Source organism: Reyranella sp. (assembly GCF_044224635.1).
GTDB lineage: Bacteria > Pseudomonadota > Alphaproteobacteria > Reyranellales > Reyranellaceae > Reyranella.
The window spans coordinates 1-57,213 of record NZ_JBGAKA010000001.1; the positions used below are offsets into that span (position 1 = coordinate 1).

General features: G+C 66.8%; 51 protein-coding genes and 2 pseudogenes (1 of these 53 only partly in view). 31 read left to right on the plus strand and 22 right to left on the minus strand.

The window, feature by feature from the left end; all coding sequences use genetic code 11:
• The first annotated feature begins 11 nt into the window (after nt 1-11).
• Both ACILR9_RS00005 and ACILR9_RS00010 read left to right on the plus strand, forming a co-directional pair.
• Nucleotides 12-167: a WYL domain-containing protein gene (locus ACILR9_RS00005; protein WP_395708167.1), complete on the plus strand. Its 156-nt coding sequence runs from the start codon at nt 12-14 to the stop codon at nt 165-167.
• A gap of 193 nt (nt 168-360) precedes the next feature.
• Nucleotides 361-1,155, plus strand: coding sequence for a PGN_0703 family putative restriction endonuclease (locus ACILR9_RS00010; RefSeq protein WP_395707823.1), 795 nt, complete (start codon nt 361-363; stop codon nt 1,153-1,155).
• A gap of 5 nt (nt 1,156-1,160) precedes the next feature.
• Here the strand turns inward: ACILR9_RS00010 and ACILR9_RS00015 are convergent.
• Nucleotides 1,161-1,321, minus strand: a pseudogene (locus tag ACILR9_RS00015) (MbcA/ParS/Xre antitoxin family protein); the annotation flags it as partial.
• A gap of 465 nt (nt 1,322-1,786) precedes the next feature.
• Between ACILR9_RS00015 and ACILR9_RS00020 the strand changes: the two are divergent.
• Entirely contained in the window at nt 1,787-2,515 is a 729-nt protein-coding gene (locus ACILR9_RS00020) for a DNA-binding protein (protein ID WP_395707824.1), read from the plus strand.
• Nucleotides 2,516-2,521: 6 nt separating this feature from the next.
• Entirely contained in the window at nt 2,522-3,115 is a 594-nt protein-coding gene (locus ACILR9_RS00025; protein ID WP_395707825.1) for an RES family NAD+ phosphorylase, read from the plus strand.
• Nucleotides 3,116-3,148: 33 nt separating this feature from the next.
• Here ACILR9_RS00025 and ACILR9_RS00030 read toward each other — a convergent pair whose 3' ends face one another.
• From ACILR9_RS00030 to ACILR9_RS00040, 3 genes are read right to left on the minus strand one after another with little or no spacing between them, the layout of a single operon-like run.
• Nucleotides 3,149-4,867: a dihydroxy-acid dehydratase gene (locus ACILR9_RS00030; RefSeq protein WP_395707826.1), complete on the minus strand. Its 1,719-nt coding sequence runs from the start codon at nt 4,865-4,867 to the stop codon at nt 3,149-3,151.
• 60 nt (nt 4,868-4,927) lie between these two features.
• Nucleotides 4,928-5,284 carry a type II toxin-antitoxin system RelE/ParE family toxin gene (locus ACILR9_RS00035; protein WP_395707827.1) on the minus strand — a complete coding sequence of 119 codons (357 nt, stop codon included), beginning with the start codon at nt 5,282-5,284 and terminating at the stop codon, nt 4,928-4,930.
• A 3-nt stretch (nt 5,285-5,287) separates the two neighbouring features.
• A complete protein-coding gene (locus tag ACILR9_RS00040) occupies nt 5,288-5,554 on the minus strand; it encodes a type II toxin-antitoxin system ParD family antitoxin (protein ID WP_395707828.1) in 267 nt (88 codons plus the stop codon).
• A gap of 235 nt (nt 5,555-5,789) precedes the next feature.
• Here ACILR9_RS00040 and ACILR9_RS00045 point away from each other — a divergent pair, with 235 nt between their 5' ends.
• On the plus strand, nt 5,790-6,689 hold the full coding sequence (locus tag ACILR9_RS00045; protein ID WP_395707829.1) for an alpha/beta hydrolase: 900 nt from the start codon (nt 5,790-5,792) through the stop codon (nt 6,687-6,689).
• A 196-nt stretch (nt 6,690-6,885) separates the two neighbouring features.
• On the opposite strand, the gene ACILR9_RS00050 is transcribed toward ACILR9_RS00045, so the two are convergent.
• The 3 genes from ACILR9_RS00050 to ACILR9_RS00060 are packed head-to-tail and all read right to left on the minus strand — an operon-like array spanning nt 6,886 to nt 10,680.
• Entirely contained in the window at nt 6,886-8,409 is a 1,524-nt protein-coding gene (locus ACILR9_RS00050) for a long-chain fatty acid--CoA ligase (RefSeq protein WP_395707830.1), read from the minus strand.
• Nucleotides 8,410-8,461: 52 nt separating this feature from the next.
• On the minus strand, nt 8,462-9,400 hold the full coding sequence (locus ACILR9_RS00055) for an LLM class F420-dependent oxidoreductase (RefSeq protein WP_395707831.1): 939 nt from the start codon (nt 9,398-9,400) through the stop codon (nt 8,462-8,464).
• A gap of 2 nt (nt 9,401-9,402) precedes the next feature.
• On the minus strand, nt 9,403-10,680 hold the full coding sequence (locus ACILR9_RS00060) for an acyl-CoA dehydrogenase family protein (protein WP_395707832.1): 1,278 nt from the start codon (nt 10,678-10,680) through the stop codon (nt 9,403-9,405).
• A gap of 119 nt (nt 10,681-10,799) precedes the next feature.
• Between ACILR9_RS00060 and ACILR9_RS00065 the strand changes: the two genes are divergently transcribed.
• On the plus strand, nt 10,800-11,606 hold the full coding sequence (locus ACILR9_RS00065) for a potassium channel family protein (RefSeq protein WP_395707833.1): 807 nt from the start codon (nt 10,800-10,802) through the stop codon (nt 11,604-11,606).
• Between the two features lie 187 nt (nt 11,607-11,793).
• The gene (locus tag ACILR9_RS00070) at nt 11,794-13,506 is read left to right on the plus strand and encodes a DUF4157 domain-containing protein (RefSeq protein WP_395707834.1); all 1,713 of its coding nucleotides are present in this window, start codon (nt 11,794-11,796) and stop codon (nt 13,504-13,506) included.
• Between the two features lie 130 nt (nt 13,507-13,636).
• Here ACILR9_RS00070 and ACILR9_RS00075 read toward each other — a convergent pair whose 3' ends face one another.
• A complete protein-coding gene (locus tag ACILR9_RS00075; RefSeq protein WP_395707835.1) occupies nt 13,637-20,320 on the minus strand; it encodes a nidogen-like domain-containing protein in 6,684 nt (2,227 codons plus the stop codon).
• A gap of 582 nt (nt 20,321-20,902) precedes the next feature.
• A complete protein-coding gene (locus tag ACILR9_RS00080; protein ID WP_395707836.1) occupies nt 20,903-21,838 on the minus strand; it encodes a hypothetical protein in 936 nt (311 codons plus the stop codon).
• A gap of 331 nt (nt 21,839-22,169) precedes the next feature.
• Here ACILR9_RS00080 and ACILR9_RS00085 point away from each other — a divergent pair, with 331 nt between their 5' ends.
• Complete coding sequence (locus ACILR9_RS00085; protein ID WP_395707837.1) at nt 22,170-23,003, plus strand: PRC-barrel domain-containing protein; 834 nt, start codon at nt 22,170-22,172, stop codon at nt 23,001-23,003.
• 98 nt (nt 23,004-23,101) lie between these two features.
• Here ACILR9_RS00085 and ACILR9_RS00090 read toward each other — a convergent pair whose 3' ends face one another.
• Both ACILR9_RS00090 and ACILR9_RS00095 read right to left on the minus strand, forming a co-directional pair.
• On the minus strand, nt 23,102-23,470 hold the full coding sequence (locus ACILR9_RS00090) for a PRC-barrel domain-containing protein (RefSeq protein ID WP_395707838.1): 369 nt from the start codon (nt 23,468-23,470) through the stop codon (nt 23,102-23,104).
• Between the two features lie 102 nt (nt 23,471-23,572).
• A complete protein-coding gene (locus ACILR9_RS00095; RefSeq protein WP_395708168.1) occupies nt 23,573-23,830 on the minus strand; it encodes a DUF6496 domain-containing protein in 258 nt (85 codons plus the stop codon).
• 214 nt (nt 23,831-24,044) lie between these two features.
• Between ACILR9_RS00095 and ACILR9_RS00100 the strand changes: the two genes are divergently transcribed.
• The gene (locus ACILR9_RS00100; protein ID WP_395707839.1) at nt 24,045-24,596 is read left to right on the plus strand and encodes a hemerythrin domain-containing protein; all 552 of its coding nucleotides are present in this window, start codon (nt 24,045-24,047) and stop codon (nt 24,594-24,596) included.
• Nucleotides 24,597-24,682: 86 nt separating this feature from the next.
• Here ACILR9_RS00100 and ACILR9_RS00105 read toward each other — a convergent pair whose 3' ends face one another.
• Nucleotides 24,683-24,940 carry a DUF6328 family protein gene (locus ACILR9_RS00105; protein WP_395707840.1) on the minus strand — a complete coding sequence of 86 codons (258 nt, stop codon included), beginning with the start codon at nt 24,938-24,940 and terminating at the stop codon, nt 24,683-24,685.
• Between the two features lie 343 nt (nt 24,941-25,283).
• On the opposite strand from ACILR9_RS00105, the gene ACILR9_RS00110 reads away from it, so the two are divergent.
• The 4 genes from ACILR9_RS00110 to ACILR9_RS00125 all read left to right on the plus strand — a co-directional run bounded on the left by ACILR9_RS00110 (nt 25,284) and on the right by ACILR9_RS00125 (nt 28,959).
• Nucleotides 25,284-26,612 carry an ABC transporter substrate-binding protein gene (locus tag ACILR9_RS00110; protein WP_395707841.1) on the plus strand — a complete coding sequence of 443 codons (1,329 nt, stop codon included), beginning with the start codon at nt 25,284-25,286 and terminating at the stop codon, nt 26,610-26,612.
• A 446-nt stretch (nt 26,613-27,058) separates the two neighbouring features.
• Nucleotides 27,059-27,967: an LLM class flavin-dependent oxidoreductase gene (locus ACILR9_RS00115; RefSeq protein ID WP_395707842.1), complete on the plus strand. Its 909-nt coding sequence runs from the start codon at nt 27,059-27,061 to the stop codon at nt 27,965-27,967.
• A gap of 32 nt (nt 27,968-27,999) precedes the next feature.
• Nucleotides 28,000-28,410, plus strand: a complete 411-nt coding sequence (locus ACILR9_RS00120; RefSeq protein WP_395707843.1) for a hypothetical protein — start codon at nt 28,000-28,002, stop codon at nt 28,408-28,410.
• A 147-nt stretch (nt 28,411-28,557) separates the two neighbouring features.
• The gene (locus ACILR9_RS00125) at nt 28,558-28,959 is read left to right on the plus strand and encodes a hypothetical protein (RefSeq protein WP_395707844.1); all 402 of its coding nucleotides are present in this window, start codon (nt 28,558-28,560) and stop codon (nt 28,957-28,959) included.
• 254 nt (nt 28,960-29,213) lie between these two features.
• Here the strand turns inward: ACILR9_RS00125 and ACILR9_RS00130 are convergent, their stop codons facing one another.
• Nucleotides 29,214-30,116 (minus strand): alpha/beta hydrolase, encoded by a 903-nt coding sequence (locus ACILR9_RS00130; protein WP_395707845.1) that lies wholly within the window; start codon nt 30,114-30,116, stop codon nt 29,214-29,216.
• 153 nt (nt 30,117-30,269) lie between these two features.
• Here ACILR9_RS00130 and ACILR9_RS00135 point away from each other — a divergent pair, with 153 nt between their 5' ends.
• The 7 genes from ACILR9_RS00135 to ACILR9_RS00165 all read left to right on the plus strand — a co-directional run bounded on the left by ACILR9_RS00135 (nt 30,270) and on the right by ACILR9_RS00165 (nt 36,864).
• Nucleotides 30,270-31,502, plus strand: a complete 1,233-nt coding sequence (locus tag ACILR9_RS00135; RefSeq protein WP_395707846.1) for an NAD(P)-binding domain-containing protein — start codon at nt 30,270-30,272, stop codon at nt 31,500-31,502.
• A gap of 39 nt (nt 31,503-31,541) precedes the next feature.
• Complete coding sequence (locus ACILR9_RS00140; RefSeq protein ID WP_395707847.1) at nt 31,542-32,504, plus strand: DMT family transporter; 963 nt, start codon at nt 31,542-31,544, stop codon at nt 32,502-32,504.
• A gap of 161 nt (nt 32,505-32,665) precedes the next feature.
• Entirely contained in the window at nt 32,666-32,869 is a 204-nt protein-coding gene (locus tag ACILR9_RS00145; RefSeq protein WP_395707848.1) for a hypothetical protein, read from the plus strand.
• A gap of 1 nt (nt 32,870) precedes the next feature.
• Nucleotides 32,871-34,259: an amidase gene (locus tag ACILR9_RS00150; RefSeq protein ID WP_395707849.1), complete on the plus strand. Its 1,389-nt coding sequence runs from the start codon at nt 32,871-32,873 to the stop codon at nt 34,257-34,259.
• Nucleotides 34,260-34,321: 62 nt separating this feature from the next.
• Nucleotides 34,322-35,530, plus strand: a complete 1,209-nt coding sequence (locus ACILR9_RS00155) for a CaiB/BaiF CoA transferase family protein (protein ID WP_395707850.1) — start codon at nt 34,322-34,324, stop codon at nt 35,528-35,530.
• A 72-nt stretch (nt 35,531-35,602) separates the two neighbouring features.
• Nucleotides 35,603-35,725, plus strand: a complete 123-nt coding sequence (locus ACILR9_RS00160) for a hypothetical protein (RefSeq protein WP_395707851.1) — start codon at nt 35,603-35,605, stop codon at nt 35,723-35,725.
• A gap of 131 nt (nt 35,726-35,856) precedes the next feature.
• Nucleotides 35,857-36,864 carry a methyltransferase gene (locus ACILR9_RS00165; protein ID WP_395707852.1) on the plus strand — a complete coding sequence of 336 codons (1,008 nt, stop codon included), beginning with the start codon at nt 35,857-35,859 and terminating at the stop codon, nt 36,862-36,864.
• 22 nt (nt 36,865-36,886) lie between these two features.
• Here the strand turns inward: ACILR9_RS00165 and ACILR9_RS00170 are convergent, their stop codons facing one another.
• From ACILR9_RS00170 to ACILR9_RS00185, 4 genes are all read right to left on the minus strand, one after another.
• Nucleotides 36,887-37,102, minus strand: a complete 216-nt coding sequence (locus ACILR9_RS00170) for a hypothetical protein (protein ID WP_395707853.1) — start codon at nt 37,100-37,102, stop codon at nt 36,887-36,889.
• Between the two features lie 140 nt (nt 37,103-37,242).
• Nucleotides 37,243-37,422 (minus strand): hypothetical protein, encoded by a 180-nt coding sequence (locus ACILR9_RS00175; RefSeq protein WP_395707854.1) that lies wholly within the window; start codon nt 37,420-37,422, stop codon nt 37,243-37,245.
• A 13-nt stretch (nt 37,423-37,435) separates the two neighbouring features.
• On the minus strand, nt 37,436-38,698 hold the full coding sequence (locus tag ACILR9_RS00180) for a serine hydrolase domain-containing protein (RefSeq protein WP_395707855.1): 1,263 nt from the start codon (nt 38,696-38,698) through the stop codon (nt 37,436-37,438).
• 267 nt (nt 38,699-38,965) lie between these two features.
• Nucleotides 38,966-39,805, minus strand: a complete 840-nt coding sequence (locus tag ACILR9_RS00185; RefSeq protein WP_395707856.1) for a TonB family protein — start codon at nt 39,803-39,805, stop codon at nt 38,966-38,968.
• A gap of 122 nt (nt 39,806-39,927) precedes the next feature.
• On the opposite strand from ACILR9_RS00185, the gene ACILR9_RS00190 reads away from it, so the two are divergent.
• On the plus strand, nt 39,928-42,063 hold the full coding sequence (locus ACILR9_RS00190; protein WP_395707857.1) for a TonB-dependent receptor: 2,136 nt from the start codon (nt 39,928-39,930) through the stop codon (nt 42,061-42,063).
• 192 nt (nt 42,064-42,255) lie between these two features.
• On the opposite strand, the gene ACILR9_RS00195 is transcribed toward ACILR9_RS00190, so the two are convergent.
• The 4 genes from ACILR9_RS00195 to ACILR9_RS00210 all read right to left on the minus strand — a co-directional run bounded on the left by ACILR9_RS00195 (nt 42,256) and on the right by ACILR9_RS00210 (nt 44,885).
• Entirely contained in the window at nt 42,256-42,588 is a 333-nt protein-coding gene (locus ACILR9_RS00195; protein ID WP_395707858.1) for a hypothetical protein, read from the minus strand.
• 93 nt (nt 42,589-42,681) lie between these two features.
• The gene (locus ACILR9_RS00200; RefSeq protein WP_395707859.1) at nt 42,682-42,999 is read right to left on the minus strand and encodes a hypothetical protein; all 318 of its coding nucleotides are present in this window, start codon (nt 42,997-42,999) and stop codon (nt 42,682-42,684) included.
• Between the two features lie 45 nt (nt 43,000-43,044).
• The gene (locus ACILR9_RS00205; RefSeq protein WP_395707860.1) at nt 43,045-44,049 is read right to left on the minus strand and encodes an LLM class flavin-dependent oxidoreductase; all 1,005 of its coding nucleotides are present in this window, start codon (nt 44,047-44,049) and stop codon (nt 43,045-43,047) included.
• An 8-nt stretch (nt 44,050-44,057) separates the two neighbouring features.
• The gene (locus ACILR9_RS00210) at nt 44,058-44,885 is read right to left on the minus strand and encodes an enoyl-CoA hydratase (protein WP_395707861.1); all 828 of its coding nucleotides are present in this window, start codon (nt 44,883-44,885) and stop codon (nt 44,058-44,060) included.
• Between the two features lie 668 nt (nt 44,886-45,553).
• Between ACILR9_RS00210 and ACILR9_RS00215 the strand changes: the two genes are divergently transcribed.
• The 9 genes from ACILR9_RS00215 (at nt 45,554) to ACILR9_RS00255 (ending at nt 55,459) form a co-directional block, all read left to right on the plus strand.
• Nucleotides 45,554-46,153 carry a CDP-alcohol phosphatidyltransferase family protein gene (locus tag ACILR9_RS00215; RefSeq protein WP_395708169.1) on the plus strand — a complete coding sequence of 200 codons (600 nt, stop codon included), beginning with the start codon at nt 45,554-45,556 and terminating at the stop codon, nt 46,151-46,153.
• Nucleotides 46,154-46,284: 131 nt separating this feature from the next.
• The gene (locus tag ACILR9_RS00220; protein ID WP_395707862.1) at nt 46,285-48,072 is read left to right on the plus strand and encodes a bifunctional alpha/beta hydrolase/class I SAM-dependent methyltransferase; all 1,788 of its coding nucleotides are present in this window, start codon (nt 46,285-46,287) and stop codon (nt 48,070-48,072) included.
• Nucleotides 48,065-49,399: a phosphatase PAP2/dual specificity phosphatase family protein gene (locus ACILR9_RS00225; RefSeq protein WP_395707863.1), complete on the plus strand. Its 1,335-nt coding sequence runs from the start codon at nt 48,065-48,067 to the stop codon at nt 49,397-49,399. The genes ACILR9_RS00220 and ACILR9_RS00225 overlap by 8 nt, the downstream gene beginning before the upstream one ends.
• On the plus strand, nt 49,389-49,823 hold the full coding sequence (locus ACILR9_RS00230; protein ID WP_395707864.1) for a hypothetical protein: 435 nt from the start codon (nt 49,389-49,391) through the stop codon (nt 49,821-49,823). Before ACILR9_RS00225 ends, ACILR9_RS00230 begins: the two co-directional genes overlap by 11 nt.
• A gap of 76 nt (nt 49,824-49,899) precedes the next feature.
• Nucleotides 49,900-50,541 (plus strand): lysophospholipid acyltransferase family protein, encoded by a 642-nt coding sequence (locus tag ACILR9_RS00235; protein WP_395707865.1) that lies wholly within the window; start codon nt 49,900-49,902, stop codon nt 50,539-50,541.
• 13 nt (nt 50,542-50,554) lie between these two features.
• Nucleotides 50,555-51,496, plus strand: coding sequence for a phosphatidate cytidylyltransferase (locus tag ACILR9_RS00240; RefSeq protein ID WP_395707866.1), 942 nt, complete (start codon nt 50,555-50,557; stop codon nt 51,494-51,496).
• Between the two features lie 4 nt (nt 51,497-51,500).
• Entirely contained in the window at nt 51,501-52,724 is a 1,224-nt protein-coding gene (locus ACILR9_RS00245; RefSeq protein ID WP_395707867.1) for an MFS transporter, read from the plus strand.
• Between the two features lie 203 nt (nt 52,725-52,927).
• Nucleotides 52,928-53,479, plus strand: coding sequence for a hypothetical protein (locus tag ACILR9_RS00250; RefSeq protein WP_395707868.1), 552 nt, complete (start codon nt 52,928-52,930; stop codon nt 53,477-53,479).
• A gap of 804 nt (nt 53,480-54,283) precedes the next feature.
• Complete coding sequence (locus tag ACILR9_RS00255) at nt 54,284-55,459, plus strand: L-dopachrome tautomerase-related protein (RefSeq protein ID WP_395707869.1); 1,176 nt, start codon at nt 54,284-54,286, stop codon at nt 55,457-55,459.
• Between the two features lie 19 nt (nt 55,460-55,478).
• Here ACILR9_RS00255 and ACILR9_RS00260 read toward each other — a convergent pair.
• Nucleotides 55,479-55,772: pseudogene (locus tag ACILR9_RS00260) on the minus strand (ATP-dependent DNA ligase); the annotation flags it as partial.
• Between the two features lie 219 nt (nt 55,773-55,991).
• On the opposite strand from ACILR9_RS00260, the gene ACILR9_RS00265 reads away from it, so the two are divergent.
• Nucleotides 55,992-57,213, plus strand: partial view of a flavin-containing monooxygenase gene (locus ACILR9_RS00265; protein WP_395707870.1) — the 5' portion only. It continues 527 nt past the right edge of the window; only the first 1,222 of its 1,749 coding nucleotides appear in the window; the start codon lies at nt 55,992-55,994; the stop codon falls past the right edge of the window.

Consider the following 57,213-nt stretch of genomic DNA (forward strand, 5'->3'; position numbering starts at 1 on the left):
CCGACGGCTCGGTGATCGTGCGCTTCCGCGCCGGCGGGCTGATGGAGATGTGCTGGCACCTCTACACCTGGGGCGCCGATGTCGAGGTGCTGGAGCCGGCCGAGCTGAAGCAGCTGATGGGGCGGGCGCTGAGGCACCGGAAGTTCCGCCTTCCGGGTGCGGAGTGAAGGTGCCCATGACCGATATTGGCACCCCCTCGTTCCAAGATGTGTCGGCCCGCCGACGAAGCAATGGCGGCACTCTTCAGTCCGTTAGGACACCACGCTAATTTCATCATCGTTCTACAACCCCTATGTTGCCTCCTGATCGAAGCTGGCTAAACTAGCCTCCTAAAGGGGCTACAAAAACAGTCTGAGTGCCATGGCCACACCCGATATTGATCCGCTCATTTTGACTGACAATGCATCCATGAAGATCGACCTCCTGCCCGGTGTACCTCGAGCCCACGTTCTCGCCCGCCTAGCCAAAGCGGGCGGCAACGAGGTGAAAAGCGGAAAGCTCATGAGCCCGGAGAGTTCCGCGGCTCTCGCTGTAAACGTCTTCGGTTGGTTCGTTGAACGGCGTGAATCCCTACCGCCTCTGCCTGGCATGAGGGCGGGCGACGCTCCCTTGATGGTGGAAGTCGAGTATTGCGCCCGATTTCCCTGGAGCGGGGGCCGACACCCTTGGCTCGACGCCGTCATCGAGACGGAACACCAGCTTATCGGAGTTGAATCGAAACGGTTCGAGCCCTTTCGCGGCACCAAGGCGCCTTCCCTTTCCGATGCCTACAATCGGAACGTTTGGGGCTCGAAGATGGGGCCTTTCGAAGTAATGCGTGACGCGCTTCGCGCCGGCAGGGAAAAATTTGAGTTTCTCGACGCGACGCAGCTGATAAAGCACGCCTTCGGACTCGTCACTGATGGCAAACGGAAGCAAAAAACGCCGATGCTACTCTACATTTTTGCTGAGCCCGCCTCTCTTGCCGCAAAGCCTATTCCTCCTACCTCTTTCCAACAGCACCGCGCTGAGGTCCAGCGCTTCGCAGAGGCGGTGAAAGATGCCGAAGTTGGCTTCCACGCGATCAGCTATCGCGAATGGCTCAGCAGTTGGCCTAGCCCGCCGGACCCTGTAGGCATCCATGCGAAGGCGGTAATGGAGCGATTTGCACCGTAGACGCTCACGGTCAACCGATCGAGATAGTCATGAACGTCGTCCGCCATGCCCTCCTCAACAAGGGATTCGGCGGTCCGGCCGCCGAGTGCAGGGATTGGTTCCGTGCGATACCAAGCCATTGCCCGGTCCCTGCCGCCCGCACCCAATCCGAGACACGATCAATCACGCAGTCTACCGGCACCGGCTGAAGCCTTCGTTTCCGAAAGCGAGCCGGACACCGAATGCCTTGAGGCGCAAGCTCCCAAGTGCGCCATTCTACGTCACACATGTACCAAATGGCTGAAATGCTCTGAGGAATGCGCCTCAGTTGACATTGGACCAGTAGTCACCATATTGGTAATTCGTCAACTAGAGGGTCCGACTGATGGCCGAGCAAGCTCAAGCGGACGTCTCCATCCCCTCTTCGAGGACTTCTGTCCTCGCAGCCAAGAGCAAGGCCGCTGGACTCAGTGTCCGATTCCTGAAGCTCGGAGGGTCCTCGTTCCCGGCTTCGAGCGAACAGAGGGTCTGGGCTTGCGTTCCCGCCAGTCAACTTTCCGCCCTGCTCGACAGAGCCCTTGCCGCGCAAGCTCGTATCGCCGGTCCGAAACGTGGGACGAGTTACGAGGAGGGTGGTCCGATTGCCATTGGTGTGACGTTCGACGATTTGGTGTCGCCCGAAAAGAGATACTCCCGTGGCTCGAGGCGCGGGACCGAGCAGGCTCCGAGACAGGCGGACGTCCCCGAGATCTCCGATGCCGATCTCCAGCGCCTGTTGGACGAGGAGCTGGGCCAGGAGGGACGGGAGCGAACGCCTCGGGATGTGCTACGGGACAAGGCGACGGCTGCGATCGTTCGGCTCGTCGACAAGGCCAGCGAGCAGGCTGCCCTGGAAGCGCTGGCCGCCCCCGACGACGTCTCTTCGTTGGTCAGCTTTCTCGCATCGAGTGAGATGGCGAGGGTGCTGGCCACGGAGGCACGCGATCCTCTGGCCGGCGCGATCGCGCGGGGAACGGCCCAGCGGAAATCGCTCGTCGACGCCGAGGGCGGGACAGCGAGCGCCCAGGAGATTGCCGATCTGCTCGGCATCACGCGACAGGCCGTCGACAAGCGCCGGCGAAAGGGCGCGCTCCTCGCGGTACCGAGCGGGAGCAACGATTGGCGTTATCCGCGCTGGCAAATCCTCGAGGGCCACGTGCTGCCAGGTTTCGAGCGGGTCATGGCGGCGTTCGAGGCAACGGGTCCCTGGACGCGTCTTCATTTCTTCCTGTCCGCGAACGAGCGACTGGCGGACCAACGTCCCCTCGACGCGCTCCGTCTCGCCGACATCGAGCCCGTGATCGAAGCCGCGGCCGCCCTGGGCGAGCACGGTGCGTCCTGATTCGTCGTGGCGCACGCCGAGCCGCTGCCCGATCTCGCGCACAGGGATGTGCCAAGCATCGAGATCGCGCAGGGCAGCCTCCTCTTTCGCTCTCATCGTCTCTCGCAGGACGCGCGACACTTCGGCAAGGCACGACGCTATCGCTTCGACGATCCCGAGGGCGAGTACGGCGTCCTCTATGCTGCCCATGCGCAGGCCGGCGCTTTCGTCGAAACGTTTCTTCGCTTTCCTGTGCCGACCCTGCTCGATCGCAACGACCTCGCCTCTCGCGGCTGTGCCCACCTCGAGCTGGCCCGCGCCCTGCAGCTCGTTCCCCTGCACAGCCATCATCTGGTCCCGCTCGGCGCTACGGCGCAGGTCACGCACGGCCCTGAAAACGCCTACGATCTGCCACGTGCCTGGAGCCGCGCCATCCACGAGCACCCCGCGCGATTCGACGGTATCGAGTATCGCTCGCGGCACGACGACAGCGCCCTGTGCTGCGCCCTCTTCGAGCGCGCCGACGATGCGCTAATCGTCACCGACGCGTCGACCGCCTGGATGGCAGATTCTGTCACTCTTGGACGACTGCTCGACAGGTACAAAATCAGCCTCGCATAGCACGCCCTCTCTCGGGTTTGCGCGGTCGAGGCTTCACAGCACGCATCCAAGATGCGCCGACGACACCAGCCGGACGTACTTGTCGTGCACCGACCCCAGCCGCATCCGGCCGGCAGCGTCGGGCGCCTTCCACGCCGCCATGCGCCGCGCGATCTCCGCGTCCGGGATCTCGAGAGTCAGAGTCCGCTTGCCCGGATCGATGACGATCGTATCGCCGTCATGCACTGCCGCGATCGGGCCGCCGCGGGCGGCTTCGGGGGAGATGTGGCCGATCAGGATGCCGTGGCTGACGCCGGAGAAGCGGCCGTCGGTGATCAGGGCGACGTCCTCGCCGAGCCCGCGCCCCTGCAGCTGGATGGTGAGCATCACCATCTCGGGCATGCCGGGGCCGCCGACCGGACCGACATTGCGCACCACGATCACGGTGCCGGGCTTGATCTCGCCGGCGCGGATCGCCTTCATCGTGTCGGCTTCCGAGTCGAAGACGCGCGCGGTGCCGCGGAACTCGCCTTTCTCCAGGGTCTTGCCGGAGAGCTTCAGCACGCAGCTCTCGGGCGCCAGGTTGCCCTTGAGGACGCTGATGTGATTGTTGGGCGGTGCAATCGGGTTGCTCACCGGGCGGACGATGTCCTGCTTGCCGAGCTGGTCGAGGGTCGGCACCGCTTCGAGGTTCTCGGCCACGGTCTTGCCGGTGACGGTGGGCGCATCGCCGTGCAGGAAGCCGTGACGCAGCAGCTCCTTCATCACGACCGGCACGCCGCCGATGCCGTGCAGGCTGGTCATCGCATAGGGGCCGTGCGGCTGCAGGTTGCCGAGCAGCGGCACGCGCTCGCCGATTGCCTGGATGCGCTCGATGGTGAGCGGCACCTCGGCCTGGCGGGCGATGGCGAGCAGGTGCAGGTACATGTTGGTCGAGCCGCCCATGGCGTAGACGGTGGTGATGGCGTTCTCGAAGGCGCGCATCGTCATGACGTCGCGCGGACGCGTGCCGGCCGCCATCAGGCGGTAGAGCGCGTCGACGCTGGCGTGCGCCTGGGCGCGGACATCGGCGTGGATGTCGCTCCTGGCATCGTAGTCGGCGGGATGCGAGGCGCCGCGCGGCAGCATCATGCCGATCGACTCGGCGATGGTGCTCATGGTGTTGGCGGTGAACATGGCGCCGCAGGTGCCGCTGCCCGGCATGACGTTGCGCTCGAGCGCGCTGAGCTCCTCGGTCGAGATGCGGCCGGCCTCGTGCGCGGCACGGCCCTCGGCATAGTCCATGATGGTGAGGTTGGTGCCCTTGGCCGCCCACGGCCCGAAATCGACGCGGCCGGGCGAGCTGGTGCCGGGATAGAGCACCAGGCCGAAGGCGTTGGTGCGGGCGAGCGGCATCAGTGCGGCGGCGCCGGTCTTGTCGCAGCCGGAGATGACGATCATGGCGTCGCCATGATGGGCGTAATGGCCGATCTCGAAGCAATCGGCGACGACGTCGCGCGACACCAGGCTGTAGCCGGCGGTGGGCGTGCCCTGGGTCAGCGCGTCGGACACCGCCGGCGCGCCCACGACCAGCCCCTGCCCGCCGCGCTCGGCCAGGATCTCGACCAGCAGGTCGGCGATCGAGCGCACGCGGTTGTTGCAGCGATGGGCATTGGTCCAGGCAGAAGCGATGGTGACGATGGCGCTGGCGTCGGCCGCGCGGTCGGGCTCGAAACCGGCAGCGCGCAGCTCGACGCGCGCTTTCTTCCAATAGGTGCTGCTGTCCTGGGTCATCCTGTTTTCCGCCTGGTTGGGTTGCCGCAGGTTAGCCGATCGGGCGGACGGGTGTACCGCTCACTCGCCTCGAACCACCAGATGCAGGTTCGGCTCCATTCGCTCGTGCAGCACGCGTACCACCTCGATCAGATCGGGACGGGCCACGCGATAGAAGACGATGTGAACCGGCGCGGCGACCGGCGCTTCGCGACTCTCGTTGCGGCCGTGCTGGATATGAAGGCTGCGAAGCCGGGGCATGAGATCGCTCCGATCCAGCGTCGAAGCGCCAAAGGGATCACGAGCAACCCGGCGCATCGCCGCGGCAAGGAGGCCGCGATATCGGATCCGGGCCTCGGCGCCGTGCCTGGTCTCGCTGGTACGCAGTATCGACTGAATGTCGGCCTTCGCAGGAGCCGCAAGCCGATAACGCGCCACCGTTCACCGCGATTCGGCCAGCCGATCCAAGCTCGAGTCGAGGTCGGCGTCGTCGATCTCGGTGAATGCGCCCTGATCGAGGGCGTCGACCCCAGCCTTGATCTGCCGCCGCAGAAGGGTGAGCTTCAGCTCGTCCTCCTTCCACCGCTGCTGCAGACCGCGCAGGGCATCGCGAATCGCTTCGCTGGCATTCTGATACTTGCCGGCCTTGACCATTCTTTCGACGAAAGCGTCTTGGTCGGGCGTGAGATTGACATTGCGCGTGGGCATGCAGGTCTCCAAGCGGGTCCTGAACTTATCATGGTTGGCAAAGTTTGCCAGTCTTCTGGAGCCGGCAGCGTCCGGATCATGGGATCGGCCGTCCGCCACAGATGGCGTGCCGACGAGCGGGATTGTGACCACCCTTTACGCCGGGCATGGGTTATTGTCGTCCTGACCGATTCGGCTCAAGAGGAGGCGTTGCATGGACAGGGGAGATTCACCTCGGCGCGATGTTCTCAAAGGGATGGCTGCCGCGGGCGCAGTGGGCCTGCCGGCCGCTTCCCATGCCGCCGGGCCACCTGTCTACGATCCGAATGGCCGCTTCGATCTCGTCGTCAGCGAGGTCGAGATGCGGCGCAACGCGGCCGGCCGGATGCTGATAGCCAGGATTTACCAGCCGAAGGGACCTGGACCCTTCCCCGCGCTTCTCGATCTGCACGGCGGGGCATGGAACAGGAAGGACCGTCTTGCCGAGGAGCCGATGGATCGCGCGCTGGCGGCGAGCGGTCTTCTCGTCGTGGCCGTCGACCTGACCGTTGCCCCCGAAGCCCCCTATCCGGCTTGCGTGCAGGATGCCAACTACGCCGTGCGCTGGCTCAAGGTGAATGCCGCAACCTGGAACGGCGACGTCTCCAGGCTCGGCGTCTACGCCTCGTCGAGCGGCGGCCATGTGGCGCAGCTCCTGGCGATGCGCCCACGCGACCCGCGCTACAGCGCCATCCCGCTTGCCGCGGCGCCGGACATCGACGCCACGGTTTCCTTCGTGATGATGCGCTCGCCGGTCAGCAACACCTTTGCGCGCTACCAGAATGCCGAACGTCGCAACAACGAAGGCATGATGAGGAACAACAAGGTGTTCTTCTCGCCCTGGGAGACGATCCACGAAGGCAACCCGCAGGAGATCCTCGAGCGCAAGGAAAAGGTCACCCTGGTTCCGTTCCTCATCATGCAGGGCGCGCTCGACGACAACGTGCTGCCGGAGATGCAGGAGAATTTCGCCAAGACCTACCGGGCGGCCGGCGGCGAGTGCGACTATCGCCTGTTCGAGAACAGCGTCCACGAATGGGTTGCCGAACCGGGTCCACAGACCGACAAGGCACGCGACGTGGCCAAGGAGTTCATCGCCCGCCAGCTCAAGGGCTGACTCTGTCCAAAGCTCACTCGCACTCTCATTCTCCTCCCCAGCTTCGCTGGGGAGGAGAATGAAAAGCGCGCCGATATGCGAATGCCCTGCGTACGGCGGGGGAGACAACCAGCACGCCCGCTCGGCGCGCCCCACGATGCCGTGAAAATAGGGGCGGTAGCCCTCCCCTATTTTCATAGGAGGGATTCTTCGACGCTCAACTCCGCGGCAGCTGGTGCTTCAGCACCTTGCCCGTCGCGTTGTGCGGCAGCTCGTCGAGGAAGCGGACCTCCTTCGGCACCTTGAAGCGGGCGAGCTGGGTGCCGCAATGCTCGAGCACGGCCCCCTCGTCGAGGTTGGCGCCCGGCTTCAGCACGACGAAGGCGCGGCCGACCTCGCCCCACTTCTCGTGCGGCACGCCGATCACGGCATTCTCCAGCACCCCGTCGAGCTGGTAGATCACGTTCTCGACCTCGACCGGGTAGACGTTCTCGCCGCCCGAGATGAACATGTCCTTCCAGCGGTCGACGATATAGTAGTAGTCGTCCTCGTCCTGGCGCGCGGCGTCGCCGGTGTGGAACCAGCCGTCCGCCGTGAACGAGGTGCGGTTGGCCTCCGGCCGGTTCCAGTAGCCCGGCGTCACGTTCGGCCCCTTGATCATCAGCTCGCCGGTCTCGCCCGGCACCACCGGATTGCCGTCGGGGTCGCAGATCTTCAGGCGCACGTAGAGCGGCGGCAGGCCGGACGAGCCGATCTTCGCCATCGCCTTGTCGGCCGACAGGAAAAGGCCCATCGGGCCGGTCTCGGTCATGCCCCAGCCCTGGCGCAGGGCGATACCCTTGCGGCCGTAGGTCTCGAGCAGCGACAGCGGCGAGGCCGCGCCGCCCACGCCCATCGAGCGGATGTGCGACAGATCGGCCGAGGCGAAGCCCGGCTCCTGGGCCAGCATCAGGAAGTTGGTCGGCACGCCCAGCAGGTCGGTGAGGCCGAGCTCGCGGTCGGTCATCAGGCCGAGGAAGCGGCCGGGATCGAAGCTCCGCAGCACGACGTTGCAGCCGCCGGTGTGGAAGGTCGGGTTGGCGTAGACGTTGAGGCCGCCGGTGTGGAAGGTCGGCAGGAACACCAGGTTCTTGGTGCGCGCCGTCAGCCCCACCGTCATGGCGCAATGCACGCTGTTGAAGACGCACATCTGGTAGGTGATGCGCGCGCCCTTCGGCCGGCCGGTCGTGCCGGAAGTGTACATCACCGTCCAGGTGTCGGCGAGGTCGAGCGCCGGCGGCGCCAGCGTGCCGCTTGCCTTGGCGAGGCCCGTCTCGTAGGCGCTCGGCTTGCCGTTGGCGAGGTTGGCGGTGTGCGGCACGGATGCGAGCTTCGCCACCTGCAGCGCCGCATCTGTGAACTCGTCGCCATATGCCAGCGCGACGGGTGTGGCGTCCTTGCAGATGAACTCGAGCTCCGGCACCGCGAGCCGCCAGTTCAACGGCAGGAAGACGGCACCGAGTCGCCGGCAGGCGAACTGCAGCTCGAAAACGTCGCTGTCGTTCATGCTGAGCACGGCGACGCGGTCACCGGGCTGGACGTTGAAGGCGTTGCGCAGCCACAGCGCGGCGCGGCTCACGCGCTGGTCCATCTCGGCATAGGTGAAGCGCCGGCCTGAGGCGAGATCGTGCGCCGCCTCCGACGACGGCGCGAAGCGGGCGTGATGGGCGATCCAGTCTTCCGCGGGGATACCCGATGTCATGCGCGAGTCCTCCAATATCGTTCCTCCCCCGATTACGGGGGAGGAAAATGAGTCAAACTTTCGGAATCACCTCGGCGGCGAAGCGTTGCAGGCGTTCGATGCTGCCGGCGATCGATTCGCCGCGGCAATCGAAGATCAGCTCGTGCACGCCGATCGCGGCGAAAGAACGGATGTCGCCGGCGATGTCGTCGGGGCTGCCCGAGAAGCTGCGCCGCGTGCCGTCGCGATCGGGAATGCCGACATCGTAGAGCGGCGCCTTGTAGGAGATGAGGAGCTTGCCGAAGTCACGGCGCTCGCCATCGCACAGCCGCTTCAGCGTATCGATATGGGCGCGCATCTCCTGCGGCGGCAGCGGCGAGGCGGCGATGGCGCCGACCGGATGCCAGCCGTCGCCGTGACGGGCAGTGCGGCGCAGCGCGGCGCGCGAATGGCCGCCGACCCAGATCGGCGGATGCGGCTTCTGCAGCGGGAACGGCTCGCAGCGTATGTCGACGTAGTCGTAGAACTTGCCCTTGAAGGTGGCGGGCGAGGTCGACCACAGCTGCTTGAAGATCGCCAGCCATTCGTCGGTCACGGCGCCGCGATGCTCGAAGTCGGGGCTGTCGAGCGCCTCGAACTCCTCCTTCAGCCAGCCGACGCCGACGCCCAGGGTGACGCGGCCGCCCGACAGCACGTCGAGCGTCGCCACCATCTTGGCGGTCAGCACCGGGTTGCGATAAGGCAGCACCAGCACCGAGGTCACGAGCCGCAGGCGCTCGGTGGCGCCGGCCACCACGCCCAGGATGGAGAAGGTCTCGAGGGCGTCGCCGCCGCCGGGATGCTTCTTGTCGACGGTGTAGGGATACTCGGACTGGCTCTCGACCGGGAAGACGATGTGGTCGGCGATCATCGCCGAGTGGAAGCCCAGCCGCTCGCCCTCGCGGGCGAGCGCCAGGATGCCGTCGCGCGTCGCCGTCGGCCCGCGCGTCGGCAGGTAGAAACCGTAGCGCATGGTCAGTGCCGGCTCATCTCGGCGCGGCCGACCACCATGTGATGGACCTCGTCCGGCCCGTCGGCGAAGCGCAGGTGGCGCTGGTTGACGTACATCTCGGCGAGCGGCGTCCACTGCGAGATGCCGGTGGCGCCGTGGATCTGGATCGCCTGGTCGATGATGGTGCAGACCTTCTCCGGCACCATCGCCTTCACCATGCTGACCCACACGCGCGCCTCGCGGTTGCCCAGCACGTCCATCGCCTTGGCGGCCTTCAGCACCATCAGCCGCATCGCCTCGATCTCGATGCGGGCGCGCGACACCGTCTCGAGGTTCTTGCCGAGCTGGATCAGCGGCTTGCCGAAGGCGACGCGCTTGGAGCCGCGCTTGACCAGCAGGTCGAGCGCCTTCTCGGCCTGGCCGATCGAGCGCATGCAGTGATGGATGCGGCCCGGACCGAGGCGGAGCTGCGAGATCTCGAAGCCGCGGCCCTCGCCCAGCAGGATGTTCTCGGCCGGCACGCGCACGTTGTCGAACTTGATGTGCATGTGGCCGCGCGGCGCGTGGTCGTGACCGAACACGTGCATCGGGCCCAGGATGTGGACGCCTGGCGTGTCCTTCGGCACCAGGATCTGCGACTGCTGGAACTGCGGCGAGGCCTCGGGGCTGGTCTTGACCATGCAGATCATGATCTTGCAGCGCGGATCGCCGGCACCGGAGATGTAGTACTTCTCGCCGTTGATCACCCATTCGTTGCCGACCAGCTCGGCGCGCGTCGAGATGTTCTTGGCGTCGGACGAGGCGACGCCCGGCTCGGTCATGGCGAAGGCCGAGCGGATCTCGCCGTTGAGCAGCGGCTTCAGCCACCTCTCCTTCTGCTCGGGCGTGCCGACGCGCTCCAGCACCTCCATGTTGCCGGTGTCGGGGGCCGAGCAGTTCAGCGTCTCGGAGGCGAGCGGCTGCTTGCCGAGCTCGGCGGCGATGTAGGCGTAGTCGAGATTGGTGAGGCCGCGCCCGATCTCGTTGTGGCTGGGCAGGAAGAAGTTCCACAGACCCGACGCCTTGGCCTTGTTCTTGGCGACCTCGAGCAGCTCGAGCTGGCCCGGCGCCCAGCTCCAGGGATCCTTGCGGCTCTCGCCCAGGCGATAGAACTCGTCGGCCATCGGGGCCACGTTCTCGTCGATGTGCTTCTTCACCGCGTCGAACAGCGGCTGGGCCGCCTTCGACATGGCGAGGTTGTTGAGCTCGGCGTCGAGGTCGGGCCGCGCGGCGGCAGGAACGGTGGCGGCTTTCTGTCTCATCGGGCTTCCTCGTTTTTCCTGGTCCATCCCTACAGACCCGGCGGACCGGGTCAATCGGGCAATGCCGGCAGGCGGGCAATTGACAAGACCAAGGGTGGGCAGGAAAGGTCGCGCCTGCCATGCCTTTCAAGAGACTGACAACGCTCGCCAATGAGGCCCCCGACCACTGGCGCGACTGGGTTCTGGCAGGCCTGACGCCGCTCCTGCTGCTCGACCTGTTCATCGTGGCGCCGCTCGATGCGGCCCACCTGCTCAACGTCCGGCCGTTCCGCGCCAGCCTGCTCACCCTGCTGGCGCTCGGCCTTCTCTTCCTGTCGCGCAGCGTGGTGCCGGTGCTCTGCCTCGTCCTGGCGATCGGCCTCAACGCCGTGGCGCTCATGCTCCATCTGCGCGGCGGCGCGGCCAGCGTCGACATCCTCCTCGAAGGTCTGGGCCGGCTGCTGATTGCGGCCGTCATCATCTGGGTGGTCGGCCGCGCCGTCATCTCGCCGGGACGCATCACGTATCATCGAGTGATCGGCGCCGTGCTGCTCTATCTCGCCATCGGGCTGCTGTTCGTGGGGCTCTACACGCTGGTCGATTTCATCCTTCCCGGCTCGTTCAGGGGCATGGCGGCAACCGACGAGCTGCCGCTGCCGAGCGACTTCGTCTATTTCAGCTTCATCACCCTGACCACCGTCGGCTTCGGCGACGTGGTCCCGGTCAATCCGATCGCCCGCAGCCTGTGCAACGTCGAGGCGATCATCGGCCAGCTCTACCCGGCGACCCTGCTGGCCTACCTGATCTCCCTCGACGTCGCGGCCCGGAAGAGTTTAAACTCGTCCGTTACGCCCATTCCACGGATCGCATATGGGCGCCCCTTTCATTCTCCTCCCAGCTTCGCTGGGTACCCCGTCTTACGGGGCAGAGGGGTCATGGAATCATGACTCATGGCCCCTCCGTCGCCGAGGACGGCGACACCTCCCCAACAATGTTGGGGAGAGAATGGAGAAAGCGCCCATATTCGAATGCCCTGCTCCCCCGCCAAGGGTGGCACAGTATGCATCAGGGGCGATTGTGTGTCCCTCTGCAGGTCCGCTAGCGTGCATGTCCGAACATGGGCGGAGCGCAGCGATGCAGACTCACGCAGGGAAGAGCGCCGGGCCGGCCGAGCTCAACCGCAAGCGCCGTGCGGTCAACCGGCCTGCTCACACGATCGCCCATGATGGGCTGAAGCCCGGCGTAAGCCTCGCCGACGTCCCGATCATTGCGAAAGATGGCGACGGCGGCGCCTCCGCCTTGCACCGCCACGCCGCCGGACCCGGTCCGTCGGCGGTGCCGGCGAGCGTGCGCGAGGTGCTGCGCCGGCCCGGCCGGTCCCTGACCGCCGGCCTGCGCAGCGAGATGGAGAAGCGGCTCGGCTGCGATTTCAGCGACGTGCGGCTGCACGCTGACGAGGAAGCTGCGAGCTCGGCGAATGCGGTGGCGGCCGAGGCTTACACGGTCGGCCGACATATCGTGTTCGGCGCCGGTCGCTTCGATCCAGGGTCGTCGGCCGGCCGCCGTCTGCTGGTGCACGAGCTCGCGCATGTGGCAAGCCTGCCGCGGAGCGCGGCGCTGCCGGCCGGCGAGCTGCGCATCAGCGCGCCGGCGGACACGGCGGAGCGTCACGCGACAGCCGTGGCGGAAGGGACGATGGCGATGCCGGCCATGGCCACCGTCGTGCCGCCCGCGATCTACCGGCAACCGGCGCAACCGGTCGCCTTGAACGGCGTCAGCGTGAACCACGATCGCGTGACGGTGCCGCCGCCCGCCGGCCATGGTCTCGCGGCGACCATCGATCCGGCCAATGCGACGGGTGTGACGCTCGCCCTTGCCGCCGGCACCGCAATCCTCGCCACCGGCACCAAGATCAACAACGCGACCGGAGCGATCGCGATCGACAGCAAGCAGACCGGCGGCAGCGCCACCGTCGAGGCGGCGCAGACCATGGGCACGACCACAACCACTCACTCGGCCGGCTTCAACTTCGCTGCCATCCCGGGCAAGATCACCGCCACCACGGCCTCCGCGCTCGGCGTCGCCGGCTCCTACGGCGGCGGCTTCATCCATACGTTCGCGCCGCCCAAGGGCAGCAGCGCATCGGCGCTCGAGCTTGCGCACGTCAACGAGAAGTTCGCCGCTGGCAGCGGCACCAATCTGACCATCACGGGAAAGCTCGGGACATTCAACATCACCATCAACGACCCCGATCTGGCGACCGACGGCTGGGACCTCGATTCCTCCGGCAAGATGGCCGCGACCGACGATGTCGGCTTCGACCATGCCACGGCCGACGCGCGGCCGTTCGTCGCCAACGCCTCCAACAAGTCGCCGGCCAATCGCCTGCCGCAGGCGATCGCGGTGACCCAGAGCCTGCGCAACCTGAACTTTCCTGCCCGGACGTACGGCGCCACGGTAGCGACGACGACGCACCGCCGGGCGATCGAGGATCGCAGCGGCAAGTTGAAAGCGGTTACCAGCGCCAATGCCACCGGCATCAACGTCGAGGTCGAGGAAGCCTACGCCGGGCCGACCGTGTTCCGTAACGCCAAGGCGACACCCGCGTCGGTCCCGGCAACCACGCCGGCGCCGCCGGGCGGCACCGCGCCCGCTGCCACGACCTCGACCATCACGGTCGATGCCGAGGGCGGCGGGACGCCGACATTCAGCATCAACGCCCCCGATCTGGGCTGCACCATCGACGCCGCCACCGGCGTGCTGACTCCGGGTGCGACCAAGGGAACGGTCACCGCGCAGGCCGGCGACGGAACGAACTTCGACGAGACGAAGGTCACGATCGCCTGACGCGCTGAGGCACCTGAGGCGACCGACTGAGGCCTGTCGCCACACCTTGTCCGAGAGGCGAGGGCAGGCTGCCCGTCGCCCTGCCGTACGCCGACGAGAAACGGCGCGGCATCGAGCCCGGAATCCGTCGCTACGGATGCGCGGCGATCAGCGCCTCGGCGTTCCTGATGCCGGTGAGCACGCTCGCCGGGTCCGAGCCGACAGGGTCGAGCAGGTTGGTCGCCGCGGCATTGTCGCTCGCGCCCAGCCAATTCGTGTGGTGCTCCTGCTGCTCGCGCACGTAGGCGAGACTCACCGCCACCTTGCCCATCAAGGTGGTGATGTCCTTGCCCGCCGCCGTGTCCTGTGCCCCGCTCATGATGTTGATCAGCACCGAGCCCACGAATTGCCCGGCCTGCAGGGTCTCCCTGATCTGGCCGGTCCAGTAACTGAGCCCTCCCGCATCGGACGGGCGGTTGAACAGGTTGTTGTAGACGCTGTCGAGGAAGGTGCTGATCTGGGCATCGCTGGCGCCGAACGGATTGGCCAGGAAAGGATAGAGCGCCCTGGCCTCGTCACTGATGCCGAAAGAGCTCGCGATATTTGAGAACAGCGCCGCCGCACCCTGCGCCGGCAGCAGCCGGTTGAACTCGCCGACCCAGAACCCGAAGCCTCCGGCATCGGCGGCGCGGCCGAAGAACGTGACGTAGGTCGAGGCGATCTGCTCCTCGGCGCTGAGCGCCAGCAGGTTGAGCGTGGGCGAGGTCCCGCCGGCCTGCACCGGCACGACGTAGATCACCGCTTCCGCATTCTCGCCACCGCCGACGCCGGCGGCGCGGTAGGTGAATGCATCGATGCCCGAGAAGCCGAACAGCGGCGTGTAGCTGAAGCCGCCGCTGGCAGCGAGCTGCAGCGCGCCATGTGTCGCCGACGCGACCACCGTGGCGCTGGTCGCGCCCTGGTCGTTGGCCAGCACGCCGGTCGCTGCCGTCACGACCAGCGTGTTGCCCTGGTGCAGGGTATAGGCGTCACCGTGCGCCGCGACCACGCTGTCGTCGGTCTGGATCGTGCCGACCGCCGTCGCCAGGCCCAGCACCAAGCCGGACGAAGGATTGGCCAGCGTCACCGTGAAGCCCTCGTCGGTCTCGATCATCGTGTCGGCCGCGGCGTTGACCGTCAGGGTCTTTGTGCCCTCGCCGGCCGCGAAGGTCAGGATCCCGGACGGCAGGGTACCGCCGAAATCCGCCGCATTGGCTTGATTGACGCCCGAGCCGGTCACCGACCAGGCCACCGTCTGGGCAACGACCGGGGCCTGGCCCAGGCTTACGGTGAAGGTGTACGCAGTGGTGCCGCTGTTGCCTTCCGGCTTCGCGGCGGCAAGGGCGGCGATCGACACCACCGAACGATCCTCGTTCACGATCGTGCCGCTCGCCGTCGACGGCGTGCCGATCACCGCGCCCGCCGACGCGCTGGACAGCGTCACCTGGAAGGTCTCGTCCGGCTCGACCGTCGTGTCGCCCGACACGTTCACCGTCACAGCCTTCATGAGCTCGCCTGCCGCGAAGCTCACGCTGCCCGTCGCCAGGGTGCCCGAGAAATCGGCTGCATTGGCCGGATTGCCGCCGCTGCCGGATACCGTCCACAACGCGCTCACCGCAACATCGACTCGGCCATCCCGCGACACTGTGAAGGTGAACGGCGTCAACCCGCTGTTGCCTTCGTCGCGCACGGCGTTGAGCACCGCGATCGACAGGCTCGCGAGCGAGTCGTCATTGCCGATCGTGCCCGTCGCGCTGGCATGACCAGCGTCGATCGTCGCCGCAACGGCGTTCGCCAGGGTCACGGTGAACGTCTCCGCGCCCTCGTCCGCCGTATCGCCTTGCACGACGATCTCGATCACCTGGCTGATCTGGCCCGATGCGAGCTGCACCGTACCTTGGGGCAGCACGCTGCCCGGGAAGTCGTTCTTGTCGGCGCTGCCGGCTCCTGCCCCGGCGACCGACCAGTCGACCATCGCGGTGCCCGTCGTGTCGCCGGACCGTACCACCGTGAAGGTCAGCAGCGTGGTGCCGCTCTGGCCCTCGTTCTTGCTGGCCACCAGCGGGGCAATCGACAGCGTCGCCGGCGCCGTCGAGGCGAAGGCGACGTCCCCCGCCGTCAGGCTCGTCTTGACGACGTTCTGAAGGGTCAGGGTGTCGCCGTTGCCGAGATCGATGACCGTGTCCTTGCCGACCTGGCTCGCCTTGCCCATCACCGCCGCCAGGTCGGTGAGCGACGCGACCAGCGACAGGTTCAGCTTGTCGATGCCAACCTCGAAGTCGGCCACGACATCGGCGCCGTAGCCCGCCGAGAACACGACCGTGTCGCTGCCCGGGCCGCCGACCAGCATATCCGGCCCGCCCTTGCCGTCGAGCGTGTCGTTGCCGGCGCCGCCCTCCAGGCGGTTGGCCACGGTACTACCGTACATCGCATCGTCGCCAGTGCCGCCCACCGCGTTCTCGACCTCGGTCAGCGTATCGACGCCGGCCTGAGGCCCGATGCCTCGCGCCTTGCCATCGGCCAGGTCGATCAGCAAGCCTGCTCCCGTCACGGCGTAGCTCACCGTGTCGATGCCGGCACCACCGTCGTAGCTGTCGTTGCTGCCATCGGCCGTGGCAATGATGGTGTCGTCGCCGATGCCGCCGCGCACCGTGTCGGCGCCGCTGCCGGCATCGAGCGTGTCGTCGCCGTCACCGCCCTCGACCAGGTCGTCGCCGCCCAGGCTCGAGATCGAATCGTTGCCGCCGTTGCCCCTGATGACGTCTGTATCGTTCGTCGCCTTCGGCTGCAGTCCCGGACTCGTCGTGCCGTCGATCACGTCGCCGTTTGCCGTCCCGACGATGAAGTTGCCGGCCGGCAGGGTGAAATCATCGACATCGAGCTCCGACATGTCGACATTGGCCAGCACCAGCTTGTTGCCGCTGCCGAAATCGATCTCGGTGTCGACGCCGACCTGCTTGGCCGAAACCAGGACCCGGGCAACGGTGGTGAACACCTGGGTTACCTGGATGCGATCGACCGTGCCCTGCCCGGCCACGAAATCCGTGATCGTGTCGAGCCCTTCGCCACCGTAGACGAACAGGTCGTCCCCGGTGCCGCCGGTCAGCATGTCGCTGCCCGCGCCGCCCGCGAGCGTATCGGCGCCGCTGCGGCCGTCGATCGTGTCGTTGCCCAGGCCGCCTTCGAGGCGCTCGTTGTCGACGTGACCGGTCAGCACGTCATTGAAATCGGTCCCGATCGCCACTTCGAACCCGGACACCTTGGCATTCTGGCCGTTGACCGTCGCCGTGCCGAGCTCGAGCGACAGCTCGACGGCGCTCTTGGCCGAGGCGAAGCTCAGCGTATCGACGCCGCTGCCGCCCAGCAGCTGGCCACGCCCGCCGGCGACGAGAATGGTGTCGTCGCCGCCGCGGCCATCGAGGATGCCGTCGCCCGTGAAACGGCCGATCACGTCGCCGGCCTTCGAGCCGATGGCGGATTCGATGCTGATCAGCGAATCGGTTCCCTCGCCGGTCGCCTTGCCGGCGATCAGGTCCACGGTCACCGAGACCGACAGGTCGGAATAGTCGACCGTGTCGGTCCCGCCGCCGCCGTCGAGCACATCGTCGCCGGCGCCGCCCTTCAGCACGTCGTCGCCGAGACCGCCCGCCAGCTGGTCGGCTCCGCCAAGGCCCGACAGCAGGTTGTTGCCGTCATTGCCGACGATGATGTTCGAGGCGACGTTGCCGATCCCGGTCAGGCCGGCGGTGCCGAGCAGCTGCAGGTTCTCCAGCTCCGCAGCCAGGGTATAGTCGATGAACGACTGGACCGTGTCGGTTCCTTCGCCGCCGATCTCCGTCACCTTGTCGCCGACATTGTCGACGACGTAAGTATCGTCGCCCTTGCCGCCGATCATCTCGTCGGCGTCGGCGCCACCGTCGAGGATGTTGGCGAACTCGTTGCCGGTGATGACATTGACCGTCGCGTTGCCGATGCCGACCAGCGCCTTCGAGCCGACCAGGACCAGCGCCTCCAGGCCCTCGCTGAGCTTGTAGCTCACTGTCGCGAAGACTGTGTCGAAGCCGCCCCCGGTAACGATCGCGCCGCCGACATTGGCACCCGGCAGATCCTCGATGATGATGTCCTCGGGAATGTCGACGAAATATGTATCGTTGCCGCCGAATCCGCGCATCGTGTCGAGGCCGGCCCCGCCGTTCAGGATGTTGTCGATCTCCGACTCGTACTGACCAAAGATCACGTTGTTCAGCGCGTTGCCGTTGCCGCGTATCGCCTTGCCGGTGAGCGACAGGTTCTCGACGTTGTCGCCCAGCGTATAGTCGACCCCCGAGACGACAGTATCGTTGCCTTCGTTCGGGTTCTCGACCACGAGGTCACCCACCGCATCGACACCGTAGATGTCGTCGCCCGCGCCGCCGAAGAACGTGTCGTTTCCGAGTTGGCCCTCGAGCGTGTTGTTGCCGCTGTTGCCGGTGATGACGTTGTCGAAATCGTTACCGCCACCGTCGATATCGGCGGTGCCGACCAAGGTCAGGTTCTCTATGAAGCCGACGCCGAGCAGCTTCGAGCCCGGCAGGACGAAGGTGATCGACGATTCGACGGTGTCGACATCGGGTCCAGCCTTCTCGTTGATGTAGATGACCTCGTCGCCCGGATCGTCGATCACGTACGTGTCGGCGCCGTCGCCGCCGTCGAGCTTGTCGCTTCCGCCTTTGCCGTCCAGGCGGTTGGCGGCGCCGTTGCCGGTGATGATGTTGTCGAGATCGTTGCCGGTGCCGTTGATGTCGTCGTTACCGGTAAGCGTCAAGTTCTCGACGTTGTTGCCCAGAGTGAAGGTCACCGAGGACTTGACGAGGTCGGTGCCTTCGCCGGCCGTCTCGACGGCAGCGTCCTCGGCATGATCGACGATATAGATATCGTCACCCTTGCCGCCGGCCATCGCATCGTCCGACTGGCCGCCGTCCAGGATGTTGGCGAGATCATTGCCGACCAGGATGTCGCTATCGCTGCCGCCGATCGCATTCTCGATCCAGCCGTACTGGATGCCGGTGTTCTTGTCGGTCCATAGCATCGCCAAGCCGACGTTGTCCTTCAGCTTGCCGATCGTCGAATAGCTTCCCGGGTTGAGATCGATGATGACGCTGCTGCTCTGATTGGCGCCACTGATCCAGTCGGTGCCACCAGCATCCCAGATGGTCAGGATCGTGCGCTCGCCGTCGCCGAACGGATAGGCCTGGTTCGTCCCGAACACGGGGGGACCGAAATAGGTATCGTCGCCGGCCCTGGTATCGAGATTGGCGCCGTAGAGCTCTTGTGCCGCCTGGATGTCGAGCACCATCGGTGTGATGGGGTATTTGGCGGCGTCCAGGGCAAGACCGGCCTGCGATGGATGGAGCCGGTTCGCCATCACCGTGGCTTTCTGGTTGTACTCCGGGTTTGTCTCCTCGCCTATTGGATGTATAAGGCCAATGGAGTGGCCGAATTCGTGCAGGAAGGTGTTTCCGCCGCTGTTGTCCAGCGTCGGAGCCAGCATCAACGGCGTACTGGAATTATTCACGAAGACATCGCCGTGAGGGCTTGGAGTGCCGATGACGGCGGTCGCGATCCTTTGCGCCATGAGGCCGTAGGTGTCGGACTGAACCTTGGCGTTGGGATAGCCGGCGAGAACCGGCTCCCCGTTGTTGCCGACCAGTCCGGCAAGGCCGACACCGTTCTTGCCGTTGGTCGAATAGGCGTCGAAGGCGCCGAAGATGATGTCGCTGGTGACGACGGCGCCGGCGCGCACCTGGTAGACGAACAGGCCATTGACGCCAGTGTTGCCCGGCATTGCCGGCAAGGCGAGCAGGGCCGCTTCGTTGCCCGACGCCGGCACCTCTTCGAAGTTCTTGCCGTTGCCGGCGGTCCAGCCGGCATGGGCCGCCGTGCCGTTGAGGCCGTTATTGCCGCCGCTCAGGTCACCGGCTGTCCATTCGATCTGCTGGTAGCGGAATACGATGTCGAAGTCGTTGCCGACGCCCGCGCCGCCGCCGCCGCGATCGTAGAGCTGAAGCTGGAACCAGTTGGCCTTCGGAACGTGAGTGCTGTTGGCGACGCTGAAATAGTCGACGCCGGGCCAAGTGACCGTCAGGACGCGGTTTGTCGTATCCAGGTCGTAGACGACCTGTGGCGGCGTGTTGATCGGCTCGGTGGTGTCGAGGCGGCTGTCGATGTCGGCCCAGAACGCAGCGATCAGAGGCGTGCCACCGGACGTGATCGTGGTTGGCGTATAGGTGGAGACGGCACCGCCGAACGAGACGCTGCCGTTCATATTGACGAACAGGTCGTGATAGGTCGTGCCAAAAAAGTTGAGACCGTTGGAGAATACCGTATCGATGCTGACCATCGGATTTGGGCCGTCGTCGCCGCGCCCGACCATGGTCTCGCCGAATCCCGTGGTGCCTCCCAGGCCTGCGACCAGGGTGCCATTGCCCGTTACCGGCGCACCCGGTCCGCCTGTGCCTCCCTCGCCGATCTTGACGGCATTGATGTTCGCGACCTCGTTCCAGGCCTCCACCGCGGCAACGGCAGCTGCTTGCTGGGCGGGGGTCAGCAGGATCGTCGCCCCGATCGGCACGATCTCGTCTACGGTGCCAGTGTTGAACTCGTTGATCTGGACAGCGTCGTCGCCAAGCTTGCCGTCATAGTCGACCAGCGGGAAGTAGCTCGGAACCTTCGTCGGGAACGAATAGGTGACCGTCTTCGTTCCGTCGTGCCAGCGATTGTTGGGCGATACGATAAGATCCTTGTAAGTAACGGCCATCTCTGTTCCCCAAACCCGCGCGACTGTTGATTCGACGCATCCCGAGCCATTGACGTGCAGCGACTGCCCCAGTGTCACAAGAAGCCCAGGCTGTCCGCCAGACCAGAGCAGCGTCGACTTCGACACTGCCGCCGCCATCGCACACCCCCACACCGGAAGCGATCACCCGAAAATCAGCGGGCCACACCGCCCGACGAGCGTCAAGCGACAACCCCGGGGCCCGTCGCCAGCGAACCAATTAATAATGTGCGCAGGCACGACATCGACCAGCACGCCTTGTAATGATGTGGCCTGACCACCATCCGAGTAGAAACTCAGCTGATATCGGCGCCCCTAGCTCTCCTGCCGCCCGCCCGTGCCGACAGTGGGTGAGTCGGCCAACGTGCGGGATTTACCCCGCGTTGCATTACCGCCGCGGCAACTGGCGAGGCGCTGCATCGTTGGTCGCACCAGAGGCAACTGGGTTGATCACCTCGAGACGGGACTGTCGGCGTTCGGCGGTTCCTGCAGGGATTTCGAGCTGGGCCGGCTCTGACCGGGACTCGAAAATAAGCCTCGCCGCGGGAAGATTTGACGCCGGCGTTACCAGAAGCGACGAGATCCGAAGAAGGTGACCAGCGTGTTCTCGTCGCGATGTCGTCCTCCGAGGGACGCTGCGAGGCAGGCCGCCGCGCAGGCCACGGCCAGGATCGCCGCAGCAGCGAAGGCCGCGATCAGCGCACCCTTGCGCGCGGTGTCGGCAGCGTCGCGAGCCTTCTGTTCCGCCGCCTTGAAGTAGGCGAAGGCCTCATCGACCCGCTTTTCCGCATCGGCTTGGGACAGGCCCGTCTGGCGCATGACCGTATGCACCAGCATCGTGCGATCGTTCGCATCGAGCTGCGGGTTTTTGAGATTGGCGGCGAACGCACGCGCCACCGTTGGAACCAGCTCGCCGCGCGATGCGCCAGCCGGCGGCGCTGCACCTTCAGCCGGGGCGAAGATCCTGTCGGCGGCATAGTCCGTCGCGCTCGTAGACAGTTGGCCGGCCATCGCGCCGAGAGTGGGATTTGCAGCGGCACCGGCAGTGCCCGCCGCAGCAACCGTGGCCGTCGACTGGACGGCGGTCTTGATGGCCCCGGTCGCTCCCGACAGGGCGAGCACGCTGCCGAGGACCACGCTCAGCGCCCATACGCCAAAGCCATGGGCGCCGTCGCGGAAATGAGATTCTACGGTATTGGTCTCAGCCCAGGCGCTGCGCGTCCGTCCGGCCAGATAGCCACCCAGCGCGAAGCTCACGATGACCACAATCGCCGCATACGTCGCCGACAGGATGCCGAGCGCCTTGGCCGACAGCCCGGCATACGGATAGGGAGAGACGCCGGCGAGTCCGAGCGCCGTCCCGAATGTCAGGAGCACTATCGAGATGGCGCTCGCCCCCAGGGTTCCCAGAATGACCGGCCCCCATTCGAGATAGCGGACGTCCTGGGGCGCGGCTACCGCCGCAACAGGGGCAACTTCCGTCGTTCGAGCAACAGCCATCTGTCCCTCCTTCAGCGCAATCCGAGGAACGACAGAATGAACATCACGATGACGACCAATCCGACCAGATAGACGATTCCGTCCACGTCAATCTCCCTTGGGTTGGATGCCTGTCGGGCAAATCTCCACAGGCGGGCGAACGGCGTACGGAAGACATAGTTCCGCTATTTGACCAGGAGAGCTGAATTATTATTGCCGAGGAGGAAGCGTACGGTCTCGATCCATTCCTCCGAGCATCCGACAGAAAATCGCCTCGATTGCAGTCATTGCCGGCAACGAATGAAGCGAGACCTCGTTGGCGCAAAACAATAACCCACCAAGAGAGGTTTCAATGGTCAAGAAACTCCTGATCGTGGCCCTGCTGAGCAGCGGGGCGGCCGTTGCCTATGCGCAGAGCCCGCCGCAGCAGGCGGCATCTCCGCCCTCCGCTACGGCATCCATGCCCCAGGATGCGGCCGCGTCGGCGGACACGCGCAAGCTGATCGGCCGCAACGTGAAGAACGCCAACAACGACACGATCGGTGAAATCAAGTCGATCCACATCGGGCCGACCGGCAAGGTCGACAGCGTGATTGTCGGCGTGGGCGGTTTTCTCGGAGTCGGAGAGCGTGAAGTCAGCCTCAAATGGTCGGACCTGACCATCTCCAACGATGGCGAGAGCGTGAAGGTCAACATGACCAAGGACCAGCTCGCTGCCATGCCGCCCTACAAGTACAGGGACGAGACGTGGCGCGGCCAGGTCTTCACCGACAAGGGGCCGTGGACAGCCGAGCCGACGCGCAGCACCGCCGCAGACCGTACGGCGCCGGGAGCAGGAGCGGATACCCGCGCATCGGCCCGCGATCAGGCGGCGACGGTCAAGGGCGACTTCAATGCCGATGGCAACACGTCGGGGAGCGCAATCATCGGCGCCTCGATCCGCAATCAGGCCAAGGAAACGGTCGGCAAGATCAATGACATCTTCATCGACAAGAGCGGCGCGATCAAGACCGTCGTGGTTTCCGTCGGTGGCTTCCTCGGTGTCGGCGCCAAGGATGTCGCCGTGAAATGGGAGGACATCCACTTCCAGCGCGACGGCAATTCCGTCGTCCTGGTAACGGACTGGACCAAGGATTCGCTGAAGACGATGCCTGAGTACAAGAAGGAAAGCCGTTTGGCCCGCTAAGTCCGGCCCACCGGAATGGGAAAGGCCCGCCCTTCAGGGGCGGGCCTTCTCTTCGTGTGGCTGTCTTCTTGCTGGCTGCCGACCGGGCTCAGCCGGACTTACCAGAAGGTCGGTGCGCCGTAGTACTTGTCGACGCGGCGGCCATAGTCCGGCGTCCAGTGGAAATCGTCATCCATGCCATAGGTCGGAGCGCCCTCGAGCTTTTTCTTGTCGAGATTGACGACATAGCCGCCCTTGGCCTCGTCGTACTTCAGTGTCGACCAAGGCAGCGGATGATATTTCTCGCCGATGCCCAGAAAGCCGCCGAACGACATCACGGCATAAATCGCCTTGCCGCTCACCTTGTCGAGCATGATGTCCTCGACAGTCCCGAGCTTCTCACCGGCGAAATTGTAGACGCTGGTGCCTTCCACTCTCTCGGCCGCGATCAGGCTGCCGGACGTTATCTTGGTGGTCTCAGGGGTCACGATCCTGTCTCCTCTGCTTGCGATGAATGGGCGTCGGAAGCGCGGAAGCGCCCGGAGCGCCGACGCCCGAGGGCGCTTCGGGAGGATGTCGTCGTCCGCGGGCTATTTGCTGCGCGACCTGCGGCTCGGGACCTTCTTGCCCTTCTTGCGGGCTTCCGAGAGACCGATGGCAATAGCCTGCTTTCGGCTCGTCACCCTGCCGCCGCGACCCGCCTTGCCGCGCTTGAGAGTTCCCTTCTTGCGCCGCTCCATTGCGCCCTTCACCTCTCTGCTGGCGCTACGCGAATACCTGGCCATGCTGGCCTCTCCTTTCTCTCGACGCTTGCTGCGCCTCGATCCGCACGAACGCGCGAGGTGCATCGATTCGCTAACAGCCCGATCGGTTGCGGGTTTCACGCGTCGTCGGATTTTGTCGCAGCGCACGAGGCCGAGCGTGCAAATGTCGGCGAGAGCTGGCACCAGGCGACGTCGGAACAGGCACGATCCACCTGCCGTGTTCGTACCTCCCGCTTCGCAACGTCCGGCTCTTTGCACCGTTGGCGCGATAGCCCACGCCCGCAAAGGAGATTGGATCTTGGCAACCGCAAGCAAATCGGACGCGATCGCGCTCCTCAAAGCCGATCACCGCAAGGTCGAGGACCTGTTCGAGAAGTTCCAGCACGCGCGAGGCGAGGATCGAAAGGAATCCCTCGTCCGCGAGATCTGCACGGAGCTGATGGTGCATGCGACCATCGAGGAGGAGATCTTCTATCCTGCCTGCAAGGAGAAGATCGAGGACGAGGAGATCCTCGACGAAGCCTATGTCGAGCACGATGGTGCGAAGGTGCTGATCGCCGAGCTGCTGGCGAGCGAGCCCGACGCGGCATTCTACGACGCCAAGGTCAAGGTCCTGTCGGAGTTGATCAAGCACCACGTCAAGGAGGAGGAGAAGCGTTCCGAAGGCCTGTTCGCCCAAGCCAAGGAAGCAGGTCTCGACGTCGATTCGCTGGGCGCGCGACTCGCGGCCCGCAAGAAGCTGCTGGTCGAGAAATTCCAGGCCGGCGAAGCCTTGCCGCCGCCCGAAACACGGTCCTACACCGGACACGACTTGAAGCAGGGTCAGCCGGTGCAAGCGTCAGCCCCATAGGCGCCATTTCTTGCCATCCCCTGGCGCCCCACGAGGGATGAAAGCGGATTGAAAGGTCCTCTCGCGTGCTTCGAATGACACCATTGTCATGTCGAGCGCGGGACGGACCTTTCGCTGTCGACGAAGCGCCGCGTGACCTTGCCTCTTTCGGCAAGGCGGTGATAGGCGGCCGGCGCCATGATCAGGCCCATGGCCAGGGTGACGAGCAGGAAGGCAAGCAGATGAAGGCTCTGCTGCCGTTCGCTCAAGCTCTCGAATCTCTGATTGAAGACGGCGATGAGCTGGAAGCCCACGATGGCCTGCACGCCAGGCAGGCTCATGCGGGTCTCGTCGGTAACCGTCAAGCTGGACTCCCCGATCAGTCGAAAGCCAATGCGCCCGATCCGCCGCGGTTCCCCGCCTGGCGCCAGCTGCCGTCAAGCATCGGGATGCAGGTGCGGCGGAATTGGCGTATGGTCCGGCGAGCGTAGACTTCGGAGCATTCGCTTCCAGCCGGACGTTCCGGTCTCGAAGCCCTCCGCGGCAGTGGTCCAGTACGAGACGCAGTAGTCCTCTTCCAGACTGAGTGGTCCAGTTCGAGACGCGTAGTGGCGTTCAGCTTCTCGGCTCGCCCCAGTCGCGCGACCGAGAACGCGTAATCCCTGCACTGACAATCGATCAGCGGACAAGCATGACGGGAGGAATCTCATGGCTCGCATTGCGCGGCGTCGTCTTCTGAAGCTTTCTGGAACCGGCGCCGTTGCGGCGCATGCCGGCGGCATGGCTGCCATCCTGGCCAGCGGAAGGGCACCAGCCCTGGCGCAGGAAACCACGGTTCATTGGTTGAGATGGACGGATTTCGTGCCGGCTTCCGACGCCTTGCTCAAAGGCAAGATCACGCAGGATTGCAAGAAGGCGACCGGCATCAACCTCAAGCTCGAGACAGTCAACGCCAACGACTTGCAATCACGCATCACCTCGGGGATCCAGTCCGGAGCCGGGGCCGACATCATCATGGCCTTCGGCAACTGGACGCAGCTCTACGCCGACAGCCTGGCCGACGTTGGCGACGTCGCGGAAGAGATCGGCAAGGCCCAGGGCGGCTACTACGAAGTCTCCAAGCAGATCGCCACGGCCAACGGCAAGTGGATCGGCGTGCCGTGGTCGGCCGGCGGCGGCCTGATCGCCTGGCGCAAGTCGTGGCTCGAAGAGGCCGGCGCGTCGAGCTTCCCGGGCGACTGGGACAGTTATCGCGCGATCGGCAAGAAGCTCAAGGCCAAGAACCGGCCTTACGGCCAGACCGCCGGTCACACTTTCGGCGACGCGCCGGGCTGGTGGTATCCCTACCTGTGGTCGTGGGGCGGCAAGGAGGTCGAGGCCGACGGCAAGACCGTCGTCCTGAACAGCAAGGAGACCGTCGAGTCGATCAAGTTCGCCGCCGCCCTGTGGAAGGAAACCATGGATGAAGGCGGGCTGGCGTGGGACGACACCAACAACAACCGTGCCTTCCTGTCGCAAACCGTCAGCGCCACCCTGAACGGCGCGTCGATCTACATCGAGGCCAAGCGCAAGCCCGACACCTACAAGACCGAGAAGGGCACGCCGATGTTCCAGGACATCCAGCACGCCCACATGCCCAAGGGCCCGGCCGGCCAGTACGCGAGCCCGGGAGTCTTCACCGACATGCTGATGGGCTACTCGAAGAACCAGAAAGCGGCCAAGGACTTCATGCGCTGGATTCGTTCGCGGCCGGTGTACGATGAATGGTTCACCTCGCAGCAGGGCTACACCTGCGGCGCCACCCTGGAATGGGAGAAGCACAAGGTATGGGATGCCGACCCGGTCATGCGGCCATTCCATGATCTGCCGCGCGTCGGCCGACTGGTCGGCTACGCCGGGCCACCCAACCGCAAGGCCGCCGAGGTGGTGACCAAGTACATCATCGTCGACATGTACGCCAAAGCGATCCAAGGCATGCCGGCCGAGGAAGCAGCCAAGTGGGCGCACAGCGAGGTCGCCAAGGCATACACGTCCTGAGGGACGGCGCGGCGGACCGATCGAACGCGGCATCTTGGCCGGAAGCAAAGCAGGGGCGTCGCCGTCTTGCGGCGACGGCAAGATCGTTGCTGGGAGGGCGCCATTCGTAGGGCGCTAACGTTGGTCGACGACCAACAAAATCATCCTGCGTCTCGAAGGATGGGCCACACACGAGATCGCTGGAAAGCGGTGTCGCAGAACCAGCCAAGGTGCCGACCATAAGGCGAAAGTTACTTCGCCCGACCGACACGCGGCCCTGCGGGCCGCTCTTCAGGGTGAGATCCCTTTGTACGTTGGCGAATATGAGGGCGCCACTCGGTGGCCCTCCTCGTGTCACTCGCGACCAAAAACAATTTGCAGTCACCCCAAGCGTAGATGCAAGAAAACTGGCCATCGCGCCACGAGCCGCTACGATGCCCGCCGAACAAACCGAAGGATTCGTCGCAATGGCCGAACCGCTGCCCGCTCTCTGTCTGATCGCCGTGCCGGGGCGCCGCCGCCGCACCATCGAGCTCAGCCAGGAGACCGAGCGGCGCGGCTTCGCCGGCATCTACGTGCCGAGCCCGTTCGGCAACATGTCGATGTGCGAGGCGCTGTCGTGGACCACCAGCCAGGTCACCTTCGGCACCGCGATCGCGCCGATCTACCAGCGCACCATCATCGATTTCGCGCAGAGCGCGGCGATGATGCACGAGGTTTCGGGTGGACGCTTCCGGTTCGGCATCGGCATCGCGCACGGGCCCTCGCACGTGCGCATGGGCGTGACGCCCGGCAAGCCACTCGCCGACACGCGCGCCTTCATCGAGAAGTTCCGCGCCCAGGACGCCTTCGGCCCGCTGCCGCCGATCATCGTCGCGGCGCTACGCAAGCGCATGGTGGCGTTGTCGGGCGAGCTCGCCCAGGGCGTGGTGTTCGCCAACGCCGCGCGCTCGCACATGGGGGAGTCGCTGGGCGCGCTGCCGGCGGCCAAGCGCAACGATCCGGCCTTCTTCATCGGCAACATGATCCCGACCTGCATCAACGATGACGTCGACGCCGCCCGGGCGGTCAACCGGCGCACGCTCACCAACTACGCCTTCCTGCCCAACTACCGGAACTATTGGAAGGAGGCGGGCTACGTCGAGGAGATGGAGGCGATCGAGAAGGCGCTCGCCGAAGGCCGCCGCGACGACGTGCCGAAATACCTCACCGACAAGTGGCTGGCAGACAACACGCTGTTCGGTCCGGCGGCAAGGGTTCGCGAGGGCGTTGCCGCCTGGCGCGATGCCGGCGTCCACACGCCGATCCTCGTGCCGTCCTCGGCGGCCGGCAATCAGATGGCGGCGATCGACGAAGTCTTCACTGCCTTCGGCTGATCATCCTCGAGTCGCTTTACCGGTAAGACGTCATGCCACTGCAATGGACAATCGATCACGACCTGAACCGCGTCGTCGCGACCGCCGACGGTGACGTGACCCGGGCCGAGTTCGAGGCCTTCCTGGACGCCATCGAGCGGGAGAACGCCATGGCCTATTGCAAGTTGTTCGACGGCGCGGCGGGCGGGACCCGCATGGGCACCGACGACGTGCTCGCGATCTGCGTCCGCATCAGGGACTCCCACCGAACGCCGGTCGGGCCTCTCGCCATCGTCGTGCCGCCTGAGATGCCTCATCTGGTGCCACGGGTCCTGGGCGTGCTCGCCGCCGCCAAGAGACCCATGAAAATCTTTCACAGCCTGAAGCCGGCGCAACGATGGTTCGACAGCCTCGATTGCACCGCCGTGCCTGCATTCGCCTCCCCGGCTCCAACGGGAGAGTAGGAGCATCGTGCCGATCGAGCACCCCTTCACCAACGATGCCCCGACCCCCGGGGAACGTGCCGCCTTTCTCAGGCCGATGAAAGCTGTCGGAACGGCCATCGACTTGGCCTTCGCGGAGCTCGGTCAACGGCATGGTCATTCCTCCCCATGACGCTGCGCTGGACCATCGACCATGACAAGAAGCGTGTTCTTGCAATCGCCGAAGGCGACGTGACGCGCGCCCAGCTCGAGGCCTACCTCGACGCGATGGCCAGCGAACGCGCGCTGGCTTATCCCAAGCTGTTCGACGGGTTGGGCGGCGACACGAGCATGGACACCTATGAGCTGCTCGGCATTGCCGCCCGCATCAGGTCCTTCCACAAGGAGCCCGTAGGGCCGGTCGCTCTCGTGCTTCCGGAGGACAAAGTCCACCTGGTCCTTCGGGTGCTCGGGGCGCTGGCCGCGGCGAAACGGCCGCTGCGAATTTTTCGTACCCGCACATCTGCGCAACGATGGCTCGACGGCGTCGAGCGACCCACCACCAAGGCGCCGTGGACGTCTCCGTCCTGAAACGGGAGACGTCACGGCTGGAACCGCGCCACCGACAAGAAACATGAGCCAAGGCCGCTCGCTACGCTCGAGTTGACATCGCCCCCTGTCATTCCGAGTGGTGAGGGACCTTTCAGCGGCGCACGACCCGGCGAAATCCCCTGGAATGGCGCTGCCGGCGAAGATCCCTCCGCCCCGCTTGCGCGGCCGAAACCGCTGCGGCGCATCGAAGGCCCGTAGGGCGGGCCCTCCCCCTGAAGGAGGAGAAGGACCAATCACACCAGCACGTGCCGTTCGATGAACGCCGCCATGCGATCGAACATGTCGCCCGCCTTGGACAGGTCGGGCGAGGCGCCGGCCTGGCGTTCCATCTCGAGATACTCCAGCGCGATCGAGCCGCCAGCGGCGCGATAGCGGGCGCAGAAGCGCTGCGGCTCGTTGCCGTCGAAGTCCGATTCGACGTCCTTGTAGTCGTGCATGGTGTCGGCCTGGCCCTGGAACCAGATCGCCGGCGGCGTCAGCACCTTCTCGCCCCGCTCGAGCGCCATCGTCGGATTGCCCTCCGCCATATTGGCCTCGCTCTGCCAGTAGGAATCCTGGCGGGCGATGATCGATTTCGGCCAGGCCGGCGGGTTGGCGCTCGCCTGGGCGCGCTTGGCGTGGCGGTAGCGGCTCAGCGGATTGATCACCGGCCAGGTCATGATCACGCAGCGCACGCTGGCATCGTGCTCGGGCGATCCGGCCGGCAGCTTGATCGCGGCATAGCGCGGGTCGTGTGGGCGCATGGCGACCAGCATCGCGAGATGCCCACCGCTCGACTGGCCCGACAGGCCGACCAGGTCGGGCCGCGTCTTGAGCTTCTGGGCATTGGCCTTGGTCCAGCGCACCGCGTAGTTGATGTCCTGCACCGAGGCGGGATACGGATCCTCGTTGCCCGAACGGAAATCGAGCGCGACCGACACGACGCCGTGCGAGGCCATGTATTCGTGGCGCAGCCGCTCGGTGAAGCGGTCGCTCATGCACCAGGCGCCGCCATGGCATTCCACCATCGCGGGAAACGGGCCGGCGCCGCGCGGGATGAAGAGGCGCGCAAGCAGCGGCTTGTCGCCGTGGCGCAGATATTCGACATCCTCGACATCGTACTGGGTGGTAGGGGCCTCGAGAATCGCAGTCGACATGGCGCGTTTCCTCGTCATTCTGGTTTGAAGGCCGGCGAGCCTAGCGCAAGTCGCCAACCGGTGAAATCCGGCTGGCGATGCCGGGCGGCCTTGTGCAACCAAGGCCCGCCGCGCCAAGATTGCCGGCGCGTGAGGCAGGGGCAACCGGGATCCATGACGATCGAGCATGTCGAGACGCTGATCGTCGGGGGTGGCCAAGCCGGGCTGACGGCGAGCCACATGTTGAGCCGGCGCGGGCGAGCGCATGTCGTGCTCGAGCGCGCCCGCATCGCCGAGCGCTGGCGGACCGAACGCTGGGACGGCCTGCGCTTCCAGTTTCCCAACTGGTCCGTCCAGCTGCCCGATTTCCCGTTCAAGCACACCGACCCCGACGGCTTCACCACCAGCCCCGACATCGTCGCGTTCCTCACGGCGTATGCCGCCTTCATCGCCGCTCCGGTGCGCAGCGGCGTCGCTGTCACGCATCTGCGGCGCAGGACATCCGGCGCCCGCTTCCAGGCCGAGACGTCGGCCGGACCGATCGCCGCCGACAATGTCATCGTGGCCACCGGCCCCTATCAGCGCCCGGTCCTGCCGGCCCTGCTGCAGGACCAGCCCGGCCTGTTCCAGGTTCATGCCAGCCGCTATCGCGCGCCGGAGCAACTGCCGGCCGGCGCCGTGCTGGTGGTCGGCGGCGGCGCATCAGGCGCGCAGATCGCCGAGGAGCTGGTGCATGCCGGCCGCCGCGTCTTCCTGTCGGTCGGCCATCATCGCCGCATGCCCCGCCGCTATCGCGGACGCGATCTCATCTGGTGGCTGGCCGAGATGAAGCTCGACCAGACCCCGGTCGAGAAGCGCGGGTCGGACCGGGCGCTGCCCCTGATCACCGGCGCCTATGGCGGCCATACGATCGATTTCCGGCAGTTTGCCGCGCAGGGTATCACCCTGCTCGGCCGGGTAGTCGCCAGCCAGGCCGGCGTGCTCGAGATCGCGCCCGACCTCGGCGACAGCCTGTTGGCGGGCGATGCCGCCTACGCCGCCTTCCTCGACCTGGTCGACGCCTATGTCGCGCGGCAGGCGCTCGACGTGCCGACGGATGCGGATGCCCGCGCGCGGCTTGCCGACCCGCCTGACGTGCGCGAGCCGATGCGCCGTCTCGACCTCGATGCCGCCGGCATCTCGTCGGTGATCTGGTCGACCGGCTACGCCTGCGACTTCGGCTGGATCGACCTGCCGGTGTTCGACGCCGAGGGAATGCCCCGCCATCGCGGCGGCATCACCGAGGTGCCCGGTCTCTACTTCCTCGGATTGATGTGGCTGTCGAAGATGAACTCGTCGTTCCTGTCCGGCGTCGCCGGCGACGCCGAGCGGTTGGCCAATCACATCGCCGGACAGAGGGCCGGGTGAACAGGACTGCTGGGGCGCGCCACTCCAGTGGCGCGATCATTGTCGATCAAAGAGAAGACGCGCCACTGGAGTGGCGCGCCCCCAGCGAGCAACGCCAGAAGCTGGCAACCGCCTCCGCAGGAGGATTCCATAGCAACCGCGTCCAGCGGGCACACCACCCGAACCCTCGTCCTGACCAGCGTCGCCATCCTGTGCTTCTCGGCGAACTCGATCCTCTGCCGGCTAGCCCTGGCACCTGACCTGATCGACCCGGCGACCTTCACCAGCGTGCGCGTCGTGTCGGCGGCGGTGCTGCTGAGCCTCGGCGTCGTGCTGAAGAGCCGTCACCTGCCGCGCCTCGGACGGGTCAATCCGCGGTCGGTCGCCGCGATATTTCTCTATCTCGTCTTTTTCTCCTTCGCCTACACGCGGCTCGGCGCGGGAACGGGCGCGCTGGTGCTGATCGTCGGCGTACAGCTCACCATGTTCTGCATCGGCCTGCTCGGGGGCGAAAGATTCTCCTTCCTGTCGTGGACGGGATTCGCCGTCGCGGTCGGCGGCGTGCTCTACCTGCTGCTGCCGGGCGCGACCGCGCCCGATCCGCTGGGCGCAGCGCTGATGGCGATGTCGGGCGCAGCCTTTGGACTCTTCACGCTCTACGCGCGCGGCGTCGGCGACGCCGAGGAGGCCAATGCCGTCAACATGCTGTGGTGCGTGCTGCCGGCCCTGCTGGTCAATGTCGCCTGGCTCGGCGACGTCCACGTCGCCCCGGCCGGTCTCGCCCTGGGCATCGCCTCGGGCGCCATCGCCACGGGCCTGGGCTACATCGTCTGGTACCTGGCGCTGCAGCATCTGTCGGCGACACACGCCGCGACCGTGCAACTCTCGATGCCGGCCATCGTCGCACTGGGCGGTGTCGCCTTCCTCGGCGAACCGCTCACAACGCGGCTGCTGATCGCCTCGGCAGCGATGCTGGGCGGGGTTGCCCTGGTGATGACGCAACGGGCGGGTGGCAGGGGCTAAGGACGCGCACAGAGGTCATGGCTCTTTGCTGGGACCGCGCCACGCCAATGGCGCTCATGGACGGTGTGATCAACAAAGAGCGCCACTGGCGTGGCGCGGTCCCAGCGAAGACAATGGCATCGGCCTTGCAATCGCCTTCCTCACCGGGAGAAGCTCGAGCCATGAACGATCCGATCACCGACGACGACATCCTTCGCCTGGCGCGCCTGGCAGGCCTCGATCTGCCTGAGGCGTATCGCGCCGAGCTGATCGAGGCCTACGGCCATGTCCGCGCGATGGTCGGACGCCTGCCTGCCGGCCGGCCGCACGGCGACGAGCCGGCGCACGTGTTCGTGCCCACCGTCTTCCTGCCGAACAGGACGTAGCGTGAGCGAGCTTGCCTTCCTCACCATCGCCGAGGCGTCGCGGCTGATCGCGGAGCGCAAGCTTTCGCCGGTCGAGCTCACCGAGGCGTATCTCGATCGCATCACCACCCTCGACAGCCAGCTCGACAGCTTCGTCACGCTGACCGCCGAGCGCGCCCGCGCCGAGGCGAAGCAGGCCGAGACTGCCATTGCGGCGAACGGCCCGCGCAGTCGCCTGCACGGCATCCCGTACTGCCTGAAGGACATCTTCGACACCGCCGGCATCCGCACCACCGCCATGTCGAAGCTGCTGGCCGACAACGTGCCGACGCGCGATTCGGCCTGCCAGGAGAAGCTCGCGGCGGCTGGCGGCATCCTGCTGGGCAAGAACGCGACGTGGGAGTTCGCGCATGGCGGGCCGTCGTGGGACATCCTGTTCCCGCCGGCGCGCAATCCGTGGGATCGCACCTGCTCGCCGGCCGGCTCGTCGTCGGGCTCGGCCGCCGCCGTCGCGGCGGGCTTTGCGCCGGCGACGCTCGGCAGCGACACCGGCGGCTCGATCCGCGGGCCGGCGGCGGCCTGCGGCATCGCCGGCCTCAAGCCGACCTACGGGCTGGTCAGCCGGCGCGGCGTCCTCCCGAATTGCTTCAGCCATGATCATGCCGGCCCGCTCGCCTGGACGGCGGAGGACGCGGCCATCCTGCTGCAGGCCATCGCCGGCCACGATGCCGAGGACCCGGCCTCCGCCGACGTGCCCATCCCCGACTATTCGGCGGCGCTGACCGGCGACGTCAAAGGGCTGGTGATCGGCGTGCCGGCGCGCTGGCTGGAAGACGAGATGCCGTTGTCGGCGCCGACCCGCGCGGCGTTCGAGGCGGCGCTCGACGTGTTCCGCGGCCTCGGCGCCAGCGTGCGTCCGGTGGCCCTGCCGCCGCTGCAGCAGTTCGACGATTGCAAGAAGACCATCGCGGTGGTCGAGCTGTTCACCATCCACGGCAAGGACCTGCGGACACGGCCGGAGCTGTTCGGCGCCAGCCTGCGTTACCGCATCGTCGCCGGCGGCCTGGTCCGCGCCGAGGAATATCTTCTCGCCATGCGACTCAGGACCGACCTGGCGCGCAGCCTGCAATCGGTGCTGTCGACGGTCGATCTCCTGATGCTGCCGACCAGCGAGCCGGCGGGAAAGCTCGCGCCGGTGCCGCCGGCCAGCCTGTTCACCAGGCCGTCCCTCACCACGCCGTTCAATGTCGGCGGCAATCCAGCACTCTCGATCTGCAGCGGCTTCAACGATGCGAAACTGCCGTTCTCCCTGCAGATCGTCGGTCGGCTGTTCGACGATGCGACGGTGCTGCGCGCCGGCGACGCCTACGAGAAGGCCACGCCGTGGCGCGACAGGCGTCCGGTTCTCTGACGCCGTCGGCATGCTAAGGTCGGCTCTTCGATCCATCGTTTGACGAACAGGCGACAACAATCATGGCCATCCGCCGCCCGCTCGACGGGATGCTCGTGCTCGATCTCGGGCAGATCTACAACGGACCCTACTGCGGCATGCTGCTGGGCTTCATGGGCGCGCGCGTGCTCAAGATCGAGCCGCCGGAAGGCGACGTCGTGCGTCGCCGCAAGCGCGACGTCGAGCCCTACCCGCTGGTCATGCTGAACTCCAACAAGGAGTCGGTGGTCCTCGATCTCAAGCACGAGCGCGGCAAGCAGATCTTCCTCGATCTCGCGCGCAAGGCCGACGTCGTGGTCGAGAATTTCGCGGTCGGCGTCATGGACCGGCTGGGCATCGGCTGGGAGGTGCTGCGCACGGTCAACCCGCGCCTGGTCTATGGCGGCAGCTCGGGCTACGGCCTCGACGGGCCCTACCGCAGCCTCGCCGCCATGGACGTCACCATCCAGGCGATGAGCGGCATCATGAGCGCCACTGGCCAGCAGGACGGCCCGCCGACCAAGGCCGGGCCCGCGGTATGCGATTTCATGGCCGGCATCCATCTCTGCGCCGGCATCCTGGGCGCGCTGGTCCAGCGCGAGCGCACCGGCGAGGGCCAGCGGGTCGAGGTCGCCATGCACGAAGCCGCCGTGATCGGGCTCGCCTCGGCGCTCGGCGCCATGATGGATGGCGACGCCAACGTGCCGGAGCGCACCGGCAACCGCCATCCCGCACTCGCCATCGCGCCCTACAACACCTATCCCTGCGCCGACGGCCATGTCGCGATCTTCACCTCGGCGGAGCGCCATTGGCAGGCGATGTGCGGGCTGCTCGGCCGCGCCGATCTGCTCGAGGCGCCCGGCTATGCGACCATGCCGGAGCGGGCGCAGCGCATGGCCGAGATCGACGACATGATCTCGGCCTGGACGATCGGACGGACCAAGGAAGAGGTGATGGGGTTGCTCAACGAAGCCCACGTGCCCTGCTCGATCGTCAAGACGGTGCGCGAGGTGGCGCAGGACCCGCATCTCGAGGCGCGTGGCTTCTGGGTCGACGTCGACCATCCGCGCCGCGGCCGCACGCGCGTGCCGATCTCGCCGATCCGCCTGCATACCGGCGGGCGCGCCGAAATCCGCACGCCGGCGCCGACCCTGGGCCAGCACACCGACGCCGTGCTGGCCGAGTTGCTCGGCCTCGGTCCGGACGAACGGGCCGCGCTGGCGGCGTCGGGAACGACCACACCGGTACGCTGAACGGGTGCAATGCCGGTCGCGAGCGAAAGTATTCTGTAAGGCTGCTGCGCCATAACGGGCAGCGCGGGGGTCGTGGCCTCGCGCCTCATCGCGAAGCCCTTCAAGCACGGCGGTAGTTCGATGCCGACGACATTCTACCTGTTCGCCTTCGTCCTGGTCGCCATGCTGGTCGGCTCCGCCATCGGTATCCGCTGATCGCGCGACGGCGCGGATACATGCTCGAGCCGAGTCCCTCCTCGGCATGTTCACAAACTCTTGAGATGACGGCCTTCTGCCATTTTTCGAGCGCAGCGAGCAGGTTTCAACCTGTGGCACAGGAGTTGATGATGACGGCCGTATCTCCCGATGCGATCTTGCAGCTTGGCCTGGGTTTCTGGGGCTCCAAGACCCTGCTGAGTGCGGTCGAGCTCGGCCTGTTCACCCAGCTCGCGGAAGGGCCGCTCGATCTGCCTACGCTGCGAGCGCGCGTCGGCCTGCACGAGCGCGGCGCGCGCGACTTCCTCGATGCCCTGGTCGCCCTCGGCATGCTCCAGCGCAACGGCGAGAGATACGCCAACACGCCGGCGACCGAGCTCTTCCTCGATCGCGGCAAGCCCACCTATGTCGGAGGCCTCCTCGAGATGGTCAATGCGCGCCTCTATCCATTCTGGGGCTCGCTCAGCGAGGCCTTGCGCACGGGCGAGCCGCAAAACGAAGCCAGGCAAGGCCGCGACCTGTTCGAGGAACTCTACCGCGATCCACAGCGGCTGGCCGGGTTCCTCAAGGCGATGACGGGGATCAGCCTCGGCTCGGCCGCGGCGATCGCCGAGAAATTTCCGTGGCGCGACACCAGGAGCTTTGTCGATGTCGGCGCGGCCCAAGGCGCGCTCGCCGTCACCCTCGCGCGCGTGCATCCCCATCTTACGGGAGTCGGCTTCGATCTGCCAGCGGTACGGTCGCACTTCGAGGCCTTCGTGGCCGACCAAGGGCTGTCCGACCGGCTCTCCTTCCGCAGCGGGGACTTCTTCTCCGAACCGTTGCCCGACGCCGACGCGATCGTCATGGGGCACGTGCTGCACGACTGGAGCCTCGACAACAAGCGCCTGCTGATCGCCAAGGCGTACCGGGCGCTGCCGCGCGGCGGCGCGTTGATCGTCTACGACGCCATCATCGACGATGAGCGTCGCCACAACGCCTTCGGCCTGCTGATGAGCCTCAACATGCTGATCGAGACGCGCGAAGGCTTCGACTATACCGGCGCCGACTGCATGAGCTGGATGAAGGAGGCCGGCTTTTCCGGGACCCGCGTCGAGCCCCTGGTCGGCCCCGATTCGATGGTCGTCGGCATCAAGTAGCTCGCCGCCAGAGAGCGGGCCCCTACATGCCAGGTTCTCGCCGAGCATCGGTTGGTGGCGGCGCCTCGGCGCGGAAATTCTCCATGCCGCCGGGCGCTGGCGCTTCGGCGCGAAAACTGTCCCAGCCGCCACGACCCGGCGTGGCATAGCGGCCATCGGCGCCGGGAACGCCCTGGCATCCCGCCAGCATTAGCATGCCCGGCACGATCAGCCATGGCGATCGCATCGCCTTCATCATGAGATCTCTCCAGCGGTTGCGCGGTGCCTTGCGCCTTCACCATCCATCGCCAGCGTGCATATACGGGATTGGCTCTTCGATCCACTTCGCGCTGCCATCGTGGCGACTGCGGCAGCGCCTGTCCTTGCGAGGACGCGGCCCTACGCGCCGAGCGCATGTGGCAGCGCCAAGAAATCCTCGGCATAGAGATCAATCCACGGCTCGGGTGCAATGTCGGGATTTGCCCCCCGGCCGAACTCGAGCGGGCGCGGCACGAAAGCGGTGCGCATGCCGAAGGCGCGTGCCGCCTGCAGATCGTGCTTGTGGCACGCCACCACCATGATCGCGCCGGGCTCAGTCGATGATCGCGCCGTTCACAAGCGCCTTGAGCGCCTGGCGATGGCGGGCATTGACTGCGCCGTTCGGGCTCGCCGACATCCACACCACGGCAAGTCGCTCGGCCGGATCGGCCCACCAGTAGGTGCCGAAAGCGCCCGGCCAGCCGAATTCGCCGACCGACCCCGCGCCGCGCGGCAGGCCCGGCGTGGTGCGCACCGCGACGCCAAGCCCGAACCCCCAATTGGTGAAGTTCCCCGCAAGCAGGCTGTTGGTGCCGGGCGCGAGCTGGTTGGACACCATGTAGTCGACTGTCTTGCGCGACAGGAGGCGGGTCTGGCCGAGCGTGCCGCCGTTCAACAGCATCTGGGCGAAGTTCAGATAGTCGCCCGCGGTGGTCACCGCGCACCCACCGCCGCATTCGAACTTGGTCGGCTGAAGCGGCGAAGGAATCGACAGCGGCCGGCCGGCACGGTCCTTGGGCAGCGGGCGGGCGTAGCGCGCCACCCGGTCGGCAGGAACCATGAAGCCCGTGTCGGTCATCCCGAGCGGGCTCCACAAGCCCGCGTTCATGACCTGGCCGAGCGACTTCTTCTCGAGTCCCTCGATGGCGAAACCCAGCACGTCGAGGCCGAAACTGTAGTGCCACTGCGCGCCCGGCTGATGATGAAGCGGCAGGCCGGCCAGCTTGTCGAGCAGCTCGGCGCTGCTGAGCGTGCGCGCCGAGTCGTTGCTCGACATCGGATAAAGCTTGTTCACAGCTGTCGTGCCGCTGCTGCCATAGGCGAGGCCGGAGGTGTGCCGGAACAGGTCGCGCATCAGGATCGGCCGCGCTGCCGGCACCATGTCGACGATCCTGTCCTTGCTCTCGTTGAGCACGGCAACCTTCATGTCGGCGAACTTCGGGAAGAATCGCGACAGGGGATCGTCCATCAGCAGCAGGCCCTGCTCGTAGAATTGCAAGGCGAGGACGGCGGTCATCGGCTTGGTCATCGACGCGGCACTGAAGATCGAGTCGGTGGTCATCGCCACGCCCGCTTCCTTGTCGCGATGGCCGAACGCCTTGAAGTAGACGACTTTTCCACGACGGGCGATGGCGACCACGGCGCCCGGCAGGACGCCTTCGTCGATCTCCCCTGTCACGAAGCGGTCGATCCCGGCCAGCCGTTCCGCCGACAGGCCGACCTCCTCGGGCCTGGCCTGCGCCAACGGTTCGGCCGCGCTGGCGAACACCGGCAACAGCAGGCCGGCGATCACGCCGGCCAGGATCCCTCGCGACATCCCTTGTTCCCCCAGTTCGTGGTCCTGTATGAACTCCCCAGGTGACATCATTCGCCACGGCGCCGCCGATGTCGATGGTCCGCGCCATGGGGCACTGACTCAGTCAGTGGCCCCTATGGCTTGCGGGCATCTTCTTCCGGACCGCGAGCGTCTCGCTCATGAGGCTGAGCGAGCGATACGCTTGCGGTTCCGGAAGAGCATGAGCGCCACGCCGGTGGAGGTTACTCCGCCTTAAGTGGCGCGCTCCCGACGTGACCTCTCCTGCCGTCAATCGGCGAGGCGGTAGCGGATCCTGACGGTGCGCGTCACGTCGGTTCCGGGCGGCGGCACCCGCGCGCCGCGCAGCATTGCGACCGCCGCACCGTCGAGCGCGCTCGATCCGCTGCCGGCCGCGATCGCGACCTCGGTCACCCGGCCATCCGCCGCCACCGAGAAGCGCACCGTGACCTCGCCTTCGACGCTGCGCCGCCGCGCCTCCTCGGGATAGCGCTTGTTGGCGGCGAGCCAGGCGGCCAGCAAGGCGTTCCAGCCGGGTGCGACGACCGCAGCGCCGCCTGGTTGAGGGGACGCTGCCGCGGGCGGCGCCGCGCCGGCAAAACCGCTGTGTGGCGATGGGTTGGTCGCGGGCGCCGGATTGGCCGTACGCGGCGCCGGCGCCGCTGATTTGGGCTCAGCCTTCTGCGGTTGCTGCTGAGGTGGTGGTGGCGTTGGCTTGCGCAGCTCCTGCTTTGGCAGCACGGGTGGGGGGCGGAAGTCGGGCACCGCGGCTTCCCGGAGTTCGGGCATCGGCACCGCGTCGCGCAGCTCCGACGGCGGTGGCACAGGAGGACGGAAGTCAGGCACCGCCTGCGCGTCCATCGGTTCCGGCGGCGGCAGCGCTTCATCGAGCGATCGTTCTGTCGGCGCTTCCTTGGTCATCGCCGTCTCTGCCGCGGCAGACTGGGTAGACGGCACGACCTCGCTCGCCGTCGCCACCGGCGTGCCGCCGGGTTCGACGAACACGCTGATGGCGGCCTCCTCGAGCGCGGCAGCCGGAGGCGTGCCCATCGCCAGCAAGGCGGCAAGCGGCAGCGCATGCAGCGCCAGCGCGCCGGCAAACGCGCTCATGCCGATCCAGCGCGACACGCGTGACGGCGCGATCGGACGATCCGGTTGATTTTTTGTGATGTTATAATATAACACTTAAGCGAATTTTAGACACTGAACCTGTTGCGGACAAGGGGAGAAGCATGCGGCGGCACATTGCAGTCTCAGTGACGCTCGGCAGCCTGTTGATGTCGTCGACTGCCTTCAGCCAGGCACCTCCGGCGGACGACACCCCGATCGATCTCGACGTCACAGCCAAGCGGCTCGACCAGGCGCGGGGCTCGATCCAGCCGAGCCTCGGCGCCACGGTCTACGATTTCACCAAGCCGTTCATCGAGAACGTCCCGCTGGGCGAGAACACGCCGCTCAACCAGGTGCTGCTGCGCGCGCCCGGCGTCGTGCAGGACAGCTTCGGCCAGATCCACGTGCGCGGCGATCACGGCAACCTGCAGTACCGGCTCGACGGCGTGCAGCTGCCCGAGGGCCTGTCACGCTTCAGCCAGTTCCTGATGACGCGCTCGGTCAACCAGATGTCGCTGCTGACCGGCGCGCTGCCGGCGCAGTATGGCCTGCGCACGGCGGGCGTTGTCGACATCTCCGTGAAATCCGGCAGCACCGATCCCGGCTTCGACGGCTCGATCACAGGCGGCTCGCGCAACTACGCGCAGCCCGCCTTCTCCTATGGCGGCCGCACCGGCAAGGTCGACTATTTCGTCACCGGGCAGTTCCTGCACAACGGTCTCGGCGTCGAGAATCCGACGCGCTCGTTCAGCCCGATCCATGACGACACCGATCAATGGGTGGGCCTCGCCAAGATCTCGGCGCTGGTCGACGACAACACGCGCGTGAGCTTCCTCGGCGGCGCCATGAACGCGGCCTTCCAGATCCCCAACGTGCCGTTCCAGGTCCCGAACTTCACGGTGCTCGGCAACAGCGACTGGAACAGCGGCATCCTCGACCAGCGCCAGTGGGAGAAGAGCTACTTCGCCATCGCTTCGCTACAGAAGAGCTACGACACGGTCGACTTCCAGCTGTCGGCCTTCGCGCGATACTCCGCGCTCTACTACCAGGCCGACACGATCGGCGACCTGCTGTACAATGGCTTGGCGCCCTGGACCAACCGCAAGAGCCTCGCGGTCGGCGTCCAGGGCGACGGCAGCTGGCGGGTGGCCAAGGACCACACGCTGCGCGCCGGCTTCCTCGTGCAGCGCGAGCGCTCGACCGCCTACACCGCCGGCAACACCCTGCCCCTGGTGCCGAACCCGGATGACCCGGACGCCGAAGCAGTGCCGTCCGACCAGCCGATCGGCTTCACCGACGGCTTCGACATCACCGGCTGGACCTACAGCGTCTACGTCCAGGACGAATGGCGTATCGTCCCGACCGTGACGCTCAATTTCGGCCTGCGTTTCGATGCGGTGAGCGGCATCACGGACGAATACCAGTTCAGCCCGCGCGTCAATCTGGTCTGGCAGCCCTCGCCCGTCTTCGCTTTCCGTGCCGGCTACTCGCGCTATTTCACGCCGCCGCCGCTCGCCCAGGTGAGCGCCAGCTCGCTCGGCATCCTCGCCAACACGGTGGCGGCGGCCGAGATCCTGCAGAACGACCCGGTGCGGGCCGAGCGCGCCGACTTCTTCGATGTCGGCGTCACGGTCAAGCCGGTCCGCGGCCTGACCCTTGGCCTCAGCGCCTACTACAAGATCGCCCAGAATCTGCTCGACGAGGGCCAGTTCGGCGCTCCCATCATGCTGACTTCCTTCAACTACGGAAACGCCATCGTGAAGGGCGTGGAGTTCAACGCGAGCTACGACGACGGGCCGTGGAACCTCTACTTCAACGGCGCCTACGGCAGCGCCATGGGCAAGAACATCAACTCGGCCCAGTTCAACTTCGGCAGCCAGGAGCTCAGCTACATCGCCAGCAACTACATCTTCCTCGATCACACCCAGGGCTGGACCTTCTCGACCGGCGCCGCCTACACGTTCAACCCCGACAAGGACTGGGCGACCCGCCTTTCCGCCGACGTTCTGTTCGGCAGCGGCCTGCGCACCTCCGTGGTGACGCCCAACGACACGTCGCTGCCGAACTACGCCGTGGTCAATGCCTCGATCGCCCAGAACGTCCCGATCGGCCTCGGCAAGGGCACGCAGCTGCGCTTCGACGCGCTCAACCTGTTCGACAACAGCTACCAGATCCGCGACGGCGCGGGCGTCGGCGTCGGCGCGCCGCAGTTCGGCCAACGCCAGACCTTCCTGCTCACCTTGCGCCAGAAATTCTGAGCAGGCTGGCTCACAAACGGAAAGGTCCCTCGCGGCGCTCGGGATGACAAATCCGTTGTCATCCCGAGTAAGGCGCTTGCGAAGCAAGCGCCGGAAGCGAGGGAACCTTTCAATTCAGATTCTCAGCCGATCGCGGCTTGGTGGTCTCGAGGCCCGTCAGCCACCACAGTCGATCTGACGAGCCCCGCGACATTATCGGCGCCGTCCGCCCGGCGCGGGCGGCCGGATCACGCCGCTCGCCCGTTCAGCCTTCCTCAGATCGTCCTCGAGGATCACACGGCCGGCGAGCTGCGGATCGCCGAGATCGAGCTCCAGGATCAGCTGGCCGCGAGCGCCCAGTCGCGACGACAGGGCGAAGTGACTCTTGCCGAAGACGATCTGCTGATGGGCGATCTCCAGGGTCTGTCCATTCTTCAGGATCGCTGCAAGCGCAAGACGCGCGACCTTGGCGAGGTCGGATCCCGCCGCCTTGCGGGCGGCGACGGACGGGCGGAAGACGAGATGGGCGGGAAAACGCTGCTGCATTGGCACCTCCAGGCCGCGGCAAGACGCGCCGGAATGGCGCGTCGGTGCCGGGAGAAGGTGCGGAGAGAGGTCAATGCATGATGTGGAAGTACCTCAGGCTTGTGACGGCATCAAGGCGGCGACGATTCGCTCGCCCTCCAGACGTTCGAACCGCCGACCGGTTGCCCGCTGCAGCGTGTCGAGATCGAAAGCGGCCTGCTGGCGCAAGGCGCCATCGAGCATGAAGTCGAGCTCGAGAAAGTCGTCGACCGCCGTGTCGATTTCGGCGGCGGACAGCCCGTCTGCCAGCGTCTCGACCATCAGGGTATCGAGTTGGGCATGCTGCGCCTCCTCCAGCCAATGGTGCCGCAGCAGGCTCGTGAACGGCTGGTCGAGCGTGCCTTCGTCGCGGATGCTCTCGAGATAGTGCAATGCTCGCGCTCTGGGGCGCCAGGGATGATCGGCGTGGCCCTATGGTCAGGCGTGCCGGCGCGGCGCGCAGGCGCGGATCGCCGCCTCGAAGCGGCTGGCGGCGTCGGGGCCGCGGGCAAACGGGCTGATGATCGGCAGGTCGAAGCCCGACTGACGGTAGGCCTCGGTCTTCGCCCGACATTGTTCCGGCGTGCCGGCGATGCTGGTGGCGTCGATCATCGCATCGCTCACGATCCGCTCGGCCGCCTGCCGGTCACCCCTTCTCCAGGCGGCAGCGATTGCCGATGCCTCGTCGGGAAAGCCATGCTCGGCCATCATGCGATTGTAGCGCGGGAAGAAGCCGAGATAGAACGCGAGCCCCGGCCGCAAGGCGGCGAGCGCGGCATCGCGCGTCTCGCCGACCGAGGTCGGCAACAGCGTCGTGAGATCGATCTTGCCGGGATCGCGTCCGGCGCCGCGCGCCGCCGCGTCGAGCTGGGGGCGCACTTGCGAAGCGGTCTGCAGGGTGGAGCGCGTCAGGATGATGCCGTCGGCCACCTCGCCGGCGAGCGCGATGCCCTTGGCGAACACCGCCGACAGGTAGACCGGAATGTCGCGCTGGCGCGGCGCGTACCACAGGTCGAAGCTCTCGATGCGGATCGTCTGGCCGTCGAACTGCACCCGGCCGTTGCGCACCAGCTCGCGCACGATCGCCACGGTCTCGCGCGTGCGCGTCAGCGGCTTGGCATAGACCACCCCGTGCTCGGGCTCGACCTGCGCCTTGTGACTCGAGCCGAGGCCCAGGATGAAGCGGCCGCCCGACAGGTCGGCGACGGTGGACGCCGCCATGGCGATGGTCGGCGCGGTGCGCACGAAGACGCTGCTGATGCTGGTACCGAGGCGGATGCGCGAGGTGCGCACCGCGCAGGCGGCGAGCAGGGCGAACTGGTCGCCGCCATGGCCTTCGGCGAGCCACGCCGACTCGTAGCCCAGCTGCTCGGCCAGGACGACGAGATCGACGATCTCCGCCGCGTTGGGGCCGCCCGAGACGGCGACGCCGAGTCGACCCATGGCCGGCCTCACCGTCCCTTGAAGACCGGCTCGCGCTTGTCGACGAACGCCTTGGTCGCCTCGCGATGATCCTCGGTCTGGCCGCAATGGATATGGTGGGTCGCCTCGAGGTCGAGGCAGTCGTCGACCTCGCCCGCCATGGCACGATTCAGGTTCTCCTTCATGTAGCGATAGGCGACGGTCGGTCCGTGCGCCAGGCGGCGGGCGATCTCGCGCGTCTTGGCGGCAAGCTCATCGGGAGCGCATACCCAGTTGGCGAGGCCGAGCCGCAACGCCTCGTCGGCGCTCACGCGATCGGACAGATAGTAGAGCTCGCGCGCCTTGGCCGAGCCGACCAGCTGGCTCAGGAAGTAGGTGCCGCCGTAATCGCCCGAGAAGCCGACCCGGGCAAACGCCGTGGTCATGATCGCCGTGCTCGCCATGATGCGCAGGTCGCAGGCCAGCGCCAGCGACAGGCCGGCGCCGGCGGCCGCGCCAGGCAGTGCCGCGATGGTCGGCTTGGGCATCTTGAACAGCTTGCCTGCGGTGGCGCGCTGGTTGATACGCTGCAGATGAATGGCGCCGTCGATGGTGTTGTCGCCCACCGTGCCGTCGCCGCGTGCCGCCATGCCCTTGACGTCGCCGCCGGCGCAGAAGCCTTTGCCGGCGCCGGTCAGCACCAGGCATTTCACCTCAGGATCGACCTCCGCCGCGGCAAGCTGCCTCGCCAGCCCATCGATCATGGCCCGCGACATGGCATTGCGCGCCTCCGGCCGGTTCAGGGTCAGGGTCAGCACGCCCTCGTCGAGCGAGGCGAGCAAGTCGCCGGTTCCGGTGTCGATGGCGAGCGCGGTCATGAATCCTCCTCCAGTCGATGGCCCCCTTTTTGGGACGTTGAGCGAAGAAAGGGAAGGCGCCAAGCGCAGCCGCTCCCCTTCCCTGCGCATCGCCCGCGGGTGTCGGCATCTTGATCGGCAAGGGGTCGTTGCCGGCAGCGCTGCCCTCCGATGTCGCTCATTGGGAGGGGTACATGGCGTAGGCAATTGGAACGGCGTAGGATCCCCGGTCGACGAAGCGCCGGCCTCGGCCGAGGCTCGTCAGGCGCGCAACCAAAGCGCTTGCGGCTGGTTTACCGGAAGCCTCCTCCGGATCGCGGGCGCCTGTCTCGAGCTTGCCGAAGGCTCTCACCTGCTCTTCGTGAAGCCGGAGGGTAGTCTCCAGTCCGGAAGACGAGGACTCGGTTGAGCATCTGACCCTTCAGCGCCATTGGTGAGGTTCAATGGATACGATCATCGCGACTTTCGATACCCGCCGTGATGTCGAAACAGCAGTGGAGCACCTCGTTCAAGAGCATGGCGTCGGGCGGGCCGACATAGTCGTCCGGGCGCAGGTCTCGCACTTCGCCATGGCGACCACCTCGTATCGGAACCTGGTGCGTGAATGGCGGAAGGCACCAAAGGTTGCCGAGGCACCGGCCTTCGCAATGTCGGTTGCTGCCCGCCGCACGACCTGCCTCAATGGGGCGATGACGCTCTACGCCTTGAAGCCGCGCTTTCAGAACCTGCTGCGACCCATCGCGGCCCGGCTTGCGGGAGCAGGCGTCACGGCCAACCAGGTGACCCTCGCGGCGGCGGTCCTGTCGATTGCCGTGGGCGGGCTGCTCAGCCTGCCGGACCGCCCGCCGGCGCTGTTCCTTCTTCTGCCGCTGTGGCTGTTCCTGCGTATGGCGCTCAATGCGATCGACGGCATGCTCGCGCGCGAGTTCGGGCACAAGAGCCGGCTGGGCGGCTATCTCAACGAATTGTGCGACGTCGTCTCGGACGCCGCCCTGCTGCTGCCCTTCGCCTACCTGCCGCCGTTCGCCGCCTGGGCCGTGGTTCTCGTCATCTTCCTGGCAGCGCTCAGCGAATATGCCGGCGTGATGGGCCCGCTGGTCGGCGCGTCGCGGCGCTACGACGGTCCGCTGGGAAAAAGCGACCGGGCCTTCGTCATCGGCGCTCTGGGGGCCTGGATCGGCTGCGGGCTCAGCTTGCCGTCCTGGATATCGTGGCTGATGCCGGTGCTGGCGATCCTCCTCATCGCGACATCTGTCAACCGCGTGCGCCGCGGGCTGCGCGAGCCTTGATGCACCAAAGATGCCGGCACCTCCCCTGTATCCACTCCCTCCCCAGCCCCATCCGGAGGAGGCGCTTTCCTTTCGTCGAGCCATCGTCCAGAACGGCATCCTGAGGAACACCCAGCTCGAAGGGTTGCACCGTGCCGCGCTCGGTCGAAGAACGACACTTCTCCACCCATGACGGGGAGTCGCTGTTTTATCGCCGCTGGCCGGTGGCATCGGGCGTGGCCAGGGGCGCCATCCTGCTGTTCCATCGCGGCCACGAGCACGGCGGCCGCATCGGCCACCTGGTCGACGAGCTCGACCTGCCCGACTTCGAGTTCTACGCCTGGGACGCGCGCGGCCACGGCCAGTCTCCGGGCGAGCGCGGCTACTCGCCGTCCTTCGCCACCAGCGTGCGCGACGTCCAGACCTTCGTCGACCATCTCGGCGCCCAGCACGGCGTCGATCCCGAGACCACCGCTGTCATCGCCCAGTCGGTCGGCGCGGTGGTGGTATCAACCTGGGCGCACGATTACGCGCCGCGGGTGCGCGCGCTCGTGCTGGCCTCGCCGGCCTTCGAGGTCAGGCTCTATGTCCCGTTCGCTCGGCCCGGGCTCGGCCTGCTGCACAAGTACCGCGGCAAGTTCTTCGTGCAGTCGTACGTCAAATCGCATCTGCTGACGCACGACCTCGCCCGCCGCGCCTCGTTCGATTCAGACCCGCTGATCACGCGCGCCATCTCGGTCAACATCCTGCTCGAGATGCACGACGCGGCGCGCCGCGTCGTGCGCGATGCCCGCGCCATCACCATCCCGACCCAGCTGCTGATCTCGGGCGCCGATTTCGTGGTCAACCAGCGGCCGCAGCACGAGTTCTTCGTCAATCTCGGCACGCCGGTGAAGGAGCGTCACGTCTTCCCGCGCTTCTTCCACGACACGCTGGGGGAGTCGGGCCGCGAGGAAGCGGTCGGCCAGGCACGGCGGTTCATTCTCGAGCGCTTCGCCGCGCCGATCGATCGGCCCGACCTCCGCGACGCCCATCGCGCCGGCTATACACGGGACGAGGCCGACCGGCTCGCCTCGCCCCTGCCGACCTTGTCGGCGCGCGGGCTGTTCTGGGCCGGCTACCGTGCCAATCTGCGGCTGGGCGGCCTGCTGTCGGACGGCATCGCGCTCGGCCATCGCACCGGCTTCGATTCGGGCTCGACGCTCGACTATGTCTATCGCAACCAGGCGAGCGGCACCGGCGCGATTGGCTGCGCCCTCGATCGCGCTTATCTCGACGCCATCGGTTGGCGCGGCATCCGCCAGCGCAAGATCCATGTCGAGGAGCTGATCCGCCGGGCGCTGCAGCGCCTCGCCGCAGCCAGCCAGCCGGCCCGCTTGCTCGACATTGCCGCCGGGCACGGACGCTATGTCCTCGAAGCCCTGGCGGCCGAGGCCGAGCGGCCCGAGTCGATCCTGTTGCGCGATTTCTCGCCGATCAACGTCGAGGCCGGTCAGCGCCTGATCGCCGACAAGGGGCTGGCCGCGATCGCCAATTTCGTCCAGGCCGACGCTTTCGATCCCGAGCGCATCGCCAGCATCAAGCCGAAGCCGACGCTCGGCATCGTCTCGGGACTCTACGAGCTGTTTCCCGACAATGCGCTGGTACGCCGGTCGCTCAGCGGCCTGTCGGCGGCGATCGAGCCCGGCGGTTACCTCGTCTATACCGGCCAGCCCTGGCATCCGCAGCTCGAGATGATCGCTCGCGCCCTCACCTCGCACCGCCAGGGCCAAGCCTGGGTCATGCGGCGACGCACGCAGGCCGAGATGGACCAGCTGGTCGCCGACGCCGGCTTCCGCAAGCTCGAGCAGCGCATCGACCAATGGGGCATCTTCACCGTCTCGCTGGCGATACGCGAAGCGGACGGGCGCGATGGGCACGCCGAGGGCAGCGATGACTGATCTCGCGAGCCAGGCGCCGTCGCCGACCTTCGGCGATGGTCCCTCGTGGCGGCGGGCGGCCGGCTGGCTGGCGCTGCTCGCCATCTTCTTCTATGCGAGCTACGGCTTCTCGAACTGGCTGGCGAGCCAGCGCCGCGACGTGCCTTTCGTTGTGTTCGACTGGGAGCGCAACATCCCCTTCGTCGCCTGGACGATCTTTCCCTACTGGACGACCAACGTCTTCTTCGGTCTCTCGCTGTTCCTTTGCCGCAACCGCGCCGAGCTCGACGCCCACGCAAGGCGGCTGCTGACCGCCCAGGTCATTGCCGTCGCCTGCTTCATCGCCTTTCCGCTGCGCACCTCTTTCCCGAAGCCGCAGATCGATGGCCTTCCCGGCTTCTTCTTCGCGGCGCTCGGCACGTTCGACATGCCGTTCAACCAGGCGCCGTCGCTGCATGTCGCGATCACGACCGTGCTGGTCGCGCTCTATGTCCTGGTCCTGCCGCGCTGGGCAGCCGTCGCCTTCGTGGCCTGGTCGCTGCTCGTCGTCGGCTCGGTGCTGACGACCTATCAGCACCATTTCATCGACATCCCGACCGGCCTGCTGCTTGGCCTGCTGTGCATCTGGATGTGGCCTCTGGAGGGCGGCAATCGCCTCGTGGCCTGGCGGACGACGGCCGATCCGCGACGTCGGACCCTGGCCGGCCGCTACGCCGTCGCCGCCGCGCTGCTCGCCGCCGCCGCCCTCTTCCTCGGCGGCGCCTTCCTGTGGCTGCTCTGGCCGGCCCTCGCGCTGGCAGCCGTTGCCGTCGCCTATCTGGGTTTCGGGCCGCTGCTGTTCGCCAAGGGCTCCGACGGCAGGATCGACTGGGCGACCCGCCTGCTTCTTCTGCCGTACCGGCTGGGCGCCGGGTTGAACGTGCTGATGTGGGCGCGCAAGGATCCGGCCAAGGTCGAGATTGCCGATGGCATTTGGCTCGGGCGTTTTCCCAAGGCCGCGGAATGCCGCAGCGTCGGCACCGTCATCGACATGACCTGCGAGTTTCCGCGCCGCCCCTTCGACGGCGAATGGCACTGCGTGCCGATGCTCGACCTCGTGGCTCCCGAGGCGGCGGCGTTGCGCCAGGCTGCCGACCGGATCGAGAGCGCGCGCCGGCGCGGCCCGGTGCTGGTGTGCTGCGCCCTGGGCTACGGCCGAAGTGCCGCAGCACTCGCGGTCTGGCTGGTGCGGAGCGGACGGGCCGCCGATCCTGCCGCGGCGCTCGCGACGCTGAAGCAGGCGAGGCCGCGGCTCGCCGTCAATCCACAGCAGATGCAGGCGGTGATGGAGGCCGTCCTTGGACGCTGAGCGGTCGACAGCCGATGACGATGCCTGGTCGGCTGCCATCGCGGCCGCAATCCTGCGCCGCGGCTCGATGATGCACACCGCCTCGCTGCTTCTACTGGGCGTGGCCGTGGTCGTCGGCGTGGCAGCCCTCGCCGATGTCGCCTTCCTGATTGCCGCGTGCGTGATCGTGGTGCTGGGCGCGGTCGAGTTCTGGCTGGCCGCCCGCGTCGCGCTCGATGCCGACCTGTTCGACGCCATCGCCGCCCGGCGCGCCGATCTCGAAGCCTTCGATCGCGCCATGCGGGGACTGGGCCTGATGCCGCCGGCCAAGGCGGGCCGGCCCATCGACGCGCGCATCCGCGGCGCCCTGCGCCTGCTCAAGCTCCAGGCCGCGACGCTCGGGTTGCAGGTCGTGGTGCTCGTCGTCTTCGTGTTGTGGATATGAACAGCAGCCGGACACGTCTCACGTTCTCCTCCCCAGCGATGACGCTGGGGAGGAGAAGGCCTTAGAGAGAGGCTCCATGCTCGCCCGTCTCTCTGCCCGATTCATCGCGATGTCCGTCGCCGGTCTGGCCCGCGTGCTGACCGGCGTGTTGCCGAACTGGCGCGGCTGCCTGCCGGAGGCCAGGCAGCGCGTCTACATCGCCAACCACACCAGCCATGGCGACTTCGTGCTGATCTGGACCGTGCTGCCGCACGCGCTGCGCCGCCAGACGCGCCCCGTGGCGGCGCTCGACTACTGGGGCGGCAGCGGCGTGCGCGGCTTCATCGGGCGCGAGGTGTTCAACGCCGTGCTGATCGATCGCAAGGCCGCCGCGGGCGGCCAGGATGCGCTCGCCGTGGTGATCGACGCGGCCGGCGCCGGCGCCTCGCTGATCTACTTTCCCGAGGGCACCCGCAACACCACGGACGAGGTGCTGCTGCCGCTCAAGAGCGGCCTCTACCGGCTGGCCCGGGCGCGGCCCGACATCGAGATCGTGCCGGCATGGATCGACAACATGGCGCGCGTCATGCCCAAGGGCGAGTTCCTGCCGGTGCCGCTGCTGTGCAGCGTGACCTTCGGCGTCCCCCTGCTGCTGCAGCCCGACGAGGACAAGGCCGCGTTCATGGCGCGGGTGCGAGACGCCCTGCTGGCGCTGAAGCCGGATGAGCGCGGCCGATGAGGGAGCGCAAGCGATGAGCCTGCCGCAGGAATCGATTCCGCTGTTCCTCGGGCTCGGCGCGGTGCTGGTCGCCGCGACCCTGGTCGGCCAGATCCTCAAGCGGCGCGCCGGCGGCGAGCCCAGCCCGACCGTCGAGAACCTCAACGAGCGCGTCTTCGCCTGGTGGGTGATGGTGGCGCTGATCGGCGTCGCCTTCCTGGTCGGCAAGGCCGGGGTCATCCTGCTGTTCGCCTTCGCCTCGTTCGCCGCCCTGCGCGAGTTCATCACGCTGACCTACACGCGGCGCGGCGATCACTGGGCGCTGATGCTGGCGTTCTTCATCGGCATTCCGGTCCAGTACTATCTGGTGTGGATCGAATGGTACGGGCTCTATTCGATCTTCATCCCGGTCTACGGCTTCCTCATCCTGCCGATCGTCGCCGTGGTGCGCGGCGACACCACCCACTTCCTGTCGCGCATCGCCTCCCTGCAATGGGGCCTGATGATCTGCGTGTTCTGCGTCAGCCACATCCCGGCATTGCTGACGCTCGACATTCCGGGCTTCGAGGGCAGGAAGCTGTTGCTGGTTGCGTTCCTCGTCACCGTGGTGCAGGGCTCCGACGTGTTGCAGTACGTGTTCGGAAAGTTGTTCGGCCGTCACAAGGTCGCCCCCGCGCTGTCGCCCTCCAAGACCTGGGAGGGCCTGGTCGGCGGCGTCGCCAGCGCCACCGCGCTGGGCGCCGGCCTGTGGTGGCTGACGCCGTTCTCCCCGGCGCAGGCCGGCGCCATGGCGCTGGCGACCTGCCTGATGGGCTTCTTCGGCGGCTTGGTGTTCTCGGCGATCAAGCGCGACCGCGGCGTCAAGGATTGGGGCCGCATGATCGAGGGCCATGGCGGCATGCTCGACCGGCTCGACAGCGTGATCTTCGCCGCGCCGATCTTCTTCCACCTGACGCGCTACTGGTACGTGCCGTGATGCGATGACCGAGGCAGCGGCGTCCCGCGGCGCGATCGGCGGCTACCTGCCGCATCTCGGCGTCATGCTGGCCATGCAGTCGCTGACCTCGGTCAGCGCTGCCTCCGTGCCCGTGCTGGCGCCGGTGATCGCGCCGCATGCCGGGGTCGCGGCCGCCGATGTCGGCCTGTTCACCATGGTGCTCTATGCCTGCGGCATGGCCTCGGCTCTGATCGGCGGCATCCTCGTGCCGCGCCACGGTGCGCTGCGCGTCTGCCAGGTCGCGCTGCTGTTCTGTGCGACGGCGCTGGCGCTCGCGGCGACCGGGCATGCCATCGGCCTGCTGGCGTGCGCCTTCGTGCTCGGCAGCGGCATGGGCGCGCCGACGCCCGCCAGCTCGCACGTGCTGGTCCGCGTGACCCCGACGCGCCTGCTGAACCTGGTGTTCTCGATCAAGCAGACCGGCGTGCCGCTCGGCGGCGCGATCGCCGGCGCCACCCTGCCCGCGCTCACCCTGCTGCTGGGCTGGCGCGGCGCGCTGCTGGGCACGGCGCTGCTGTGCTGCGTCGGCGTGGGCCTGCTGCAGCTCTGGCGCATGCGCACCGACGACGACCGCGAGTTGAGGCGGCGCGGCGCCGGCGCGCGCGGTGTGCTGGCAACCATCGGCCTGATCTGGCGCGATGCAGAGCTGCGCCTGGTGGCCATCGCCTCGGCGATCTTCTCCGCCGGCCAGGTCTGCATCTCCGCCTTCTACGTCACCTACCTGGTGGAGGCGGTCGGGCTCAACCTGACGGTCGCGGGCCTGGCGCTGGCGGCGGCGCAGATCGGCGGCGTCGCCGGCCGCATCGTCTGGGGTGCCGTCGCCGACTGGAGCCGCCGGCCGCTGCTCGTCCTCGCCGGCTTGGCCGTGATCGCGACGGTGGGCATGGTGCTGGCAAGCCGGCTCGCCCCCGGCGGACCCGTCCTGGCGATCCATGCCCTGAGCTTCGTGCTCGGCGCCTCGACCATCGGTTGGGCCGGCGTGGTCTACGCCGAGGTCGGCCGCCGCGCACCGCCGGGCCGGACCGCCGAAGCCAGCGGCGGCGTCACCGCGGTGATGTTCGCCGGCATCGTCATCGGCCCGGCGATCTTCGGCCTGATCGTGCGCGCGACGCAGAGCTTCACCATCGCCTTCACCGCGATGGCGTCCTGCCTCGCGCTGGTCGTCGTCGTCCTGCTTGTACGCCTGGCCCGCGGCGGAGCGCGCTGATCGCCATGGCCAGGAAAAGCGGGAAAGCCGCGGGCGGCAAGAAGGCCTCGTCGGGCGGCCCGAAGAAACCTCCTTTGTCCGGCGGGCCGGCGAAGCCCCCCTCCGGCACCCCCGCCAAGCCTGCGCCCGCCGCGACGAAGCCTTTGCCCGCCGCTCCCAGAAAGCCCGCGCGAGGACGCCAGACGCGGCCCCTGCCGCCACCCTTGCCCTACGATCAGCAGCTGAGCCAGGCCGCGCGCAGCCTCGCCGTGCCGATCTGGCAGGTCCTCAACGGCATCATCCTCGCCGCCGCCCTCGTCGGCGTGCTGGTGGGGCTGTGGCTTATGCGACCGGCGCCGACCTTCCCCCCGGTAGAGGTCGCGACAGGTTCGCCGTTCGATGTCCGCTTCCGCGTCGTGAACGACAGCGCCTTCGCCACCCTGGCCAATCTCCGGATCAGCTGCGTGCTCGCGAGCCTGCGCGGCTCCGGGCTGACCGACACGATGGTGACAGCGAGCAATCTCGCCTTCGAGCCACCCGGCGCCAACCGGCTCGCGCCGAGGGAAGCGGCCACCTTCACCTGCCCGTTCCATGCCGGCATCCCGCAATTGAGCAGAAACGATGCGGGCGTGGCGCAGCGCGCCGAGATCTACTTCCACAGCGAGTACGACCTGCCGCCCCTGCCGGGCTGGTTTCCGATAACCGCCAACAGCGAGAAGTTCATCGTCAACACCCAGTTCCTGCCGCCGCGCTGGACGGTCAAGCCCTCGCGGTGAGCCCCGGTGGCTGGAGCGAAAGTCATGCGCTGGGACCGCGCCAATAGCAAGAAACAGGCTCTTCCGCCGGGACCATGCCACTCCCATGGCGCTCTTCTTCTCGATCACCGATCCCATGAGCGCCATGGGAGTGGCATGGTCCCAGCGCACGACGCTGTACAATCCAATAAGCGCCGTCGACGTTGGGTCAGCGTTCGACGATGTTGCCGTGGCTGTCGATCGTGACCGTCCGCTCCACGTTCCTCCTGGACGCCACGCCCGTCCAAGTTCCGTCGCTGTTCGGGCGAAGGCCGCGGATGTCGCGATAGCCGGCCCGTTCGAGCGCGCGTCTCGCGCTGGCCTCTGCCGTTACGGCATTCGACCCCAGAGGCGGATTTATCGGCTGCTGAATCACCTGCGGCCAAGCGCTACTCGCGTCGACCGCCAGGAAGAGCGCCAGCAGGCACCAGAGTCGATTCAGCTTCCGCCATGAGCCGGATGACATGGCACCAAGACTATCGACGGCGGTCGACCTCGGCCACTTTGTCTTCCTCGGTCGGCATTGCTCGATCCCAAGATCGACTGGCAGCCGGTCAAGCGACTTGCCGAGGCGGCGCTATCGGTGGGCACGTCACAACTGTGAATCCGCCTCGCCGATGCATCGGCACTAACGCAACAGTCGCTATCCGGTTCCAAGCGGCCGTGCGTCGGATTGATCGATCTGCAACCTGCGCCCCGCCTCGACCATTTCTAGCTTGGCGCTCACAAACCAGTCGAGACGAACCGCCTCCCTTGAACGGCCTTTCCTTGTCATGGAGATGCCCTTTGCCTACTCGCTTCTCGGCCCTTCGGCCGCTTCTTCTGCCGCTCGCGTGCCTGTGGGTGGCGACCTCGACCGCCGTCCTTGGACAGGAAAGTCCGGCCGACCGCTCGAGTCCGGTCAACATCGCCATGAAGGCCGACGACCGCCTGAAGCCTGTGGCGAACTTCGAGCAGCAGGTCACGGGCGTGACAGTCTCCGAGACCGGACGCATCTTCGTCAGCTTTCCGCGCTGGTCCGAGGATGTCGCGGTCTCGGTCGGCGAGGTCCAAAGGGACGGCTCGATCAAGCCCTATCCCGATGAGCAGTGGAACAGCTGGCGCAACGCCCGGAAGGACGAGCTGCGCGCCTCGACGCACTTCGTCGCCGTGCAGAGCGTGGTTGCCGACGGGCGGGGCTCGCTCTGGGTCGTCGATCCCGCCGCGCCCAATGCGGAAAAGACCATGAAGGATGGCCCGAAGATCGTGCAGATCGACCTGGTGTCGAACACGGTCAAGCGCGCCTATCTCGTCCCGGGCGACGTCGCAGGCCCGACGAGCTACCTCAACGACATCCGCATCGCGCCGGATGGAAAGTACGCCTACCTCACCGACTCCGGCCAACCTGGTGGACTGGTCGTGCTCGAGATCGGCAGCGGCAAGTCGTGGCGCGCGCTGAGCGGCGCGCCGGCGACGCAAGCCGATCGCGGGGTGACGGTCACCGCCGATGGCCAACCGCTGCGCCGACCCGACGGCCAGCTACTGGCCCTCAATGCCGACGGCATTGCCCTCTCGCCCGACGGCGCCTTCCTGTACTGGCAGGCGCTGACCGGCAGGACGCTCTACCGGGTCGAGACCGGCGTTCTGAGAACGCCTTCGCCGCAAGGCATCGAAGATCGCGTCCAGAAGGTGGCGGAGACCGAGCCGGTCGACGGCCTGTGGATGGACAAGTCGGGCAGGCTGTACCTCAGCTCGCTCGCCGACAATGCCGTCAAGGCTCTCGAGCCCGACGGCAAGCGTCGCACCGTCATCGCCGACCCTCGCTTGCGCTGGCCCGATACCTTCGCCGAGGCGCCGGACGGCACGCTCTACGTCACTGCCTCACGCATCCAGGATTCTCCGTGGTTCCATCGCAGCGGTTGGCAGGGCAACGGCTTCACCCTCTTCTCTTTCCGACCGGACGCCGGGCCCGGCTCGAAATAGCAGAATGCCCGAGGGACGTTCAGGAACGTCGCTTGCCGACGATCCTGGCCAACAAACGCTTGGGGCTCGCCTCGCGCACAAGCTGGTCGAACGTGCAGTCGCGCGGCGGCTTGTCGGGTCGCCAGCGCAGGAATGCCGTGCCATGGCGAAAGCGCCGGCCCGTAACATGGTCGTATCGAACCTCCGCCACGAGGCGCGGCCTCACCGGCGTCCACTGCGAGGTCCGTTGGGTCGACCAGCGACTGGGACCGCCGGGCGCGTCGCCCGTGAAGCCACCGCCCCCGAGCTTCGCCGTCGCAGCCATGCGCGTTTCCCTCCAGGGCCAAACGGCGAGAGCGATGCTGACGTTCCCCTGTGCGGAGTCGCCCGGCGGCAAATCACATCGCGATCCGAAACGACAGCCGCCGCGCATGGCTCGGCGCGCCGTGTGGCATCGGTTTTGCGTGATGTCTTCGGCAAGATTGCTGTAACGTCGCCGGCGGGTCGATCTGCCGACTCCGTTCCGCTCCGACAACCGCCAAGAGATGCACCGATGACTGCCGATGCTCGAGCCACACACGACCATGCGCCGGAGATCGACGCGCAGTTCGATGCAGTCGTCGTCGGCGCCGGATTCGCCGGCATGTACATGCTGCACCGCCTGCGCGGGCTCGGCTTTTCGGTGCGGGTCTACGAGGCGGGCGGCGGCGTGGGCGGCACCTGGTACTGGAACCGCTATCCGGGCGCGCGCTGCGACGTCGAGAGCATGCAGTACTCCTTCTCGTTCTCGGACGAGCTCGACCAGCAATGGGACTGGTCCGAGAAATACGCGCCGCAGCCCGAGATCCTGGCCTACGCCAACCATGTCGCCGACCGGTTCGATCTCCGCCGCGACATTCGCTTCGACACCCGGGTGATCGCCGCCACTTTCGACGAAGCCGCCAAACGCTGGCGCATCGAGACCGATCGCGGCGACATGGTGTCCGCCCAATTCTGCATCATGGCCGTCGGCTGCCTGTCGGCGACCAATCGCCCGCCCTTCGAAGGGCTCGAGACGTTCAAGGGGCCGATCTATCACACCGGCGAATGGCCGCACGACGGGGTCGATTTCACCGGCCTGCGCGTCGGCGTCATCGGCACCGGCTCGTCGGCGATCCAGTCCATTCCAATCATCGCCCAGCAGGCCTCGGCGCTCACCGTGTTCCAGCGCACCGCCACCTACACCGTGCCGGCCTGGAATGAGACCCTGACGCCGGAATATCGCACGACCATCAAGGCCGATTACCCCGCCCTGCGCGCCAAGGCACGCGCTCGGCCGACCGGCTTCTATTTCCCGTTCAACATGAACTCCGCCCTCGAGGCGACGCCGGAAGAACGCGAACGGCAGTACGAGGAGGCGTGGCAGCGCGGCGGCCTGCCGTTCCTCGGCGCCTACGGCGATCTCCTGTTCGACAAGGCCGCCAACGATACGATCGCCGAGTTCGCGCGGCGCAAGATCCGCGGCATCGTCAAGGATCCGGCGACGGCCGAGCTGCTCTGCCCGGACAACGTCTTCGGCTGCAAGCGGCTGTGCGTCGATACCGGCTACTTCGAGACCTACAACCTGCCGCACGTAAAGCTGGTCGACGTGTCGAAGACGCCGATCGAACGCTTCACGCCGCAAGGCATCGCGGTGAACGGCGTCGAGTATCCGCTGGATGCGATCGTCTGCGCCACCGGCTTCGCGGCAATGACCGGCTCGTTCGACAGGATCCGGATCACCGGCCGCGACGGCC

Coding starts and splice junctions, on each gene's coding strand:
- ACILR9_RS00175 (WP_395707854.1), bottom strand. CDS start 37,422: ATGGTGGTGGCGTGCCACAAGCACGATCTGCAGGCGGCACGCGCCTTC.
- ACILR9_RS00210 (WP_395707861.1), bottom strand. CDS start 44,885: ATGACCGCGCTCGCCATCGACACCGGAACCGGCGACTTGCTCGCCTCG.
- ACILR9_RS00215 (WP_395708169.1), top strand. CDS start 45,554: ATGACGCTCTACGCCTTGAAGCCGCGCTTTCAGAACCTGCTGCGACCC.
- ACILR9_RS00145 (WP_395707848.1), top strand. CDS start 32,666: ATGAACGATCCGATCACCGACGACGACATCCTTCGCCTGGCGCGCCTG.
- ACILR9_RS00070 (WP_395707834.1), top strand. CDS start 11,794: ATGCAGACTCACGCAGGGAAGAGCGCCGGGCCGGCCGAGCTCAACCGC.
- ACILR9_RS00075 (WP_395707835.1), bottom strand. CDS start 20,320: ATGGCCGTTACTTACAAGGATCTTATCGTATCGCCCAACAATCGCTGG.
- ACILR9_RS00170 (WP_395707853.1), bottom strand. CDS start 37,102: ATGATGAAGGCGATGCGATCGCCATGGCTGATCGTGCCGGGCATGCTA.
- ACILR9_RS00125 (WP_395707844.1), top strand. CDS start 28,558: ATGACGCTGCGCTGGACCATCGACCATGACAAGAAGCGTGTTCTTGCA.
- ACILR9_RS00130 (WP_395707845.1), bottom strand. CDS start 30,116: ATGTCGACTGCGATTCTCGAGGCCCCTACCACCCAGTACGATGTCGAG.
- ACILR9_RS00135 (WP_395707846.1), top strand. CDS start 30,270: ATGACGATCGAGCATGTCGAGACGCTGATCGTCGGGGGTGGCCAAGCC.
- ACILR9_RS00115 (WP_395707842.1), top strand. CDS start 27,059: ATGGCCGAACCGCTGCCCGCTCTCTGTCTGATCGCCGTGCCGGGGCGC.
- ACILR9_RS00155 (WP_395707850.1), top strand. CDS start 34,322: ATGGCCATCCGCCGCCCGCTCGACGGGATGCTCGTGCTCGATCTCGGG.
- ACILR9_RS00205 (WP_395707860.1), bottom strand. CDS start 44,049: ATGGGTCGACTCGGCGTCGCCGTCTCGGGCGGCCCCAACGCGGCGGAG.
- ACILR9_RS00245 (WP_395707867.1), top strand. CDS start 51,501: ATGACCGAGGCAGCGGCGTCCCGCGGCGCGATCGGCGGCTACCTGCCG.
- ACILR9_RS00060 (WP_395707832.1), bottom strand. CDS start 10,680: ATGAGACAGAAAGCCGCCACCGTTCCTGCCGCCGCGCGGCCCGACCTC.
- ACILR9_RS00010 (WP_395707823.1), top strand. CDS start 361: ATGGCCACACCCGATATTGATCCGCTCATTTTGACTGACAATGCATCC.
- ACILR9_RS00120 (WP_395707843.1), top strand. CDS start 28,000: ATGCCACTGCAATGGACAATCGATCACGACCTGAACCGCGTCGTCGCG.
- ACILR9_RS00190 (WP_395707857.1), top strand. CDS start 39,928: ATGCGGCGGCACATTGCAGTCTCAGTGACGCTCGGCAGCCTGTTGATG.
- ACILR9_RS00225 (WP_395707863.1), top strand. CDS start 48,065: ATGACTGATCTCGCGAGCCAGGCGCCGTCGCCGACCTTCGGCGATGGT.
- ACILR9_RS00195 (WP_395707858.1), bottom strand. CDS start 42,588: ATGCAGCAGCGTTTTCCCGCCCATCTCGTCTTCCGCCCGTCCGTCGCC.
- ACILR9_RS00050 (WP_395707830.1), bottom strand. CDS start 8,409: ATGACATCGGGTATCCCCGCGGAAGACTGGATCGCCCATCACGCCCGC.
- ACILR9_RS00110 (WP_395707841.1), top strand. CDS start 25,284: ATGGCTCGCATTGCGCGGCGTCGTCTTCTGAAGCTTTCTGGAACCGGC.
- ACILR9_RS00095 (WP_395708168.1), bottom strand. CDS start 23,830: ATGCACCTCGCGCGTTCGTGCGGATCGAGGCGCAGCAAGCGTCGAGAG.
- ACILR9_RS00040 (WP_395707828.1), bottom strand. CDS start 5,554: ATGCCCACGCGCAATGTCAATCTCACGCCCGACCAAGACGCTTTCGTC.
- ACILR9_RS00030 (WP_395707826.1), bottom strand. CDS start 4,867: ATGACCCAGGACAGCAGCACCTATTGGAAGAAAGCGCGCGTCGAGCTG.
- ACILR9_RS00065 (WP_395707833.1), top strand. CDS start 10,800: ATGCCTTTCAAGAGACTGACAACGCTCGCCAATGAGGCCCCCGACCAC.
- ACILR9_RS00045 (WP_395707829.1), top strand. CDS start 5,790: ATGGCTGCCGCGGGCGCAGTGGGCCTGCCGGCCGCTTCCCATGCCGCC.
- ACILR9_RS00185 (WP_395707856.1), bottom strand. CDS start 39,805: ATGAGCGCGTTTGCCGGCGCGCTGGCGCTGCATGCGCTGCCGCTTGCC.
- ACILR9_RS00055 (WP_395707831.1), bottom strand. CDS start 9,400: ATGCGCTACGGTTTCTACCTGCCGACGCGCGGGCCGACGGCGACGCGC.
- ACILR9_RS00240 (WP_395707866.1), top strand. CDS start 50,555: ATGAGCCTGCCGCAGGAATCGATTCCGCTGTTCCTCGGGCTCGGCGCG.
- ACILR9_RS00085 (WP_395707837.1), top strand. CDS start 22,170: ATGGTCAAGAAACTCCTGATCGTGGCCCTGCTGAGCAGCGGGGCGGCC.
- ACILR9_RS00080 (WP_395707836.1), bottom strand. CDS start 21,838: ATGGCTGTTGCTCGAACGACGGAAGTTGCCCCTGTTGCGGCGGTAGCC.
- ACILR9_RS00165 (WP_395707852.1), top strand. CDS start 35,857: ATGACGGCCGTATCTCCCGATGCGATCTTGCAGCTTGGCCTGGGTTTC.
- ACILR9_RS00180 (WP_395707855.1), bottom strand. CDS start 38,698: ATGTCGCGAGGGATCCTGGCCGGCGTGATCGCCGGCCTGCTGTTGCCG.
- ACILR9_RS00235 (WP_395707865.1), top strand. CDS start 49,900: ATGCTCGCCCGTCTCTCTGCCCGATTCATCGCGATGTCCGTCGCCGGT.